At 71.8% G+C, this 57671-nt stretch carries 48 protein-coding genes and 1 pseudogene (1 of these 49 cut by a window edge); 26 read left to right on the top strand and 23 right to left on the bottom strand.

What is annotated here, in order from left to right; all coding sequences use genetic code 11:
* Positions 1-131 carry the 3' end of an O-acetyl-ADP-ribose deacetylase gene (locus ACFY5B_RS11020; protein WP_389967633.1) on the top strand. Its footprint begins 379 nt before the window's first position, so the window shows 131 of its 510 coding nt (coding positions 380-510); the start codon falls outside the window, past its left edge; it ends in the stop codon at positions 129-131.
* Positions 132-169: 38 nt separating this feature from the next.
* On the opposite strand, the gene ACFY5B_RS11015 is transcribed toward ACFY5B_RS11020, so the two are convergent.
* The 3 genes from ACFY5B_RS11015 to ACFY5B_RS11005 all read right to left on the bottom strand — a co-directional run bounded on the left by ACFY5B_RS11015 (position 170) and on the right by ACFY5B_RS11005 (position 3182).
* Positions 170-1003, bottom strand: coding sequence for a class II glutamine amidotransferase (locus ACFY5B_RS11015; RefSeq protein WP_361937715.1), 834 nt, complete (start codon positions 1001-1003; stop codon positions 170-172).
* Positions 1004-1187: 184 nt separating this feature from the next.
* A complete protein-coding gene (locus tag ACFY5B_RS11010; protein ID WP_389967631.1) occupies positions 1188-2600 on the bottom strand; it encodes a DUF2252 domain-containing protein in 1413 nt (470 codons plus the stop codon).
* 3 nt (positions 2601-2603) lie between these two features.
* Positions 2604-3182: a potassium channel family protein gene (locus ACFY5B_RS11005; protein ID WP_389967629.1), complete on the bottom strand. Its 579-nt coding sequence runs from the start codon at positions 3180-3182 to the stop codon at positions 2604-2606.
* Between the two features lie 433 nt (positions 3183-3615).
* Between ACFY5B_RS11005 and ACFY5B_RS11000 the strand changes: the two genes are divergently transcribed.
* On the top strand, positions 3616-4032 hold the full coding sequence (locus tag ACFY5B_RS11000; RefSeq protein WP_389967627.1) for a hypothetical protein: 417 nt from the start codon (positions 3616-3618) through the stop codon (positions 4030-4032).
* A gap of 12 nt (positions 4033-4044) precedes the next feature.
* On the opposite strand, the gene ACFY5B_RS10995 is transcribed toward ACFY5B_RS11000, so the two are convergent.
* Complete coding sequence (locus tag ACFY5B_RS10995) at positions 4045-6090, bottom strand: SpoIIE family protein phosphatase (protein ID WP_389967625.1); 2046 nt, start codon at positions 6088-6090, stop codon at positions 4045-4047.
* A 118-nt stretch (positions 6091-6208) separates the two neighbouring features.
* Here ACFY5B_RS10995 and ACFY5B_RS10990 point away from each other — a divergent pair.
* Positions 6209-6334 (top strand): annotated as a pseudogene (locus ACFY5B_RS10990) (alpha/beta hydrolase); the annotation flags it as partial.
* A 275-nt stretch (positions 6335-6609) separates the two neighbouring features.
* The gene (locus tag ACFY5B_RS10985) at positions 6610-10503 is read left to right on the top strand and encodes a glycoside hydrolase family 2 TIM barrel-domain containing protein (protein ID WP_389967623.1); all 3894 of its coding nucleotides are present in this window, start codon (positions 6610-6612) and stop codon (positions 10501-10503) included.
* Between the two features lie 27 nt (positions 10504-10530).
* Here the strand turns inward: ACFY5B_RS10985 and ACFY5B_RS10980 are convergent, their stop codons facing one another.
* Positions 10531-10893, bottom strand: coding sequence for a metalloregulator ArsR/SmtB family transcription factor (locus ACFY5B_RS10980; protein WP_344465945.1), 363 nt, complete (start codon positions 10891-10893; stop codon positions 10531-10533).
* A gap of 143 nt (positions 10894-11036) precedes the next feature.
* On the opposite strand from ACFY5B_RS10980, the gene ACFY5B_RS10975 reads away from it, so the two are divergent.
* Complete coding sequence (locus tag ACFY5B_RS10975; protein WP_389967740.1) at positions 11037-12506, top strand: AlkA N-terminal domain-containing protein; 1470 nt, start codon at positions 11037-11039, stop codon at positions 12504-12506.
* Positions 12507-12515: 9 nt separating this feature from the next.
* Entirely contained in the window at positions 12516-12998 is a 483-nt protein-coding gene (locus ACFY5B_RS10970; protein WP_389967621.1) for a methylated-DNA--[protein]-cysteine S-methyltransferase, read from the top strand.
* On the opposite strand, the gene ACFY5B_RS10965 is transcribed toward ACFY5B_RS10970, so the two are convergent.
* The 3 genes from ACFY5B_RS10965 to ACFY5B_RS10955 all read right to left on the bottom strand — a co-directional run bounded on the left by ACFY5B_RS10965 (position 12995) and on the right by ACFY5B_RS10955 (position 15418).
* Complete coding sequence (locus ACFY5B_RS10965) at positions 12995-13726, bottom strand: NAD-dependent deacetylase (protein WP_389967619.1); 732 nt, start codon at positions 13724-13726, stop codon at positions 12995-12997. The two genes, ACFY5B_RS10970 and ACFY5B_RS10965, sit on opposite strands and share 4 nt — an antisense overlap.
* A gap of 80 nt (positions 13727-13806) precedes the next feature.
* Complete coding sequence (locus tag ACFY5B_RS10960) at positions 13807-14301, bottom strand: NUDIX domain-containing protein (RefSeq protein WP_389967617.1); 495 nt, start codon at positions 14299-14301, stop codon at positions 13807-13809.
* A 43-nt stretch (positions 14302-14344) separates the two neighbouring features.
* The gene (locus ACFY5B_RS10955; RefSeq protein ID WP_389967615.1) at positions 14345-15418 is read right to left on the bottom strand and encodes an ADP-ribosylglycohydrolase family protein; all 1074 of its coding nucleotides are present in this window, start codon (positions 15416-15418) and stop codon (positions 14345-14347) included.
* A 293-nt stretch (positions 15419-15711) separates the two neighbouring features.
* Between ACFY5B_RS10955 and ACFY5B_RS10950 the strand changes: the two genes are divergently transcribed.
* Positions 15712-16830, top strand: a complete 1119-nt coding sequence (locus tag ACFY5B_RS10950; protein ID WP_389967739.1) for a glycerate kinase — start codon at positions 15712-15714, stop codon at positions 16828-16830.
* A gap of 122 nt (positions 16831-16952) precedes the next feature.
* Here ACFY5B_RS10950 and pssA read toward each other — a convergent pair whose 3' ends face one another.
* The 9 genes from pssA to ACFY5B_RS10905 all read right to left on the bottom strand — a co-directional run bounded on the left by pssA (position 16953) and on the right by ACFY5B_RS10905 (position 27885).
* Entirely contained in the window at positions 16953-17735 is a 783-nt protein-coding gene (gene pssA / locus ACFY5B_RS10945; RefSeq protein WP_104780902.1) for a CDP-diacylglycerol--serine O-phosphatidyltransferase, read from the bottom strand.
* 58 nt (positions 17736-17793) lie between these two features.
* Positions 17794-18450: a phosphatidylserine decarboxylase gene (locus tag ACFY5B_RS10940; protein WP_053671161.1), complete on the bottom strand. Its 657-nt coding sequence runs from the start codon at positions 18448-18450 to the stop codon at positions 17794-17796.
* 170 nt (positions 18451-18620) lie between these two features.
* Positions 18621-19826, bottom strand: coding sequence for an acyl-CoA dehydrogenase family protein (locus ACFY5B_RS10935; protein WP_389967613.1), 1206 nt, complete (start codon positions 19824-19826; stop codon positions 18621-18623).
* A 2-nt stretch (positions 19827-19828) separates the two neighbouring features.
* Positions 19829-20341 carry a MaoC family dehydratase gene (locus ACFY5B_RS10930; protein ID WP_030843910.1) on the bottom strand — a complete coding sequence of 171 codons (513 nt, stop codon included), beginning with the start codon at positions 20339-20341 and terminating at the stop codon, positions 19829-19831.
* Between the two features lie 5 nt (positions 20342-20346).
* Positions 20347-21321, bottom strand: coding sequence for a CoA ester lyase (locus ACFY5B_RS10925; RefSeq protein ID WP_344465932.1), 975 nt, complete (start codon positions 21319-21321; stop codon positions 20347-20349).
* Positions 21318-23366 carry a protein meaA gene (locus tag ACFY5B_RS10920; RefSeq protein WP_389967610.1) on the bottom strand — a complete coding sequence of 683 codons (2049 nt, stop codon included), beginning with the start codon at positions 23364-23366 and terminating at the stop codon, positions 21318-21320. The genes ACFY5B_RS10925 and ACFY5B_RS10920 overlap by 4 nt, the downstream gene beginning before the upstream one ends.
* Before the next feature lie 17 nt (positions 23367-23383).
* A complete protein-coding gene (gene ccrA / locus ACFY5B_RS10915) occupies positions 23384-24727 on the bottom strand; it encodes a crotonyl-CoA carboxylase/reductase (RefSeq protein ID WP_389967608.1) in 1344 nt (447 codons plus the stop codon).
* Between the two features lie 382 nt (positions 24728-25109).
* Positions 25110-25919, bottom strand: a complete 810-nt coding sequence (locus tag ACFY5B_RS10910) for a TetR family transcriptional regulator (RefSeq protein ID WP_344465926.1) — start codon at positions 25917-25919, stop codon at positions 25110-25112.
* Between the two features lie 160 nt (positions 25920-26079).
* The gene (locus ACFY5B_RS10905) at positions 26080-27885 is read right to left on the bottom strand and encodes a 3-hydroxyacyl-CoA dehydrogenase family protein (protein WP_389967606.1); all 1806 of its coding nucleotides are present in this window, start codon (positions 27883-27885) and stop codon (positions 26080-26082) included.
* A 521-nt stretch (positions 27886-28406) separates the two neighbouring features.
* Between ACFY5B_RS10905 and ACFY5B_RS10900 the strand changes: the two genes are divergently transcribed.
* On the top strand, positions 28407-28982 hold the full coding sequence (locus tag ACFY5B_RS10900; RefSeq protein WP_351633600.1) for an adenylosuccinate lyase: 576 nt from the start codon (positions 28407-28409) through the stop codon (positions 28980-28982).
* Between the two features lie 2 nt (positions 28983-28984).
* Here the strand turns inward: ACFY5B_RS10900 and ACFY5B_RS10895 are convergent, their stop codons facing one another.
* The 4 genes from ACFY5B_RS10895 to ACFY5B_RS10880 all read right to left on the bottom strand — a co-directional run bounded on the left by ACFY5B_RS10895 (position 28985) and on the right by ACFY5B_RS10880 (position 32722).
* Positions 28985-29488, bottom strand: a complete 504-nt coding sequence (locus ACFY5B_RS10895) for a GNAT family N-acetyltransferase (protein ID WP_389967603.1) — start codon at positions 29486-29488, stop codon at positions 28985-28987.
* Between the two features lie 20 nt (positions 29489-29508).
* Positions 29509-29907, bottom strand: a complete 399-nt coding sequence (locus ACFY5B_RS10890; RefSeq protein ID WP_389967601.1) for a RidA family protein — start codon at positions 29905-29907, stop codon at positions 29509-29511.
* 51 nt (positions 29908-29958) lie between these two features.
* On the bottom strand, positions 29959-31548 hold the full coding sequence (locus ACFY5B_RS10885) for an alpha/beta hydrolase (protein WP_389967599.1): 1590 nt from the start codon (positions 31546-31548) through the stop codon (positions 29959-29961).
* A 136-nt stretch (positions 31549-31684) separates the two neighbouring features.
* Positions 31685-32722: an Rv2578c family radical SAM protein gene (locus ACFY5B_RS10880; RefSeq protein WP_389967597.1), complete on the bottom strand. Its 1038-nt coding sequence runs from the start codon at positions 32720-32722 to the stop codon at positions 31685-31687.
* 170 nt (positions 32723-32892) lie between these two features.
* Here ACFY5B_RS10880 and ACFY5B_RS10875 point away from each other — a divergent pair, with 170 nt between their 5' ends.
* The 15 genes from ACFY5B_RS10875 to ACFY5B_RS10805 all read left to right on the top strand — a co-directional run bounded on the left by ACFY5B_RS10875 (position 32893) and on the right by ACFY5B_RS10805 (position 52596).
* The gene (locus ACFY5B_RS10875; RefSeq protein ID WP_389967595.1) at positions 32893-33336 is read left to right on the top strand and encodes an SRPBCC family protein; all 444 of its coding nucleotides are present in this window, start codon (positions 32893-32895) and stop codon (positions 33334-33336) included.
* A 168-nt stretch (positions 33337-33504) separates the two neighbouring features.
* Complete coding sequence (locus tag ACFY5B_RS10870) at positions 33505-35895, top strand: MFS transporter (RefSeq protein WP_389967593.1); 2391 nt, start codon at positions 33505-33507, stop codon at positions 35893-35895.
* 164 nt (positions 35896-36059) lie between these two features.
* On the top strand, positions 36060-38480 hold the full coding sequence (locus tag ACFY5B_RS10865) for a SpoIIE family protein phosphatase (protein WP_389967591.1): 2421 nt from the start codon (positions 36060-36062) through the stop codon (positions 38478-38480).
* A 123-nt stretch (positions 38481-38603) separates the two neighbouring features.
* Complete coding sequence (locus tag ACFY5B_RS10860) at positions 38604-39350, top strand: class I SAM-dependent methyltransferase (RefSeq protein ID WP_389967589.1); 747 nt, start codon at positions 38604-38606, stop codon at positions 39348-39350.
* Between the two features lie 146 nt (positions 39351-39496).
* Positions 39497-39847 carry a response regulator transcription factor gene (locus ACFY5B_RS10855; RefSeq protein WP_389967587.1) on the top strand — a complete coding sequence of 117 codons (351 nt, stop codon included), beginning with the start codon at positions 39497-39499 and terminating at the stop codon, positions 39845-39847.
* Between the two features lie 40 nt (positions 39848-39887).
* Positions 39888-40199 carry a hypothetical protein gene (locus ACFY5B_RS10850; protein ID WP_389967585.1) on the top strand — a complete coding sequence of 104 codons (312 nt, stop codon included), beginning with the start codon at positions 39888-39890 and terminating at the stop codon, positions 40197-40199.
* A gap of 121 nt (positions 40200-40320) precedes the next feature.
* Entirely contained in the window at positions 40321-40995 is a 675-nt protein-coding gene (locus ACFY5B_RS10845; protein ID WP_389967583.1) for an ABC transporter ATP-binding protein, read from the top strand.
* Positions 40992-43574, top strand: a complete 2583-nt coding sequence (locus tag ACFY5B_RS10840; protein ID WP_389967581.1) for an FtsX-like permease family protein — start codon at positions 40992-40994, stop codon at positions 43572-43574. The genes ACFY5B_RS10845 and ACFY5B_RS10840 overlap by 4 nt, the downstream gene beginning before the upstream one ends.
* A 271-nt stretch (positions 43575-43845) precedes the next feature.
* On the top strand, positions 43846-44937 hold the full coding sequence (locus ACFY5B_RS10835) for an SGNH/GDSL hydrolase family protein (protein ID WP_389967579.1): 1092 nt from the start codon (positions 43846-43848) through the stop codon (positions 44935-44937).
* Positions 44938-45011: 74 nt separating this feature from the next.
* A complete protein-coding gene (locus ACFY5B_RS10830) occupies positions 45012-45845 on the top strand; it encodes a M55 family metallopeptidase (RefSeq protein ID WP_389967577.1) in 834 nt (277 codons plus the stop codon).
* Positions 45838-47151, top strand: a complete 1314-nt coding sequence (locus tag ACFY5B_RS10825) for a M20/M25/M40 family metallo-hydrolase (RefSeq protein WP_389967575.1) — start codon at positions 45838-45840, stop codon at positions 47149-47151. The genes ACFY5B_RS10830 and ACFY5B_RS10825 overlap by 8 nt, the downstream gene beginning before the upstream one ends.
* A gap of 4 nt (positions 47152-47155) precedes the next feature.
* On the top strand, positions 47156-49120 hold the full coding sequence (locus ACFY5B_RS10820) for a prolyl oligopeptidase family serine peptidase (RefSeq protein ID WP_389967573.1): 1965 nt from the start codon (positions 47156-47158) through the stop codon (positions 49118-49120).
* Complete coding sequence (locus ACFY5B_RS10815) at positions 49117-50049, top strand: LD-carboxypeptidase (RefSeq protein ID WP_389967571.1); 933 nt, start codon at positions 49117-49119, stop codon at positions 50047-50049. Before ACFY5B_RS10820 ends, ACFY5B_RS10815 begins: the two co-directional genes overlap by 4 nt.
* A gap of 72 nt (positions 50050-50121) precedes the next feature.
* Positions 50122-51966, top strand: a complete 1845-nt coding sequence (locus tag ACFY5B_RS10810) for a CocE/NonD family hydrolase (RefSeq protein ID WP_389967569.1) — start codon at positions 50122-50124, stop codon at positions 51964-51966.
* Between the two features lie 45 nt (positions 51967-52011).
* The gene (locus ACFY5B_RS10805) at positions 52012-52596 is read left to right on the top strand and encodes a GNAT family N-acetyltransferase (protein ID WP_389967568.1); all 585 of its coding nucleotides are present in this window, start codon (positions 52012-52014) and stop codon (positions 52594-52596) included.
* On the opposite strand, the gene ACFY5B_RS10800 is transcribed toward ACFY5B_RS10805, so the two are convergent.
* Positions 52587-52934, bottom strand: a complete 348-nt coding sequence (locus ACFY5B_RS10800; protein WP_389967567.1) for a VOC family protein — start codon at positions 52932-52934, stop codon at positions 52587-52589. The genes ACFY5B_RS10805 and ACFY5B_RS10800 overlap by 10 nt on opposite strands.
* Before the next feature lie 48 nt (positions 52935-52982).
* Between ACFY5B_RS10800 and ACFY5B_RS10795 the strand changes: the two genes are divergently transcribed.
* On the top strand, positions 52983-53462 hold the full coding sequence (locus ACFY5B_RS10795) for a phage holin family protein (RefSeq protein ID WP_389967565.1): 480 nt from the start codon (positions 52983-52985) through the stop codon (positions 53460-53462).
* 6 nt (positions 53463-53468) lie between these two features.
* Positions 53469-54500, top strand: coding sequence for an SDR family oxidoreductase (locus tag ACFY5B_RS10790; protein WP_389967563.1), 1032 nt, complete (start codon positions 53469-53471; stop codon positions 54498-54500).
* Between the two features lie 145 nt (positions 54501-54645).
* Here ACFY5B_RS10790 and ACFY5B_RS10785 read toward each other — a convergent pair whose 3' ends face one another.
* Complete coding sequence (locus tag ACFY5B_RS10785) at positions 54646-55608, bottom strand: LLM class F420-dependent oxidoreductase (protein ID WP_344465885.1); 963 nt, start codon at positions 55606-55608, stop codon at positions 54646-54648.
* Between the two features lie 171 nt (positions 55609-55779).
* On the opposite strand from ACFY5B_RS10785, the gene ACFY5B_RS10780 reads away from it, so the two are divergent.
* Positions 55780-57671, top strand: a 1892-nt coding sequence (locus tag ACFY5B_RS10780) for an FAD-dependent oxidoreductase (RefSeq protein ID WP_389967560.1), incomplete at its 3' end; no start/stop codon positions are given.

Below are 57671 nucleotides of genomic sequence, written 5' to 3'. Positions count from 1 at the left end.
GCTGGCCGATGGACGACGGAGCCCGCATCGCGGTCGAGACCGTCCGGGCGGCGGACACCACCGTCGAGGAGGTGAGGTTCGTCCTCTTCGACGAGCGGGCCTACGAGGCGTTCGCCGCGCGGCTGCGCTGAGCCGGGCGACGGCAGGCTCAGACGGGCGACGGCAGGGCTCAGACGGGCTCCGGCTCGAAGTGCTGCAGCAGGTCCCGCCCGGGCTGCACGACACCGTAGGTGCTCTCCGGTACGGCGTTCCACACGCCGGGGAGATCGCCCAGCGGCTCCGACACGACCAGCCGGGTCTCGTCGGAGACATGGTTCAGGAAACCGAGGTCGGGGTGGAGGGCACGCACGTCCTCCACCCGGCTGCTGTAGTACAGCGACCGTGACTTCCCCGCGCTGGAGTAGCGGAAGAACCACACCCGCTCGCCGTCGGTCACCGCGACCGTCATCTGCAGCGGCTGCGGCACCCCGTGCTCGCGGCCCAGCCGCTCGATCAGCCCCGTCATCCGGGCCACCGCGCCCGGTGGGTCCCCGTCCAGCCCCAGGGTGAGCGCCACGTGGAACATCACCTCGGAGTCCGTGGTGCCCTCCATCGACGCGAACAGCCCCGGGTCCACCGCCAGCGTGAGATCCCGGCGCAGTTCGCGGAAGCCGTCGATCGCCCCGTTGTGCATCCACATCCACCGCCCGTGGCGGAACGGATGGCAGTTCGTCTGCTGCACGGCCGATCCGGTGGAGGCGCGCACGTGCGCGAAGAACAGCGGCGAGCGGACGTGGTCGGCGATCTCACGCAGGTTGCGGTTGCTCCAGGCCGGGCCGGTGTCGCGGATGACGGCGGGGGTGCGCAGGTGCCACGCGTACCAGCCGACGCCGAAGCCGTCGCCGTTGGTGGTCTCGACCCCCATCCGCGCGTGCAGGCTCTGGTCGATCAGTGAGTGCTGCGGGCGGTAGAGGACGTCGTCGAGCAGCACGGGAGTGCCCGAGTAGGCGAGCCAGCGGCACATGGCCGTACCCCTGTTCCGAGCCGCCCGGGCCGGCCCCGGGCGGATCCGTAGGTGGTGTCCGTGGACCTCAGGGAACCCCGGGTCGCGCCGGGGGCGCATCGCCCGCGGCGGGTGAGACCGGGACGCCCCGCCGGGGGCCGGGACCAGGACGTGCCCCGGTCCGCTCGGGACCGGCCGCAGCCGGTCATCGCTCCGCCGCCGCGCGGACACGGCCCGAGCGGACCGCCGCGCGCAGTGCCGCGAAGTCCCGCTCGTTCTGGTCGGCGTACGCCTGGGCGAACACCGTGAGGGCGCGGTCGAAGCGGTCGCCGCCGCCCAGATAGGCCGCGAGGGCGACGGGGTCGCCCGAGCGGGCGTGGGCCCGTGCCAGGCTCGCTCCGCACAGCCGCCCGAACAGCCGGAGCAGGGCGGGGTCCATGGTCTCCGGCTGGGCGATGCCCTTCCAGTCGCGCAGTTGCCGCACGTAGAAGTCCCGCTCCTGCCCGTCGAGGCCCACCGCGTGCGTCCAGCCCAGCAGGATGTCGCTGGTCGTCTGGATCAGCCGCTGTCCCGCCACCACACGGCGGCCCTGGTTGTCGTAGCGGTCGCCGCCGCTGTGTGCCGCGAGCACCGACTCCTGCGCCTCCTTGGCCTGGAGCAGCAGCGGATCGTCGTCGTCGCGGCCGAGCAGCAGCACGATCCAGCAGCGGGTGCCGACACTGCCGACTCCGACGACTTTGCGGGCGATGTCCACCAGGCGGTACCGGCGCAGCAGATGCCGGCGCTCGGACGACAGGCTGCGGGCGTACCCCTCCAGGACGGTGCGCAGTTCCTTTTCCCGTCCGTGCTCCGAGGAGTCGCCCACCAGGTCCCGAAGCGGGGTGATCAGCGGCGGGTCCGGAGTGATCCGCCGCCCCTCGGCCGTGTTCCGGGTGAGCTTCGCGTAGGCCTGCATGTGGGTGCGGGTCCGGGCGCTCGCCGTGGCCTTCGCGGTGCGGCGCCGTGCCTCCTTGGACATCGACGCGGCCATCAGCTCCCGCAGGTGGTCGGCGTCGTCCTGGGCGTACCAGATGTCCAGGTTGCGCATCCCGGCGAAGTCCCGCATCCGCCGCCGGTAGGCCCGGACACAGGACTCGATCGCACTGTTCTGCTCGGCGGTCCCGAAGCCGCCCGCGCGGCCCGCGATGGCGAAGCTGGCCGCGAGCCGTTTGACGTCCCACTCGAACGGCCCGGCCAGTGTCTCGTCGAAGTCGTTGATGTCGAAGACCAGATGGCGCTCCGGCGAGGCCAGCAGCCGGAAGTTCAGCAGATGGGCGTCCCCGCACAGCTGCACCCGCAGCCCGGTGTCCGTGGTGGCTCCCAGGTCCGCCGCCATGACGGCCGCCGCGCCGCGGTAGAAGCGGAACGGCGACTCCAGCATGCGGGCGTAGCGGAGCGGTACCAACTCCGGTACGCGGGTGGCCGACTGGCGCTCCAGCACGTCGACCGGGTCGAACCGGTCCGGCCCCGCCTCGAACCCGGCGTGGGCCGATCGCGGCACCCGCCGCCGCGCCTCCCGGCCGGCGGCCGCCCGCTCGGCCGGCGACATGAAGGTCGTGAAGGGGCTCGGTACGGTCATGGCTCAGTCCTTCCGCCGCGGGGGGAAGTCGTCCGAGGGCTCCCGGCCCTGCCGGCGCAGTCCCGCCTGGACGGCACCGGCCAGGATCCGGGCCGCCACGCCCACCAGCAGCAGACCGCCCACCATCTGCATCATCGCCAGCACCCGCCCGGTCTGCGAGCGGGCCGTGATGTCGCCGTATCCGACGGTGGTGAACGTCGTGAGCGTGAAGTAGAGGGAGTCCGTCTTGCTCAGCGGCTCGCTGAACGAGCCCGGGGTGGTGTGCTCCAGCAGGAAGTAGGCGCCCGCGAAGAGCAGCAGGAAGAGCGCCAACGTGGTGGCCAGGGTCTCGACGGCCTTCAGCCGGGGGTGGGGCGAGGTCACGGTGGCCCGCACCTGCCACCAGAACACCACGACCACCAGCAGCAGGCCGCAGGCCAGCAGCACCGAATCGCCGGTCGTGCCGCGTCCGTCCAGAGGCAGCACGTAGTAGACCGTGACGAGCCCGGCCGCGACGAGCGCGGCACGCACGAGGGCCGAGACCGCCGCACGCCGTTGGCGTCCCGGCCGCCGCCGGTACGGCTGCTCCGCTGGATCGTCCATCGCCCGCCTCTCGGTCGCGGTCCTGCCCCCGCACCCGGGCCCCACTGGGCCTGTCCCACCACCTCAGCGCTCCGGCGCCGCACACGGATCACCCGCCACGGGTGAGGCGCCCCGGCTCGCGCCCCGGGCAGGCTGAGGTCGACGGGGACCGCTATCGGGCGGGCGACCGGGACGGAGGGCCGCGATGAGCGGTTCCCGGGACGGCACGCACCGGGACGGCACGCACCGGGACGGCACGCACCGGGACGGCACGCACCGGGACGGCACGCACCGGGACGGCGCGCACCGGGGCGGCAGTGCCCGGCGAGCTCGCCGGGCTGTACGGGATCCGCACGAAACCGGTGCGGCGGGTTCCGCCGCACCGGGCGCCCCGGCCCCCGGCCCCCACCTCCGGTCGCTGACCGCGCCGGACCCAGCAGAATCGAGGAGCAGGATGACCGCCACACACCCTACGCACGGGCGCTCGACGGCGAAGCGCGGCTGGGCCACCGGCATGACGGCCTTCGCGGCGATCATGCTCATGATCGCCGGGATCCTGGCCGTCATGCGCGGCATCTCGGCCATCGCCGAGGACGAGGTCTTCGTCTCGACCCGCAACTACATCTTCGAGTTCGACCTCACCGGCTGGGGCTGGACCCACCTGGCCCTGGGCGTGGTCGCCGTGCTGGTCAGCATGGGCCTGTTCCAGGGGGCGGGCTGGGCGCGTGCCGTCGGCGTGGGCATCGCCGGCCTCGTCATCATCGCCAACTTCCTCTCCCTGCCGGCCTACCCGGTCTGGTCCGTCATCATGATCGCGATGTCGGGGTTCATCATCTGGGCCCTGTGCACGCCACGCAGGGGTGACGCCTGACCCCGTCAGGGCTCAGACCCTGGTGCGGACCAGCAGCAGCGCCACGTCGTCGTCCGGCTCCGGACTCAGCGCGCTGAGCAGACCGTCGCTCGCGCGCTGAAGGCTGGGCCCCGCGTGCTGGAGCAACCGGGTCAGGGTGCCGAGGCCGGTGTCGATGGGCTCCCCGCGGTTCTCGACCAGGCCGTCCGTGTACAGGGCGAGCAGGGAGCCCGGGGCGAGCTCCACCTCCACGGTGCCGAACTCCACGCCGCCGACCCCGAGCGGGACACCGCCCGGCACGTCGACGAGCCGCGCACTGCCGTCCGCCCCGGCGAGCACCGGCGGCAGATGCCCGGCGCTGGACATCTCGCAGGTGCCGCGCTCGAGGTCGCACACCGCGTACACGCACGTGGCGATCGCGTCGCCGAGCGAGCCTGCGATGTCGTCGAGGTGCCGCAGCAGCTCGGCGGGCGGCAGGTCCAGCCGGGCCAGCGCCCGCGTCGCCGTGCTCAGCTGCCCCATGATCGCCGCGGCCTGGACACCCTTGCCCATGACGTCCCCGACGACCAGCCCGGTGCGTCCGGGACCGAGCGGGAGGACGTCGTACCAGTCGCCGCCGACCTCGCTGAGGGCCGGGCGGTAGCGGGCGGCGATGTCCAGCCCTTCCCGCTCCGCGGGCGTGCTCGGGAGCAGGCTGCGCTGCAGGGTCAGGGCGGTGCCGCGCTCGCGGCCGTAGAGGCGGGCGTTGTCTATGCAGATCGCCGCGCGCGCGGCGAGTTCCGAGGCGAGCACCCGGTCCCGGTCGTCGAAGGGGCGCTCGTTGACCGTGCGGTACAGCGAGAGCGTCCCGAGCACCTTGCCCCGGGCCACCAGCGGCAGCGCCAGATAGGAGTGGGCACCGGCCTCGTGCAGGGCCTGGGCGGCGCGTGAGTCCCGGGCGAGACGCCGCAGCATCTTGCCGTCCACACGCTCGACCAGGACCGGGCGGGCGCTGCGGACGCACTGCGTGATGATCCGAGACGAGCCGTACGTGGCGAGCTCGCCCACCGGGTCGGCGGCGTGGATGGCGTCGGTGGGGTAACCGGCGGCGACGGCCAGCGCCCGGAACTCGGCCGGGGAGCCGCCCGACACGGGCGCGATGGTGCCCCTGGACACGACCGACTCCAGGACGTCCACGGCGGCCAGGTCCGCCAGCTGCGGCACGACCACGTCGGCCAGTTCCCGGGCGGTCTGCTGGAGGTCAAGCGTGGTGCCGATCTTCATCCCCGCGTCGGCGATCACCGACAGGTGCTGGCGCGCCTGGGCGACCTCGGCCGCGGCCTGCTGGCGCTCGGTGACGTCCAGCACGGCCATCGCGAGCCCGAGGACCCGGCCGTCGGTGTCCTCGATGCGGTGGTACGACTCCGAGTAGGCGCGCTCCTGCGCGTCCGCCGCCGTACGCCCGACGGTCTGCTGGTCGAGCAGCGGTCTGCCGGTCTCCAGGACGTGCCGCATCCGGTTCTCGATGGCCGCGACGTCGAGGTCCGGCAGCACCTCCCCGACCCGGCGCCCCAGAACGGCCTCCTCGGGCACACCGTTGATCCGCTCCAGCGCGGGATTGACCCCGACCCAGCGCAGGTCGTTGTCGAAGACGGCGATGCCGAGCGGGGTCTGGTTGACGAGGCTGTGCGAGAGGGCGAGGTCGCGCTCCACCTGCCGTACGGTCGTCGCGTCCGTGGCGAGTCCCAGCAGGTGGGGCTGCCCCTCGGGGTCGAGGAGGCGCATCGTGCGGAACTCCACGGCGCGTTCCGTGCCGTCGCGGTGCCGCAGCGGGAAGACACCGGCCCATCGGGCCCCCGTGCTGACCTGGGCGAAGAGCTCCCTGCCGCGGGACCGGTTCTCGGGGGAGACCAGGAGGGTGTCGGCACGCTGCCGCAGGGCCTCCTCCGCGGTCCAGCCGAGCAGCTGTTCGATCTCGGGACTCCACAGCGCGATGTGCCCGCCCCCGTCGAGAACCACGGCCGCGACCTTGAGCAGATCCAGCAGCCCGCCGGGCGCGGCCGTGACGGCGTCGCGGTCCGAGGTCGCGTAGCCGTTCATGCGGGCCGCTCCTTCCGGCGCGGCAAAGGTACCGCCATGATCTTGTGCGGGCTGTCCGATGAGGTCACATTACGGTCGGAGGAGCGGCACTGTCGCGCCGAAATGACAAAAAAGCGCGGGTCGGCACCCCGCCACGCTCGACTCCCTGGTCCGCCCCTGGACGGGGGAGGAGGGGCAGGCGGCCTGCTGCCGGCAGATCGCGCAGGCCGACCAGCGCTGCACCGGCGAGATCCAGCCGCTCTACCTCTCGCGTCCCGGTGGACGCGCCCGCGGGGCTGACGAGCGCGCTGCTCGCCTTCCTCATGGCCTGAATCATCAGGACCGCACAAAGTCCGACGCGGTCATTGCTTCGATTGTGTGCGAGTCCTAGGGTGTGCCTGCTCAGCAGTTGCTCTGTCACCGTCAGTTGCCAGTCGAATCAACAGAAACACCCACCACGGGTGCGCAGTTGAGGATCGCATCTGACGTGCCCTCAGTCCGTGCAGCACCGCACCTGTCGAACCGAGGAAGGCCACGTTCATGCCGCACCCCCCGCACCCGTCCCCCGCCGGCCGGCCCGTCGTCAGCCGCCGTCGTCTGCTGGAGGGAGGAGCCGCCGCGCTCGGCGCTCTCGCCCTCTCGGCGTCGCCCACCGCCTCGTACGCGGCCGGCCGGCGCCCGGCGGCGGACGGCCCTCCGGAGTGGAACGACGGCCTGAGCGTGTACCGGGTGGGCACCGAGCCACCGCACACCACCCTCATGCCGTACGCGGACCTCGGACAGGCTCTGAAGGGCGACCGCGAGCGCTCGCCGTACCGGCTGAGCCTCGACGGCACCTGGAAGTTCGCCTATGCGGACCGCCCCGACGACCGCGACCCGGACTTCTACGGCACCGACGTCGACGACTCCGGCTGGGACACCATCCCCGTGCCCTCGGCCTGGCAGATGCACGGTTACGACTTCCCGATCTACATCAACATCACCTACCCCTGGTGGGGCCCCAACGGGGGCGGCGAGAACGCCCAGCCGCCCGCCGCCCCGACCCGCTACAACCCCGTCGGCCAGTACCGCCGCACGTTCACCCTTCCCCGCAACTGGTCGGGCCGGCGGACCTTCCTGCACTTCGAGGGCGTCAAGTCGGCCCACTACGTGTGGATCAACGGCGAGCTGGCGGGCTACCACGAGGACTCCTACACCTCCGCCGAGTACGACATCACCCCCCACCTCAAGCCGGGCACCAACCAGATCGCCGTCGAGGTGTACCGCTACTCCGACGCGGAGTGGCTGGAAGACCAGGACATGATCCGGCTGAGCGGCATCTTCCGCTCGGTCCACCTGTTCTCCACGCCCGCCGTGCACGTGCGCGACTTCCGCCTGGACACCCCGCTGGGCGACGGCTACACCTCCGCCGAGCTCAAGGTCACCGCACAGGTCCGCGACTACGGCGGCGAGGGCGCGGGCCGCTACACCGTCGAGACCCAGCTCTACGACGCGCGAGGCCACGCCGTCTGGTCCCGCCCCCTGAACCGGACCGTCGACGTCCCCGACGGCGACGAGGCCACCGCCGAGGCGTCCAGGGCCGTCCCCTCGCCCAAGCTGTGGTCGGCCGAGCACCCGAACCTCTACACCGCCGTGCTCCGCCTGCGCGACCCGGCCGGCAAGGTGGTCGAGACCCTCTCGCACCGGGTCGGCTTCCGCGAGTTCGCGCTGAAGGACGGCCTGATGCGCATCAACGGCAAGCCGGTCTCCTTCCGCGGCACCAACCGGCACGAGATGCACCCCGTCACCGGCTCGGCGCTCACCCGGGCGCAGATGGTCGAGGACATCCAGATCATCAAGCGCCTCAACATCAACAGCGTCCGCACCTCGCACTACCCCAACAACCCCCTGTGGCTCGAACTCGCCGACGAGTACGGCCTGTACCTCGTCGACGAGACCAACCTGGAGACCCACGGCATCCGCGACAAGTTCCCCGGCAGCGGACACCCGGAGTGGACCGAGGCGTGTGTGGTCCGCGCCCAGAACATGGTCCACCGCGACAAGAACCACGCCTCCGTGGTCATCTGGTCCCTCGGCAACGAGGCCGGCGGCGGCACGACCTTCAACGCCATGCACGACTGGATCCGCTCCTACGACTCCACCCGCGTCATCCAGTACGAGGGCGACGACCGCCCGGGCATCAGCGACATCCGCTCCGAGATGTACGACAGCCCGCAGCGGGTCGAGCAACGCGCCAAGGACACGAGCGACACCCGGCCGTACGTGATGATCGAGTACTCCCACGGCATGGGCAACTCCAACGGCAACTTCAAGAAGTACTGGGACATCGTCCGCCGCTACGACGTCCTCCAGGGCGGCTGGATCTGGGACTTCGTCGACCAGGCCCTGCGCTGGCCCACCCCCACGCGCAAGCTGCTGACCGAGTCCGGCCCGGGCGCGCTGCGCGGCGAGGTCATGGCACCCGCGGGGACCTTCGACCGGGCCAAGGGCGTCTCGGGTGGCACCGTCTTCCCCCGTGACACCCGCCTCGACCTCACCGGCTCCCTGACCCTGGAGGCCTGGGTCACCCCGGACGTCACCGGCGGCCATCAGCCCCTCATCGCCAAGGGCGACACGCAGTACGCCCTCAAGCAGACCGACAAGAACCTGGAGTTCTTCATTCACGGCGGCGGCCAGTGGGTCACCGCGAGCTGGGCGCTGCCCGACGGCTGGACCGGCAAGGAGCACCACATCGCCGGCGTCTTCGACGCGGACGCGGGCACGCTCACCCTGTACGTCGACGGCCAGGTGCGCGGCACCCGGACCACCACCCGCCGCCCCGCCGACAACACCGCCTCCCTGTCGCTCGCCACCGACGTCGACAACCCGACCCGGGAGTTCAGCGGCACCATCCGCCGGGCCCGGGTGTACGCCCGCGCCCTGAGCGCCGCGGAGCTGGCCTCGGACACGCGAGGGCCCGACGACGAGGGGGTGCGCTTCTGGTTCGACGCCGCCACCGCCGGCTTCACCGAGAAGCGCCCGCGCGACAAGACCTTCTACGCCTACGGCGGCGACTGGGGCGACAACCCCAACGACGGTGCCTTCTCCGGCGACGGCATCGTCACCGCCGACCGCGGTCTCACCGGCAAGTCCGCCGAGGTGAAGCAGATCTACCAGGCGGTCGTCGCCACGCCGGCCTCCGGCGGCCCCGGTGCCGTCACGCTCACCAACGAGTACCTGTTCACCAACCTCCGTGAGTTCGACGGACGTTGGTCCCTGGTCGCCGACGGCGAGGTCGTCCAGCGTGGGCGGCTGACCCGCGACCAGCTGGACGTGGCTCCGCTGAGCAGCAAGGACATCAAGGTTCCGGTGCGGATCCCGGCCAGGCCCGAGCCCGGCACGGAGTACTTCCTCCAGCTCTCCTTCACCACGAGGGAGGCCACGCCGTGGGCGAAGGCCGGCTTCGAGGTGGCCAAGCAGCAGCTCGCCCTCGACACGGACATCCCGGCCGTGAAGCCCGCCCCGCTGCGGAGCGTGCCCGCCCTGAGCCACACCGACGGGGACAAGACCGTCACCGTCAAGGGCAAGGGCTTCGCCCTCACCGTCGACAAGGGCACCGGAACCATCACCTCCTACGAGGCGGGCGGCACCCGTCTCCTCACCTCCGGACCCGTCCCCAACTTCTGGCGCGCGCCCACCGACAACGACCACGGCAACGGCCAGCACACCCGCAACCAGACCTGGCGCGACGCCGGAGCCAAGCGGAAGGTGTCCGACGTACGCGTCCGGCCCCTGGCCGACCGGGCCGTCGAGGTCACCGTCACCGGCACGCTGCCCACCAGCACGGAGTCCACGTACAGCACGACGTACACGGTCTTCGGCAACGGCGAGATCAAGGTCGACAACACCCTGCACCCGGGCGCGGCGAACCTGCCGTACATCCCGGAGGTCGGCACGATGCTGTTCCTGCCGCGGAGCCTGGACCGGCTGCACTACTACGGCCGGGGCCCCGAGGAGAACATGTGGGACCGCAACAACGCCACCGACGTGGGCCTGTACTCCGGCACCGTCTCCGGGCAGTGGACCTCCTATCTGCGTCCCCAGGAGAACGGCAACAAGACCGACGTCCGCTGGGCCGCGCTGACCGACGGCCGGGGACGCGGACTGCTCGTGTCCGGTGAGCCGCTGGTGGAGGTCAACGCCTCGCACTTCACGCCCGAGGACCTCTCGGTCGGGGCCCGCCACGACTACCAGCTCACCCCCCGGGACGCCGTCGTCCTGCGGGTCAACCACCGCCAGATGGGCGTGGGCGGCGACGACAGCTGGGGCGCGCACACGCACGCCGAGTTCAAGCTGCTCGCCGACCGGGACTACGCGTACAGCTACCGGCTGCGACCGCTGACCCGGGTGAGCGAGGCGATGGAGGCCTCGCGCCGGCGGACCGCCACCGAATAGCACGAGCGGCGGATCAGCGGCGCCGCCTCAGTCCGTGGCGTCGCTGATCCCCAGGCGCAGATGCTCCACGTGGTACACGGCCTGGTCGAGCAGCTCGGCGACATGGTGGTCGTGCAGCGCGTAGACCACCGAACGGCCCTGCCGCTCGCCCACGACCAGGCCCAGATTGCGCAGCAGCCGCAGCTGGTGGGAGCAGGCCGACTGCTCCATGCCCACCTCTGCCGCCAACTCCGTGGCCGGCAGCGGGCCTTCGCGCAGCCGCGCGAGGATGAGCAGCCGGGAGGGCGTGGACAGGGCCTGGAGCGTGGTGGCGACCTTCGCGACGTTGTCCGCGTCCAGGCGTACGCGCTCGGCGGCGTCCTGTGCGGGAGTGACAGCTCCATGACCCATGCCGTCATCGTACCGGCCCCGCACGAACACATGAATGAATCTTCATCTGTCTAGGTGCGGCGCCGGTGCGGGCACACGTCGATGTCGGATTCTCGCCAGCCCCGCGCCACCCGGTGCCGGATGCTGGACCCATGCAAATGGGGATGCACACCGACACCGAGCGCTGCCTGCGCGCCGTCCGGTCGAAGGACGCGCGGTTCGACGGCTGGTTCTTCACGGCCGTCCTGACCACCGGCATCTACTGCCGTCCCAGTTGCCCGGTGGTGCCGCCCAAGCCAAAGAACATGGTCTTCCACCCCAGTGCGGCGGCCTGTCAGCAGGCCGGGTTCCGGGCCTGCAAGCGCTGCCGGCCCGACACCAGCCCCGGCTCCCCGGAGTGGAACCAGCGCGCCGACCTCGTGGCCCGCGCCATGCGGCTGATCGCCGACGGGGTCGTGGACCGCGACGGCGTGCCCGGCCTGGCCGGCCGCCTCGGATACAGCACCCGGCAGGTCGAACGCCAGCTCCTCGCCGAGCTGGGCGCGGGCCCCCTGGCGCTCGCCCGCGCGCAGCGCGCCCAGACGGCCCGGCTGCTCATCGAGACGACCGCCCTGCCCATGGCGCAGATCGCCTTCGCCGCCGGCTTCGCCTCGATCCGCACCTTCAACGACACGGTCCGTGAGGTCTTCGCCCTCCCCCCGAGCGAACTGCGCGGCCGCGCACCGAAACGGCAGGGTGCGAGCACCCCCGGCGCCCTGTCCCTGCGGCTGCCGTTCCGCACCCCGCTCAACCCCGACAACCTCTTCGGCCACCTCGCCGCGACGGCCGTACCCGGCGTGGAGGAGTGGCGCGACGGCTCCTACCGCCGCACCCTTCGCCTCCCGTACGGCCACGGCATCGTGGCCCTCACCCCCAACCCGGACCACATCGACTGCCGCCTCACCCTCAGCGACCTGCGCGATCTGACCGTCGCCATCAGCCGCTGCCGCCGCCTGCTCGACCTGGACGCCGACCCGGTCGCGATCGACGACCAGCTCCGCACCGACCCGGTCCTCGCACCCCTGGTGGACAAGGCGCCCGGACGGCGGGTGCCGCGCACGGTCGACGAGGCCGAGTTCGCCGTCCGGGCCGTTCTCGGCCAGCAGGTCTCCACCGCCGCCGCGCGTACCCATGCGGCCCGCCTGGTCACCGCGTACGGCGAACCGGTCGAGGACCCCGAGGGCGGCCTCACCCACCTCTTCCCGGCCCCCGAGGCCCTCGCCGCGCTCGACCCCGGGACGCTGGCGATGCCGCGCACCCGCCGCGCGACCTTCACCACGCTGGTCCGCCGGCTCGCCGACGGCGACCTCCACCTGGGCGTCGAGAGCGACTGGCCGCACACCCGCGCCGAGCTCCTCGCCCTCCCCGGCTTCGGCCCCTGGACGGTGGACGTCATCGCCATGCGCGCCCTCGGCGACCCCGACGCCTTCCTCCCCACCGACCTCGGCATCCGCCGCGCCGCCCGGGAACTGGGTCTGCCGTCCACCCCGGCCGCCCTCACCGCCCGCGCGGCGGCCTGGCGCCCCTGGCGGGCCTACGCGGTCCAGTACCTCTGGGCGACCGACAGCCACCCCATCAACTTCCTTCCGGTATAGGGACGTCCGATGAAGCAGCACACCGTGACCGACAGCCCGTACGGCCCCCTCACCCTCGTCGCCGACGACGGTGTCCTGTGCGGCCTGTACATGCCCGACCAGCGCCACCGCCCGGCGGAGGAGACCTTCGGCACCCGCGACGACACCCTCTTCGGGGAGGCGCAGGAGCAGCTGAAGGCCTACTTCGCGGGCGACCTGGAGGAGTTCACGGTCGAACTCCGCCTGCACGGCACCCCGTTCCAGCGCACGGTCTGGGACGCACTGCGCCGCATCCCGTACGGCGAGACCCGCACCTACGGCCAGCTGGCCGGCATCCTCGGCACCCCCACCGCCTCCCGCGCGGTCGGCCTCGCCAACGGCCGCAATCCCATCGGCATCATCGTCCCCTGCCACCGCGTCATCGGCGCCAACGGCAGCCTGACGGGGTACGGCGGCGGCCTGGAACGCAAGCAGCGCTTGCTGGACTTCGAACGCGGGGCGGCGCTGTTCTAGGAGGCGGCTCCCAAACCACGCAGCAGCTTCGGCAGTGCCGTGCCGATGGGGTCGCGGACGATCTCGTCGGCACGGTCGTCGTACGGGGTCGGCTCGGCGTTGACGATGACCAGGCGGGCGCCGTGGTCGGCGGCCACACCGGCGAGGCCGGCCGCGGGCTGCACCTGAAGGCTCGTGCCGACGGCGACGAACACCTGACAGGCCTTGCTGACGGCGGCCGCCTCGCCGAGGACGACGGGGTCGAGCCGCTCGCCGAACATCACCGTCGCCGGCTTCAGGATCCCGCCGCACTCCCGGCACGGCGGATCGTCCTCACCGGCGTCCACCCGGGCGAGCGCGTCCGTCATGGGGCCGCGCGCGTGGCAGCCGGTGCAGACGACACTGCGGGCCGACCCGTGCAGCTCGAGCACCTTACGGGCGGGCATCCCGGCGAGCTGGTGCAGCCCGTCCACGTTCTGCGTGATCACCCGCACCGGCACCCCGGACCGCTCCAGCTCCGCCACCGCCCGGTGCGCGGCATTGGGCTCGGCCCGCAGCGCCCCGGTCTCGCGCCGCATCAGCCAGGAACGGCGGCGGATCTCGGAGTCGCCCATGTAGTACTCGTACGTGACGAGCTTCTCGGCCTCGGGGTCCCGCCGCCACAGCCCGCTCGGCCCGCGGTAGTCCGGGATCCCGGAATCCGTGCTGATGCCTGCACCGGTGAGCAGGGCGACGAGGGGTTTGGCCATGTCGCCGAGAGTAGGCCGGTCCGGCGGGCGGCGGCGAACGGATTTCGAACGGAACGCCGAGGGGTGAACGGCCGACCCCGTCAGGACACCCGCCTGCCGTTCTCCAGCTCCGCCGTCCCCGAGCCGTCCGCCAGGACGTCGAGGGCGGCCAGGACCCGGCCACTGTGGGCGCCTGACAGGTACTCGGTCAGCTCCTCGCGCGCCACCAGCCGCCAGGACAGCAGCTCCTCCTCCTGGAGGCGGATCGCCTTGAACTCGTCCTCGCTCAGCACCCCACCGTCGTACACGTACGCCACCAGCGGCGGACGGCCCGCCCCCTGCACCCAGTCCACCGTCAGCAGCCGGCCGAGTTCACGGTCGAGACCGATCTCCTCGGCCGTTTCGCGCCGCGCACCCTGCCGCGGGGTCTCTCCGTCGTCGGACTCGACGGTGCCGCCGGGCAGCGTCCAGCCCTCCCGGTAGTTGGGCTCGACGAGCAGCACACGGCCCTCGTCGTCCCGGAACAGCGCGGCCGCGCCGGCCAGGACGCGGGGCAGCGAGGCGATGTAGGCGGCGTAGTCAGGAGAGGAAGTCACCGGTGCAGGGTAACCAGTCGCTCCCCGTCCCTTCTCCCGGCGTTCAGGCCGCCTGCTCCGCCAGCCGCAGCGTCCGCTCCGCCAGCTCGCTGATCCGCACCCCGTCGAAGCCGAACACCGCGCTGCGGACCGTGTCCTCCAGCGGCTCCTTCCACTGGTCCGGGATGGCCGTGGCCCCGCCGAGCACGCCGGCCACCGAACCGGCGGTCGCGCCGTTGGAGTCGGTGTCCAGGCCGCCGCGGACCGTGAGCGTGATGGTCCGCGTGAAGTCGCCGTCGCCGTAGAGCAGACCGGCGGTGAGGACGGCCGCGTTCGGCACGGAGTGGATCCAGCCCATCCCGGTGGTCTCCTCGGTGAGCGTGGTGAGCGTGTCCTCCCAGGACATCCGGGCGTCGTGCAGAGCGACCACCCGGCGTACCGCGCGGGCGAGCCGGCTGCTCGCCGGGATCACGGCCAGTGCCTCGTCGACGGCGTGCCGCACGGTGGGCGCCGTGAACGCCGCCGCGATCAGCGCCGCCGCCCACATCGCGCCGTACACCCCGTTGCCGGTGTGCGACAGCACCGCGTCCCGCCGGGCGAGCAGGGCGGCGCGGCGCGGGACGCCCGGGCAGGTCCAGCCGAAGACGTCGGCCCGGATGAGGGCGCCGATCCACTCCTGGTACGGGTTGTCGTACGTCGCCGTCAGCGGCGGCTTGAGCCCGCCCGCGAGGTTGCGGTACGCGGCCCGCTCGGCGGTGAACGTCTGCAGGTACGGCAGCCGCAGCAGCCACAGGTCGCCGACCTGCTCGGTGGTGAAGCCGAAGCCGTGGGTCTCCAGCAGGTCGAGGCCGAGGATCGCGTAGTCGACGTCGTCGTCACGGCAGCTGCCGTGGATGCGGCCGCGGACGCAGCTGCGCCACTCGGGGCGCAGTGCGAAGCCGTCGTGCTCGCTGATCGGCTCGGGCAGGTAATCGGTCAGCGGCAGGGCCGCGGCCTGTCTGAGGTAGCGGTCGATGCGGTCGCGGGTCCACACCTCCCCCTGCTCGACCGGCTTGCCGAGCATGTTTCCCGCGACGCGGCCGGTCCAGCCGCCGAGGATGCGGTTGCCGAGGTCTGTGTCGGAGTGTGCGGGGGTCATGGTGGAGGTCTACCCGTTTCGCGAGCGTGCCTACGGGGTGGGGGGTGCGCTGCGTTTCGCGGCCGCGGGGCCGTTGTGGCCGGTCGCACCCGCGTGGCTGCAGCCGCATGTCGGATGCAGCCCCGTGCCCCCCCACAAGCTCGGTCCACGGGATGGGCAGATGCTGACGGACGGGGCGTCGGCCGGTTAGGGTCACAGCGGCGCGACTGGCCCTGACGTGCGTGAGGGCCCGGAGAGCAAGGGGAGTGCAAGTGGCGGACGCTGCAGTGAGCGGCACCCGGAAGACACAGCGGGTGCTCGTCGCCGCGGACAAGTTCAAGGGGTCGCTGACGGCCGTGGAGGTCGCCGAGCGGGTCACGGCCGGGCTGCGCCATGTCCTGCCGGACCTCGAGGTCGAGGCGCTGCCCGTGGCCGACGGCGGCGACGGGACCGTGGCGGCGGCCGTCGCCGCCGGATTCGAGCGCCGGGAGGCAAGGGTCGCCGGACCCCTCGGCGACGAGGTGACGGCGGCGTTCGCGCTGCGTGAGGGCACCGCGGTCGTGGAGATGGCCGAGGCGAGCGGGCTGCAACGGCTGCCCGCCGGGGTCTTCGCCCCGCTCACGGCGTCCACGTACGGCTCCGGCGAGCTGCTGCGGGCCGCGCTGGACGCGGGGGCCCGCACGATCGTCTTCGGGGTCGGCGGCAGCGCCACCACCGACGGCGGCGCCGGGATGCTGTCGGCGCTTGGCGCCCGGTTCCTGGACGCCGCCGGGGAGCCGGTGCCCCCCGGTGGCGGCGGACTCGCCGAGCTGGCCACCGCCGACCTGTCGGGACTCGACCCGCGCCTCGCCGAGATCGAGCTGGTCCTCGCGAGCGACGTCGACAACCCGCTGACCGGCCCGAAGGGCGCCCCCGCGGTGTACGGCCCGCAGAAGGGCGCCTCACCCGACGACGTGGAGGCCCTGGACACCGCCCTCGCGCACTTCGCGGAGGTGCTCCAGGTCCCGGCCGGCCCGAAGGCCGCCGAGTACGCGGCATCACCGGGTGCGGGCGCGGCGGGCGGCATCGGCTACGGCGCCCTGCTGCTGGGCGCCCGGTTCCGCCCCGGCATCGAGGTGATGCTCGACGTCCTGGGCTTCGCCCGCGCTCTGGACCGTGCCGATCTGGTCATCACCGGCGAGGGTTCCCTCGACGAGCAGACCCTCCACGGCAAGGCCCCGGCGGGCGTGGCCGCGGCGGCCCGGGCCGCGGACAAGGACGTCGTGGCGGTCTGCGGCCGCCTGGCCCTGCCGCCCCAGACCCTGGGCCGCGCCGGTTTCCGCCGGGCCTACCCCTTGACGGACGCGGAACCGGACGTGGCGAAGTGCATCGCCGAGGCGGGCCCGATCCTGGAACGGGTGGCGGAGCGGATCGCGCGGGATTTTCTGACCTGAACCGTCACGGGCGGAGAGCGGGATGCCCGTGAACGAGAAACGGGTGTGGCCCGGGTGAACGAGAAACGGGTGTGGCCCGGGCCGTGAAGGCCCGGGCCACACCCGTCAGTGCAGGGACGAGATCAGGGCAGCTGTGCCGCCCGCGCCTCGCGGCGGTTGTCCCGGAAGTTGTTCACCCGTCGAGCCGTCGCGAACAGCGGGATCACCGCGCCCATGACCAGCTGGAGCGCGCACCCCGTCTGGAGCAGCAGCTGGCCGCTCGGGGCGTCGAACGCCCAGGCCGCCATCATGCCCATGCCCACCACGATCCACGACAGCATCGCCACGGCGAGCCGGCCCCGCGGCTTGGGGTACTCCACGCGGCTCACCATCAGCCACGCCGTCCCCAGGATCGCCAGCAGCGTCGCCACGAACGGCAGCTCCAGCAACACGATGGACACGACCGTCAGTGCGCCGAACGGCGACGGCATGCCCTGGAAGGTGCCGTCCTTGACCGTGACGCACGAGAACCGGGCAAGCCGCAGCACCACCGCCAGCAGCACCACGATCGCCCCGACCGCCGCGACCCGCTGGTACGCGCCCTCGGCCACCATGCCGTAGACGAGGACGAAGTACGCCGGGGCCAGGCCGAAGCTGATCAGGTCGGACAGGTTGTCCAGCTCGGCGCCCATGGGGGAGGAGCGCAGCTTGCGCGCCACCAGGCCGTCGAACAGGTCGAAGACCGCCGCGCACAGCATCAGGATGACCGCCGTGGCCGCGCTGTTGCGCGCCATGCCGGACTCCTGGCTGCCCATGAGGTCCGGGATCAGGATGCCGGTGGTGGTGAAGTACACCGCCATGAAGCCGCACGTGGCGTTGCCGAGCGTCAGGGTGTCCGCTATCGACAGGCGCAGAGAGAGGGGCATCTCCTCTTCCTCGTCGACCCCGTCGGACTCCGGGACCCAGCCGGCCTTGGTGTCAGGATCAATCACGGTCAATGCGAGTCACCCCCGCGACGGTCTTCTGACCGACCTCGACCGCGACCTCCACGCCCTCGGGCAGGTAGAGGTCGACCCGCGAGCCGAAGCGGATCAGGCCGATCCGCTCGCCCTGCTCGACCTTCGTGCCCTCGGGCAGGTACGGGACGATGCGACGGGCGACCGCGCCGGCGATCTGGATCATCTCGATGTCGCCGAGCTCGGTGTCGAAGTGCCAGACGACACGCTCGTTGTTCTCGCTCTCCTTGTTGAAGGCGGGAACGAAGCCACCGGGGATGTGCTCGACCGACGTCACCGTGCCGGCCAGCGGCGCGCGGTTGACGTGGACGTTGAGCGGGCTCATGAAGATCGCGACGCGGGTGCGGCCGTCCTTCCACGGCATGATGCTCTGCACCACACCGTCGGCGGGTGAGATGACCCGGCCCTGGGTGATCTCGCGCTCGGGGTCGCGGAAGAACCACAGCATCCCCGCCGCGAGCGCGGTGGCGGGAACGGCGACGGCCTTGGCGGCGCCGGAGCGCCGGGCCCGCGCCAGGCTGAGGGCTGCGGTGGCGACGGTCGGAAGGAGCCACGGCGATGCTCCGCGCGCGAGGCGTACGCCGGCCCGGCTGTCGCGAGGTGCAGAGGTTTGGCTGTGGGGCATGGATGACCTTCGTAGCGGATGATGCCGCACACTGACGGGGGACGGCGGCTTTCCGGCGATCGTAGCGGCTCGGGGCCGTAACTGGGTAAGCCAGCCAGCCGAGTCGGCGGCAGAAGAGTGCTGACGGGGTGTGATCTTCTTCTCCAAGAAAACACCCCGTATCCGGACATCTAGCCCTGGAATCGATACTCTTCGAGCAGCCGCCTGCCGATGATCATTTTCTGGATCTCGGCGGTACCTTCACCGATGAGCAGCATCGGAGCCTCACGGTAGAGGCGCTCGATCTCGTACTCCTTGGAGAAGCCGTAGCCGCCGTGGATCCGGAAGGCGTCTTCGACGACCTCCTTGCAGTACTCGGAGGCGAGGTATTTCGCCATCCCGGCCTCGAGGTCGTTTCGCTCCCCGGAGTCCTTTTTGCGTGCTGCGTTCACCATCATCGCATGGGCGGCCTCGACCTTGGTAGCCATCTCGGCCAGCTTGAACTGGATCGCCTGGTGCTGGGCGATAGGCTTGCCGAAGGTGTGGCGCTGCTGCGCGTACCGGACGCCCAGCTCGAACGCACGCTGAGCGACGCCGCAGCCACGCGCCGCCACGTTCACGCGGCCGACCTCCACGCCGTCCATCATCTGGTAGAAACCACGGCCGGTGACCCCTCCGAGCACACGATCCGCAGGAATCCGCAGGCCATCCATGATGAGTTCGGTGGTGTCGACCCCCTTGTAACCCATCTTGTCGATCTTGCCGGGGATCGTGAGGCCGGGGCGCACCTCACCGAAACCGGGCTCCTTCTCGACCAGGAAGGTCGTCATCGACTTGTGGGGGGCGGTGCCCTCGGCGTGACCTTCGTCACTTCTGACCAGCACGGCCACCAGGGACGACGTTCCGCCGTTCGTCAGCCACATCTTCTGGCCGTTGAGGACGTACTCCTCGCCGTCCTTGACCGCCTTCGACGTGATCGCCGACACGTCCGAGCCGAGGCCCGGCTCCGACATCGAGAAGGCGCCCCGGATGTCGCCGGCCGCCATCTTCGGCAGGAAGTGGTCCTTCTGCTCCTGCGTGCCGTGCTGCTTGAGCATGTACGCCACGATGAAGTGGGTGTTGATGATGCCGGACACCGACATCCACCCGCGGGCGATCTCCTCCACGCACAGCGCGTAGGTCAGGAGCGACTCGCCCAGACCCCCGTACTCCTCGGGGATCATCAGGCCGAACAGGCCCAACTCCTTCAGCCCGTCGACGATCTGCTGCGGGTACTCGTCGCGGTGCTCCAGCTCGGTCGCGACCGGAATGATCTCCTTGTCCACGAAGTCCCGGACGGTGGACAGGATCTCCTGCTGGATGTCGGTCAGACCGGCGGTCTGGGCGAGTCGCGCCATGGCTACTTCTCCTGCTCCCTGAGCTCGGGGCGGCCGGGCTGCTCGCCGCCGCGCTCCTTGATGTACGTCTCGGTCGGCACCATCACCTTGCGGCGGAACACGCAGACCAGCGTGCCGTCCTGCTTGTAGCCCTTGGTCTCGACGTAAACGATGCCGCGGTCGTTCTTCGACTTCGACGGCCACTTGTCGAGCACGGTCGTCTGGCCGTAGATCGTGTCGCCGTGGAAGGTCGGCGCCACGTGCTTCAGCGACTCGATCTCCAGGTTGGCGATGGCCTTGCCGGAGATGTCCGGCACGGACATGCCGAGCAGCAGCGAGTAGATGTAGTTCCCGACGACGACGTTCTTGCCGAAGTCCGTCGTCTTCTCCGCATAGTTCGTGTCCATGTGGAGCGGGTGGTGGTTCATCGTGAGGAGACAGAACAGGTGGTCGTCGTATTCCGTGACCGTCTTTCCCGGCCAGTGCTTGTACGTCGCCCCGACCTCGAACTCCTCGTAGGTGCGTCCGAACTGCATCGCGCTCAGCCCTCCGGGATCTCGAACTTGCTGGTGCGCTGCATGCCGGCCGCGCGGCCCTTGCCGGAGATGACCAGGGCCATCTTGCGGCTGGCCTCGTCGATCATCTCGTCGCCGAGCATCGCCGAGCCCTTCTTGCCGCCCGCCTCGGACGTGTAGTAGTCGTACGCGTCCAGGATCAGCTCGGCGTGGTCGTAGTCCTCCTGCGACGGCGAGAAGATCTCGTTGGACGCCTCGACCTGGCCCGGGTGCAGCACCCACTTGCCGTCGAAGCCGAGCGCGGCGGCGCGCTGGGCGACCTCGCGGTAGCCGTCGATGTTGCGGATCTGGAGGTACGGGCCGTCGATCGCCTGGAGGTTGTTGGCGCGGGCGGCCATCAGGATCTTCATCAGGATGTAGTGGTAGGCGTCCGCCGGGTAGCCGGGCGGCTGCTCGCCCACGACCAGCGACTTCATGTTGATGGACGCCATGAAGTCGGCCGGGCCGAAGATGATCGTCTCGACGCGCTGGGAGGCCGTCGCGATCTCGTTGACGTTGTTCAGGCCCTGCGCGTTCTCGATCTGCGCCTCGATGCCGATCTTGCCGACCTCGAAGCCCATCGTCTTCTCGATCTGGGTGAGGAGGAGGTCGAGGGCGACGATCTGCTGGGCCGTCTGCACCTTCGGCAGCATGATGCAGTCGAGGTTCTGGCCGGCGCCCTCGACGACCGTGACGACGTCGCGGTACGTCCACTCGGTCGTCCAGTCGTTGACGCGCACGACCCGCGTCTTGCCCGTCCAGTCGCCCTCGTTGAGGAACTTGACGATGGTGTGCCGCGCCTCGGGCTTGGCGAGCGGGGCGCAGGCGTCCTCCAGGTCGAGGAAGACCTGGTCGGCCGGGAGGCCCTGGGCCTTCTCCAGGAAGCGCGGGTTCGAGCCCGGTACCGCCAGGCAGGAACGCCGGGGGCGAAGGCGGTTGACCTGCGGAGCAGGGCTGGTCATGCGGGGACCTCCAGGGGGTCGAGCTTGTTCGCTTTCCGGATCTCGTCGACGATGCGGCCGATGATTCCGGTGATGTCGAAGTCCTTCGGGGTGAAGACCGCGGCCACTCCGGCTTCCCTGAGCTGCTCGGCGTCACCATTCGGGATGATGCCACCGGCGATCACGGGTATATCTGTGGCACCGCCCACACGCAGCCGTTCGAGGACGTCCGGCACCAGCTGCGCGTGGGAGCCGGACAGGATGGACAGGCCGACCGCGTGCACGTCCTCGGCGAGGGCCGCGTCCACGATCTGCTCCGGCGTCAGCCGGATGCCCTGGTAGACCACCTCGAAGCCGGCGTCGCGCGCGCGGACCGCGATCTGCTCGGCGCCGTTGGAGTGCCCGTCCAGGCCCGGCTTGCCGACCAGGAAGCGCAGCTTGCCGACGCCCAGGTCCTTGGCCGTCAGATCCACCTTGCGGCGCACCAGGGCGAGCGTGCTGCCCTCCTCGACGGGGACGGCCACCGGCGCCGACGAGACGCCCGTGGGTGCCCGGAACTCGCCGAACACCTCGCGCAGGGCCCCGGCCCACTCGCCGGTCGTCGCCCCGGCGCGGGCGCACTCCAGGGTGGCCTCCATGAGGTTCTCGTCGCCGCGCGCGGCCTCCTTCAGCCGCTCCAGGGCCTTGCAGGGCCGCGGGTGGTTGAAGGGCGGCTGGTAGCGGCTGTCGCGCCACTGCTGGAGCGAGGCGATGACCCGGGCCTCGACCGCCGGGTCCACCGTCTGAATCGCGGTGTCCAGGTCGGCGGTCAGCGGGTTCGGCTCGGTGCCCTCGAAGGCGTTGACCCCGATGATCTTCTCCTGGCCGGACTCGATCCGGCCCCGGCGCTCGGCGTGCGAGGCGACCAGCTGCGACTTGAGGTAGCCGGACTCGACGGCCGCCATCGCGCCGCCCATCTCCTGGATGCGCTCGATCTCGGCGAACGCCTCCTCGACCAGCTGCTCCACCTTCGACTCGATGACCTTCGAGCCCTCGAAGATGTCCTCGTACTCCAGCAGGTCGCTCTCGTACGCCAGCACCTGCTGGATGCGCAGCGACCACTGCTGGTCCCAGGGCCGGGGCAGACCCAGCGCCTCGTTCCAGGCGGGCAACTGCACGGCACGCGCGCGGGCGTCCTTGGAGAGGGTGACGGCCAGCATCTCCAGCACGATCCGCTGGACGTTGTTCTCCGGCTGCGCCTCCGTCAGACCCAGGGAGTTGACCTGGACGCCGTAGCGGAAGCGGCGCTGCTTGGGGTTCTCGATGCCGTAGCGCTCGCGGGTGATGCGGTCCCAGATGCGGCCGAACGCCCGCATCTTGCACATCTCCTCGATGAAGCGGACGCCCGCGTTCACGAAGAACGAGATGCGTGCCACGACGTCGCCCATGCGCTCCTGCGGCACCTGGCCGGAGTCGCGCACGGCGTCGAGGACGGCGATCGCGGTGGACATCGCGTACGCGATCTCCTGGACCGGCGTGGCGCCCGCCTCCTGCAGGTGGTAGCTGCAGATGTTGATCGGGTTCCACTTCGGGATGTGGGAGACCGTGTACGCGATCATGTCCGTCGTCAGGCGGAGGCTCGGCCCCGGCGGGAAGACGTGCGTCCCCCGGGACAGGTACTCCTTGACGATGTCGTTCTGGGTCGTGCCCTGGAGCTTGGTGATGTCCGCGCCCTGCTCCTCGGCGACGACCTGGTAGAGCGCCAGCAGCCACATGGCGGTGGCGTTGATCGTCATCGAGGTGTTCATCTGCTCCAGGGGGATGTCCTGGAACAGCCGGCGCATGTCACCGACGTGCGCGATCGGCACGCCGACCCGGCCGACCTCGCCGCGGGCGAGGATGTGGTCGGAGTCGTAGCCGGTCTGCGTCGGCAGGTCGAACGCCACCGACAGACCTGTCTGGCCCTTGGCGAGGTTGCGCCGGTACAGCTCGTTGGACGCCTCGGCCGTGGAGTGACCGGCGTACGTGCGCATGAGCCACGGCCGGTCCTTCTCCCGCTTCGCTTCAGCGGGCTGACGCTCAGTCATCTGTGCCCCCGTACGTCTCAGATGTTGCGGAAGCGGTTGATGGCGTCGATGTGCTGGGCGCGCTTCGCCTGGTCGCGCACGCCCAGGCCCTCCTCGGGGGACATGCACAGCACGCCGACCTTGCCCTGGTGGAGGTTGCGGTGCACGTCGAACGCGGCCTGGCCGGTGTCCTCCAGGGAGTACACCTTCGACAGGGTGGGGTGGATCTTGCCCTTCGCGATGAGCCGGTTGGCCTCCCAGGCCTCGCGGTAGTTGGCGAAGTGCGAGCCGATGATCCGCTTCAGCGACATCCACAGGTAGCGGTTGTCGTACTCGTGCATGTAGCCCGAGGTCGAGGCGCAGGTGGTGATGGTGCCGCCCTTGCGCGTGACGAAGACGCTCGCGCCGAAGGTCTCGCGGCCGGGGTGCTCGAAGACGATGTCGATGTCCTCGCCGCCGGTGAGTTCGCGGATGCGCTTGCCGAAGCGCTTCCACTCCTTGGGGTCCTGGGTGTTCTCGTCCTTCCAGAACTTGTAGCCCTCGGCGTTGCGGTCGATGATCGCGTCGGCGCCCATCGAGCGGCAGATGTCCGCCTTCTGCTCGCTGGAGACGACACAGATCGGGTTGGCGCCGCCGGCCAGCGCGAACTGGGTGGCGTAGGAGCCGAGTCCGCCGCTCGCGCCCCAGATCAGGACGTTGTCGCCCTGCTTCATGCCGGCGCCGTTGCGGGAGACCAGCTGCCGGTAGGCGGTGGAGTTGACCAGACCGGGGGCGGCGGCCTCCTCCCACGACAGGTGGTCGGGCTTGGGCATCAGCTGGTTGGACTTGACCAGCGCGATCTCGGCGAGGCCGCCGAAGTTGGTCTCGAAGCCCCAGATGCGCTGCTCGGGGTCGAGCATCGTGTCGTTGTGGCCGTCGCTGGACTCCAGCTCGACGGACAGGCAGTGCGCGACGACCTCGTCACCGGGCCGCCAGGCGTTGACGCCCGGGCCGGTGCGCAGGACGACACCCGCGAGGTCGGAGCCGATGATGTGGTACGGCAGGTCGTGGCGCTTGGCCAGCTCGTTGGTGCGGCCGTAGCGCTCGAGGAAGCCGAAGGTGGACAGCGGCTCGAAGATCGAGGTCCACACCGAGTTGTAGTTGACCGACGAGGCCATGACGGCCACCAGGGCCTCGCCCGGGCCGAGCTCGGGCAGCGGCACCTCGTCCAGGTGGATCGACTTGCGGGGGTCCTTGTCGCGGGTCTCGAGGCCCGCGAACATCTCCGTCTCGTCCTTGTGCACGGTGATCGCGCGGTACGACTCGGGGAGCGGGAGGGCGGCGAAGTCCTCCGACGTGGAGTCGGGCGACTGGATCGCGGCCAGGATGTCCTTAACGGTCACGGTGTTGCCTCCGGCGGTGAGCGCCCTGAGGGAGGGGCGCCGATGGGTTCGTCGGTGCTGCTGAGGGTTGAGGGTGTGCCGTCGGTTCGGCGGTGGTGCTGATCGGCAGCGCTTGGTGGCGCGGGAGGTTGCCTGTGACGCAGGCGTCCGGGCGTGCAGGCGGGTTCGGCCTGCCGGGACGTCGTCCGGACTCCTTCAACGTATGACACCGCGTGTCACCCCGCAAGGCACTGAGTGCCAGAACTTGGCCTCAGATGAAATCTTTACGTAACAAATGAGCGATGATCGATCGAACGGGCCCTCCGAGAGCCTGCAAAACGGCCCCTGACATGCCAAAACGGCCACCCCGAGGGGTGGCCGTCATCACACGGGTGAAGGAGACTCAGCGCTCCTTGAGCGCCTGCTCGATGGTCCGCATGACCTCGTCCAGCGGTGCGTCGGTACGGGCGACGGTCACCAGCACCTCGCCCTGAGCCGAGGCCGTCGCCACGGCCGGCTGCGGTTCCGTGGAGCGCCCGGCCCCGATGCCCGTGCCGAACGTCTTGCGCACGATCGCGAAGGCGTGGTCCAGCTGCGCCTCCACATCGCCCTGGCCGCCCGCGCGCAGCCAGCGCCGCAGCACGTGGTTGTGGGCCGTGACGACCGCGGACGCGGCGACCTCCGCCAGCAGCGGGTCGTCGTTGGCGTCGTCGGCGTGCGCCCGCTCGTCGAAGTGGCCGAGGAGGTAGCGGGTGAACAGACGCTCGTAGCGGGCCACCGACGCGATCTCCGCCTCGCGCAGGGTGGGCACCTCACGCGTCAGCTTGTAGCGGGCGACCGAGATCTCCGGCCGCGCCGCGTACATCCTCATGACCTCCTTGATGCCACGGCACACCGTGTCGAGCGGATGCTCGTGCGCGGGCGCGGCGTTGAGCACCGCCTCGGCCCGGATCAGGGTGTCGTCGTGGTCGGGGAAGATCGCCTCTTCCTTGGAGCGGAAGTGACGGAAGAAGGTGCGGCGGGCGACCCCGGCCTGCGCCGCGATCTCGTCGACGGTGGTCGCCTCGTACCCCTTGGTCGCGAACAGCTCCATCGCGGCGGCCGCCAGTTCCCTGCGCATCTTGAGCCGCTGGGCGGCGGCGCGGGAGCCGGCGGCGCTTTCCGGCGCGTCGGCCGTGGCTGGTGTACGTGAGGACCTGGCGGGCTGGGACATGCCCTGAACGTACTGCATGTGCGCAGCTCGCCGCGCATGGCCCGGTTCTTCCACGGCGCCCTGGGGCGCGGGAGGGGCGGGCGGGCCGGCCGGGTGGAACCGGTCCGGGCCGAGCAGGCCGCCCCACTCCGCGCCGGACCGGAACCAGTCGCCTGGACGCTCAGCGCTTGGCATATTCGCGGAAGCCTCGGCCGGTCTTGCGGCCGAGGCAGCCCGCGGCCACCAGGTGCTCCAGCAGCGGCGCCGGAGCGAGCCCCGGGTCGCGGAACTCGCGGTGCAGGACCTTCTCGATGGCCAGCGAGACGTCCAGTCCGACGACGTCCAGCAGCTCGAACGGGCCCATCGGGTAACCGCCGCCCAGCTTCATCGCCGCGTCGATGTCGTCGAGCGACGCGTAGTGCTCCTCGACCATCTTGATCGCGTTGTTCAGGTACGGGAAGAGCAGTGCGTTCACGATGAAGCCGGCCCGGTCACCGCAGTCGACCGGGTGCTTCCTGATCCGGCCGCAGACCTCGCGGACCGTGGCGTGGACGTCGTCGGCGGTCAGCACCGTACGGACGACCTCGACCAGCTTCATGGCCGGCGCCGGGTTGAAGAAGTGCATGCCGATCACGTCCTGCGGGCGTGAGGTGGCCCGGGCGCAGGCGACGACCGGCAACGACGAGGTCGTGGTGGCCAGGATCGCGCCCGGCTTGCAGACCTTGTCCAGGGTCGTGAACAGCTGCCGCTTGACCTCCAGGTCCTCGGCGACCGCCTCCACGGCCAGGTCGACGCCGGCGAAGTCCTCGTAGGTGCCCGAGGCCGTGATGCGGTCCAGGGTCCCGGCGGCCGCCTCGGCGGTCATCCGGCCCTTGTCGACCGAGCGGGACAGGGACTTGCCGATCCGGGCCTTCGCGGTCTGCGCCTTCTCCGCGCTGCGGGCGGCGATGACCACCTCGTACCCGGCCTTGGCGAACACCTCGGCGATACCGGAGGCCATGGTTCCCGAGCCCGCGACGCCGACCGAGCGGATCTCCCGGCCCGGAACCAGGTCGCAGCCCTCCAGCGGGGTCAGGGCGTCCCGCACGACGGTCGCGCTGCCCGGTGCCTCGTACGTGTAGAAGCCGCGCCCCGCCTTGCGGCCGGTCAGGCCGGCCTCGCTGAGCTGCTTGAGGATCGGGGCCGGGGCGTGCAGACGGTCGCGGGAGGCGGCGTACATGGCCTCCAGGACCGTGCGCGCGGTGTCGACGCCGATCAGGTCGAGCAGCGCCAGCGGGCCCATCGGCAGTCCGCAGCCCAGCCGCATCGCGGCGTCGATGTCCTCGCGGGAGGCGTACTTCGCCTCGTACATCGCGGCCGCCTGGTTGAGGTAGCCGAACAGCAGGCCGTCCGCGACGAACCCGGGGCGGTCGCCGACCGCGACGGGCTCCTTGCCCAGGTCGAGCGCGAGGTCGGTGACCGCCGTGACGGCGGCCGGCGCGGTCAGTACCGAGGAGACGACCTCGACCAGCTTCATGGCCGGGGCGGGGTTGAAGAAGTGCAGGCCCAGCACCCGCTCGGGGCGGGAGGAGTCGGCGGCCAGCCGCGTCACGGACAGGGCGTTGGTGCCGGTCGCCAGGATCGTCTCGGGGCGGACGATCCCGTCCAGCTCCCGGAAGATCTGCTGCTTGATCTCGTACGACTCCGGGGCCACCTCGATGACCAGGTCGGCGTCGGCGGCGGTGCGCAGGTCACCGGAGGTGCGGACACGGCCGAGGATCTCGGCGCGCTCCTGCTCGGTCAGTCGGCCGCGCTCGACGCCGCGGGCGGTGGAGGCCTCCAGGGCGGCGACGCACTTCGCGGCCTGGGCCTCGCTGATGTCGATGCCGACGACGGTGCGGCCGGCCTTGGCGAGGACCTCGGCGATGCCGGTGCCCATCGTGCCGAGGCCGACGACGGCGACGGTCTGCAGCGTGGACTGGGACGGGTCGGAAAGAGGAGAGGCCATCGCGGGACTCCAGGATGAGGGTGACGACGGGGAAACGCGCTCCGGGTGCGCCGAAGGAGCCGGCAGGAGCCGGACCACGGGCGCACCGGGTGCGTGGATGAGTGCGGGTGCTGGCCGGGCTGCGAAGCGCACACGCCCGGTGCCGCCTCCACGGGCGTGCACACGCCCGGGATGAACGGCGATTCCGACCGGCCCTGTCCCGGGGCCGAGCCGTACTGCGGTACCTGAGGCACCGAACCGACTGCTCCCGCGACAGCCGCGTCACCAGACCGCCGCGAGGAATGCGAGTGGGTAACTCGCTCGTCTGAGCTTAACCGGCGGGTAACGAGCGCGCCAGCCCCCGTGTTTGTGACGTAGGTCCCGCGCGGCTCGCGACGCCCCTGGGTCTGTCGTCGCGGGGCCCTTGGCCAGTCGGGGCCCGTCGTTCGGATCAGGCCGCGGGGAGTCGGCGGTGATTCTCGGTCCCGCATCGGTCCGGCGTCTGCGGCGTGCTCCGGACGGCAGGCCCTAACCTCTGTGCCATGGACGAAGAGTTGCGATCACTCACGGAGCGCTTACGGCAGGAGTCGGGGGCGTCACCCGCGTTCGAGCGGCTCGTGGCGACCGACGACCTCGACGCCCTGGCCGCGATGCTGACCGAGCCCGGGCAGCATCTGTGGGCGAGGGAGCTGGCGGCGTTCCGGCTGGGGCTCGCGCGGGACCGGCGGGCCTTCGAGGCCCTGGTGCTGCTGCTCAACCACCGCGACCCGCCGCGCTGCGCCTCCGCCGCCCACGCCCTCGCCCGGCTCGGCGACCCGCGCACCGCCCGCGCGGCCGCCGCCCTCGCCACCAACGAACTGCGCGTCGCCTACGCCCTGCATCCGGTACGGCTCCTGGTCGAGCTGCGTGCCCCGGAGGCGGTGCCCGCGCTGATCACCACCCTCCGGCGGCGGTTGCGCCCGCACGACCCGTACCGCCGCGTGGCCCTCGCCTGTGTGGACGGGCTCGGCGCCCTGGGTGACGTCCGGGCCGGACCCGTTCTGAACGAGGCCCTCGCGCATCCGGCGCTGGCCGAGGCAGCGGTGCGGGCGCTGGGGCGGATCCCGAAGCAGAGGTGACGTCAGCGCTGCAGAGGCCTGGCGTACCGCACCTCGGGAACAGCGACCCCGTCCACCTCGAAGAGCTCCTCGGCACCGTCCACCCGGAAACCGGCCCGCTCGTAGAACCGGCGGGCCCGGTCGTTCTCCTTGAGCACCCACAGCAGGAGACGTCCGTGGCCCGCGGCGGAGCAGCGCGCGACGGACTCCGTGAGCAGCGCCCGTCCCACGCCCCGTCCCACCTGATCCGGGTGGACGTAGATCGCGTACAACTCGGCACCCTGGGTGAGGACTTCGCCCCCCCGGTAGGGCCCATGGCAGGCCCATCCGACGAGCTCGCCGTCGGTGCCCTCGGCGACCAGGTTCACCACGCTGCCGTCGCTCTGCGAAAGGTGCGTACGACGGCGCTCGGCGTCCTCCTCGACGCTGAGCCCGTCCAGGTACGACTGTGGGATCAGGCCCCGGTAGGCGCCGCGCCAGCCGCCGACGCGGATCTCCGCGACGCGGTCGCAGTCGGCGAGAGCCATCTCCCGTATCCGCGGACTCCTCATGGAGCGACCACGGCGAACGCCTCGACCTCGATGAGGAACTCCGGCCGGACCAGCGCGGCGACCTGCACCGCCGAAGCGGCCGGCAGCCGGTCGTCGGGTATGTGCGCGGCGCGGGCCGCGCGGACGGCCGGCATATGGGCCATGTCCGTCACGAAGTAGGTGAGTTTGACGACGTCGTCGAAGGTGGCGTCGGCGGCCGCCAGACAGCGCCGGAGGTTCTCGAAGATCTGGTGCGCCTGGGCCGCCGGATCGCCCTCGCCGACCAGTCGCCCGCGCTCGTCGAGCGCGAGCTGGCCGGCGATGGCCACGAAACGGCCGGTGCCCACGACGACGTGGCTGTACTGGGCCGCGGCGGCGACGCCGTCAGGGGCGGGGATCCTCGTCAGGTCACTCATGGCTCCATGGTGGACCATGGCATGGACACCCCCCGACGGGTCGTCAGCCGCTCAGTGGCGGAAGCCGAGCAGGGCGTGCAGTACCGCGCCGTTCGAGGAGGACGACGCCGCCTTGTCCGAGGCTGTGGCGGGGGGCTTGGGTTCGGGTAGCGCGTCGCATGCCGCGTCCGCCTCGCCCAAGCCACGCGGCACGGTGCCGTCGGTCAGGTAGGCCGCCAGGTGCTTGTCCAGGCAGGCGTTGCCACTCAGCGTGATGCCGTGGTTGCCGCCGCCCTGCTCGACCACCAGGCTGGAACCGGCCAGCAGGCGGTGCATGGTGACACCGCCCTCGTACGGAGTGGCCGCGTCGGCGGTCGCCTGGAACAGCAGCACCGGCGGCAGCTTGCCGTTCGCCACGTTCACCGGGCGCAGCGACTCCGTCGGCCAGAACGCGCACGGCGCGTTGTACCAGGCGTTGTTCCAGGTCATGAACGGCGCCTTCTCGTACGCCGCCCAGTTGTCCTTGCGCCACTGGTGCCAGTCGCGGGGCCAGAAGGCGTCCCGGCACTGCACCGCTGTGTAGATGCTGTAGCTGTTGTCGTCGGCGGCGTCGATCGCGCCGAAGTCCTTGTGGGCCGCGACCAGCGGTTCGGGGTCCTTGCGGTTCACGTACGCCGCGAACGCCTCCGCCAGAGGGGGCCAGTATCCGTTGAAGTAGGTTCCCGGGAGGTAGGTGTCCTCGAGTTCCGCGGCGCCCACCCGGCCGCCCGCGGGTTTCCTCGCCAGTGCCGCCCGCATGGCGTACCAGGTGGCTTCGACCTTCTCCGGGTCGGTGCCGAGCCGGTACCGCGCGTCGTGCCTGGCGACCCAGGCCATGAAGGCGCGGTGACGGTCGTTGAAGGCGTGGTCCTGGTTGAGGTTGGCGGTGTACCACACGTCGGTGGGGTCGGCGATGGAGTCGAGGACCAGACGCCGGACCCGCTGCGGGTACAGGCCGGCATAGACCGCGCCCAGGTAGGTGCCGTACGAGTAGCCGAAGTAGTTGATCTTCTTCGCGCCCAGGGCCTGCCGGATCGCCTCGATGTCGTGTGCGGCGCTGATCGTGTCGATGTACGGCAGCAGGTGCCCGTACTTCCTGGTACAGGCCGCTGCGAAGGACTTGGCGCGGGCGAGGTTGGCCCGCTCGGTCTCGGGCGTGCTCGGCACCGAGTCCGGGCGCACCGGGCCGAAGTAGCCGGGTTCACAGTCCAGTGCCGGTCTGCTGGCGCCCACGCCGCGCGGGTCGAACCCGATGACGTCGTACTGGGCCGCGACCTCCTTGGGCAGCGAGTCCGCGACGAAACCGGCGAGGATCAGGCCGTCGCCGCCGGGGCCGCCGGGATTGACCAGGAGCGGGCCCTGGAACCGCTCGGAGGTGTGCGGGACGCGGGACAGCGCGAGGGTGACCTGCCGGCCGTCCGGGTTCGCGTGGTCGAGCGGCACCTTGAGGGACGCGCACTGGAGCAGCGGATAGTCGGTGGTGCCGCACGTCCTCCAGCTCGGCTTCGCCAGGCGAAAGGTACCTGCGGAGTGCGGTGCGTCCGCCTCGGCGGGCACGGCCGTGAGGCTCCCGGCCAGCGCGACGGCGGCGGCGCCGCACAGCACGGCTGCGCGTGTTCTCATGGAGGCCTTCCAGGACGGAGGGGCGTCGGACCGCGGGGCTCACAGTCCTCGCCGATTCGTCCCGGCACACGGCGCTGGAAGAACGTGTTCCGTCAAGACTTGACCCGATTGGGTCGCGGGATGCGCTCGAATGCTCCTAGAGGAGCGACAGTTGGGTCGGCTCGGAGGAGGGGGGCTCGGCCGGTTCGGGCGGCCGGATCCGGCGCGGTATGTCCGCGCGCGTGGGACCGATGCCGTACTCCTCGGCCAGTTCGTGCACCTGACGGGTGATCCGCCGCTGGTACCACTTCGGGGCGTAGGAGCCCTCCGCGTACATCCGCTCGTAACGGGCCACCAGGTGCGGATGGTGCTGCCCCAGCCAGGCCATGAACCACTCGCGGGCGCCGGGCCGCAGATGCAGCACCAGGGGCGTCACGGACGTGGCGCCGGAGGCCGCGATCGCCCGTACCGTCGCGCGCAGTTGGGCGGGGCTGTCGCTCAGGAACGGGATCACCGGAGCCATCAGCACTCCGCAGCCGATGCCGTGCTCGGCCAGGGTGCGCACCACGTCGAGGCGCCGCTCGGGCGCCGGCGTGCCCGGTTCGACGGTGCGCCAGAGCTCCTCCTCGGTGAAACCGACCGAGACGGAGATGCCGACGTCGGTGACCTGTGCCGCCTGCTCGATCAGCTCCAGGTCGCGCAGGATGAGCGTGCCCTTGGTCAGGATCGAGAAGGGGTTCGCGTGGTCGCGCAGCGCCGAGATGATGCCCGGCATCAGCCGGTAGCGGCCCTCGGCGCGCTGGTAGCAGTCGACGTTGGTGCCCATCGCGATGTGCTCGCCCTGCCAGCGGCGCGAGCCGAGCTGCCGGCGCAGCAGCTCCGGCGCGTTGGTCTTGACGACGATCTGGCTGTCGAAGCCGAGGCCCGTGTCGAGGTCCAGGTAGCTGTGCGTCTTGCGCGCGAAGCAGTACACGCACGCGTGTGAGCAGCCCCGATACGGATTGACCGTCCACTGGAACGACATCCGTGAGACCGCCGGCACCCGGTTGATGATCGAGCGGGCCCGGATCTCGTGGAACGTGATTCCTCGGAACTCCGGAATGTCGAACGTGCGGGTCGTGACCGCGTCCGCGCCGAACAGCGCGGCATCGGCCCGGCTGTGTTCGGAGTCCGATGTGAGGTTCTCCCAGCGCATGACGCCTCCTCGGTAGCACTGACCACAGAATAGAACACATGTTCCCTTGATCGTGCGAGGGTGTTTTCCGAACGTGTTCGACCGGGTTGCGCCACCCCGATTTGGGGCGCCGGGCGGCGGGGTGGTTGGCTTGCCCCGACCCCCGAGCAACCAGGTCCTGGAGGAAAGCGATGGCGCAGGTCGAGGCCACTACGGAGCGGATCGTCGCGGCGGACGCGGAGACGGTGTTCGACGCCCTCGCCGACTACAGCGGCACGCGCGCGAAGCTGCTGCCCGAGCAGTTCAGCGAGTACGAGGTCCGGGAGGGCGGCGACGGCGAGGGCACCCTCGTCCACTGGAGGCTCCAGGCCACCAGCAAGCGGGTGCGCGACTGCCTCCTGGAGGTCAGCGAACCCACCGACGGCGAACTGGTCGAGAAGGACCGCAACTCCTCCATGGTCACCACCTGGCGGGTCACCCCGGCCGGCGAGGGCAAGTCCCGGGTCGTGGTGACCACCACCTGGACCGGCGCCGGCGGCATCGGCGGCTTCTTCGAGAAGACCTTCGCCCCCAAGGGTCTCGGCCGGATCTACGACGCGATGCTCACCAAGCTCGCCGCCGAGGTCGAGAAGTAGCCCTCCCAAGGAGCGGACATCCAAGGGGTTTTGCCGCCCCTCGCCGTGCCCCTCACCGGTTCGAGTGATCTCCCTACGGCCCGCTCCTGTGCCGTAACTCGTCGCGCTTGCTCGTAGTTGTCGCTTTTACGCGGGAATTGCGCGGCAGCGCGACGAGGGGAGCGGTGAGTGGGCGGGATCACTCTGGCGCAGGACGAACCGGCGGTGGCGCCTCCCGACACCCCCGTGCCGCCGCCGGATCAGGACAGCGGACCCAGCCCGCGGCGGGTGCGGCTGATCTTCTTCGCTCTCATGCCGGCCCTGCTCCTGGCCGCCCTGGAGCAGATGATCGTCGCCACCGCGCTCCCGAAGATCGTCGGTGAACTGCATGGCCTGGACCGGATGTCCTGGGCGATCACCGCCTACCTGCTCACCGCCACCGTCGGCCTGCCGATCTACGGCAAGCTCGGTGATCTCCTCGGCCGCAAGGGCGTCTTCCAGTTCGCGATCGTCGTCTTCGTCGCCGGCTCCGCGCTCGCGGGCCGGGCGCAGACCATGGACCAGCTGATCGCCTTCCGTGCCCTGCAGGGCGTCGGCGCGGGCGGCCTCATGATCGGCGTCCAGGCGATCATCGCGGACATCGTGCCGTCCAGGCGGCGCGGCCGCTACATGGGCCTGATCGGCGCCGCCTTCGGCCTCGCCTCCGTGGCCGGGCCGCTGCTCGGCGGCTACTTCACCGACCACCTCTCCTGGCGCTGGTGCTTCTACGTCAACGTCCCCTTCGGCCTGATCACCCTCGCCGTCGTCGCCGTCACGCTGAAGCTCCCCAAGCCGGCCACCAGGGCACGTCTCGACGTCCTCGGCGCGCTGCTGCTGACCGCGGCCTCCACCTGCCTGGTCCTGCTGACCAGTTGGGGCGGCACCGAGTACGCCTGGGACTCGCGGATGATCCTCGGGCTAGCGGCCGGAGCGGCGGCGGCGACGGTCCTCTTCCTGGTCACCGAGCACTTCGCCGTCGAACCCCTCATCCCGCTGCGGCTGTTCAGGGACTCCGTCTTCAACGTCACCGGCCTGGTCGGCATGGTGATCGGGGCGGGCCTGTTCGGCGCCGCCAGCTACCTGCCGACGTACCTGCAGATGGTCGACGGGGCGACCGCCACCGAGTCGGGCCTGCTCATGCTGCCGATGATGGCCGGCATCGTCGGCGCCTCGGTCGTCGTCGGGCAGCTCATCAGCCACACCGGCCGCTACAAGGCCTACCCGATCCTCGGCGGTGCCCTCTCCGTCGTCGGCATGGGGCTGCTGTCGCGCCTGGAGGTCGGCACACCCCGGCTGCACTACAGCATCTGGATGGCCGTCCTCGGCGCGGGCATCGGCATGGTGATGCCGGTGCTGATCCTCGCCGTGCAGAACTCCGTGCGCCCCGCCGACCTCGGCACCGCCACCAGCGCCAACAACTACTTCCGTCAGATCGGCGGCAGCGTCGGAGCCGCCGTCTTCGGCACCCTCCTCGCCGACCGGCTCGCCGACGCCCTCGCCGAGCGTCTTCCCGCGCGCGCAGGCACCGCGCTCCCGGACCTCGAGTCCCTCACCCCGCAGCTCGTGCACGCGCTGCCCCCGGCCCTGCGCGACGACTACATCCGGGCGTATGCCGACGCCATGCCGCGGATCTTCCTCTACCTGGTGCCGGTGCTCGTCCTCGGACTGGTCATCGCCCTCTTCCTCAAGGAGAAACCCCTGGTGTCCCACAACGCCTCCGTCACCGACCCGGGCACGGCGCCGGGGAACGCCCCGGTCCCGCAGGCCCGCGCCGCCTACGCCGCCGGTGTGCCCGTGTGCGGCTCGGTGCAGCACCACGACGGCACCGTCGTACCCCGTGCGGCGCTCACGCTCATCGACGTCACCGGGCAGCAGACCGGGCGCGGCGCGACCGGCGAGGACGGGCGCTACGCGCTGGCCACCCCGGGACCGGGCTCGTACGTGCTGATCGCCGCGGCCGGCGGCCACCAGCCACAGGCGGTCACCGTGACCGTCGGCGAGCGTCCCGTCGAGCTCGACATCGTCCTCGGCGGCGCCGGCAACCTGGTCGGCACGGTGGTCACCGCCGACGGCACGCCCGTACGGGACGCCACCGTCACCCTCACCAACGTGCACGGCGAGGTCGTGGCCACCACCCGCAGCGGCCGGGAGGGCGGCTACGTCATCACCGAGCTGGTCGCCGGTGAGTACACCCTCGCCGCCAGTGCGCCCGCCTTCCGCCCCGCCGCGCTCCCCGTCACCGTCCAGGCCGCCCGCGAGACCCGCCGGGACATCGAGCTGGCGGGCGGCGCCGTGCTGCGCGGCACCGTCAGGGCGGGCGGCGGCCGGCCCGTCGAGGACGCGCGCGTGACGCTGCTCGACGTGGCGGGCAACGTCGTCGACACCCTCACCACCGGCGCCGACGGCACGTTCCGCTTCGTCGACCTGTCCTCCGGCGAGTACACGGTCGTCGCGGCCGGCTACCCGCCCGTAGCCACCGTGCTCCAGGTCGCCGGAGGAGGCCGTACCGAGCGGGACCTCCAGCTGAGCCACGAGGACTGAGCGAGCACCGGCCGGGGACCGGACGGCACCGGCGCGCGGGGCCGTACGCCGGTGCGAGCCCCGCGCGGGCAATTCCCGCATTGCCTCACATGGCCGGTGGCGGTCGCCGTACGGTGGTGACGCCGGCACAGATCTTGCGTCCGTGGGGAGAGAGGGCCTGGACCATGGACCGTGGCATCGACAGGGCTGAGCAGGGTGCGGGGACGGAACCCGCCGAGCCCGGCCGCGTGCCCCTGGCCGTCGTCGTGGTCGACCGCGACGGCCTCGTCTCCCACTGGAGCCGCGGAGCGCGGCGCCTGTTCGGCGTCCCCAAGGAAGAGGCGATCGGACGCATCGCCCTCGACCTGCTCCCCGTCTCCGGCGCCCTGCCCGAGGAGCAGGACCCCCTCGGATACGCGGCCGGTGACGGCCTCGGTCCCGGTCTCGAACACTCCCTGGACGGCGGCCTCTCCTACCCCACGGCGGGCCGCGCCCGGCTCACCGCGTCCGGGGACGGCCGTGCCGACGTCCTGTGGTGGGCCTACCCGCTGGTGGGGCCCGGGCCCGAGCGGCTGCTCGTGCTGGCCGCCGACGCGGACGGGCCGGGCGCCGGCGACGGGGCGTTCGATCGGATCGCGCCCGGCTTCGCGCCGCACACCGACTTTCCCGGGGCGGAGGAGCTCGCCCGCCGGCTCCCCGAGATCCTGCCCAGCATGAGCGTCGGCGAGAGCGCCCGGATCGTCGCGCAGGTCCTCGACCTCGGCTATCCCATCCTGGAGTTCAGCCAGAACGACCGGGTGCCCGTCACCCCCGACTGGGGTGTGGCCCGGCGCGCCGAGCGCAAGGCGCGCCGGGAACGAGCCGCGCGGGCGCTGGCCGCCGGTGAACCCGTGCCGGAGGAACTGCGGGACGAGGGCGAGGACCTCGAACACGCCGCCGTCCGTGAGCGCCTCGAGTTCCTCAACGAGGTCAGCGGACGCATCGGCACCTCCCTCGACCTGTCCCGCACGATCATCGAGGTCAGCCAGGCCGTGGTGCCCCGCTTCACCGACGTCGCCGGGACGTACCTGCGCGAACAGGTCGTCGCGGGCGAGGAGTTCGCGGACGGCGCGCCCGACACGACCACGATATGGCACCGGGTCGCCGTCGAGCACACCGACGAACCCGGCCGCTGGGACGACGTCGTCCCCGTCGGCGAGGCCATGCCGTTCCCGGCGCACACGCCGTTCTTCCAGTGCATGACCAGCGGCGAACCCGTTCTCGTGCCGCGCATCAGCGCGGAGATGGGCCACGCCATCGCCGCGCAGTTCGAGAAGCGCGACATCCGGCCCCTCATCACCGGCCGCTCGATGCTGGTCGTGCCGCTGAAGGCCCGCAACGTCGTGCTCGGCTTCATGATCCTGCTGCGGCACCCGGAGCGGCCCGTCTTCAACGACATGGACCGGGTCACCGGAGCCGAACTCGCCGCCCGCGCGGGCCTGGTGCTCGACAACGCGCGTATGTACACCTTCCAGGAGAACGTCGCCGAGACGCTCCAGGACAGCATGCTTCCGCACATCCCGTCCCGCATGGCCGGCTGCGACATCGCCACCCGCTATCTGCCGGGCACGCTGCTCGGGCGGGTGGGCGGCGACTGGTTCGACGCGGTCAAACTGCACGGCGGACGCACGGCGTTCGTCGTCGGCGACGTCATGGGCCACGGACTGAACTCGGCGGCGATGATGGGCCAGTTGCGCACGGCCGTGCAGACCATGGCCGGGCTCGACCTGCCGCCCGCCCAGCTGCTGCGCAACCTCGACGACCTCGCCCAGCGCCTCGGCGACAGTTACCTGGCGACCTGCCTCTACGCCGTCTACGACCCGATCGCGAGCGAGCTCCACCTCGCCAACGCCGGGCACATCCCGCCCGTCCTGGTCCGGGCCGCCGACGGCCGCAGCGAACTGCTGGACCTGCCCACGGGCGCGCCGATCGGCGTCGGGGGAGTGCCCTTCGAGGCGGTACGCGTGCGTGTGGAGCCGGGCGACCGGCTGGTCATGTGCACCGACGGGCTGGTCGAGGTGCGCGGCGAGGACATCGGAGTGGGCCTCGCGACGCTCTGCGAGTCGGCCGCGCACCCGGCCGCGTCCATGGACGACGCCTGCGACACCATCATCCGGGCGCTCAACACACGGGGTGGCCGCAAGGACGACGTGGCCCTGCTGATGGCCCGCCTGGGCGGCATCGAGCCGGACGACGTGGCCGAATGGCGCCTCGCCCTCGACCCGGCCGAGGTGGGCCGGGCCCGCGCGGCGGTGCGCGAGCAACTGCACGAGTGGGGCCTGGCGAAGCTCGCCGCACCGGCCGAGCTGATGGCCGGCGAACTCGTGACCAACGCCGTCCGGCACTCCCACGCCCGCCCCGTCGCACTGCGGCTGGTCCGCGGCGACACCCTGCTGTGCGAGGTGGACGACGACGACCACGAGCTGCCGACGCTGCTGCACGCGGGCCCGCTCGACGAGGCCGGGCGCGGTCTGCGCGTCGTCAGCACGCTGTCCCGCGAGTGGGGGACCAGCCGGACCAAGGCCGGCAAGACGGTCTGGTTCGAGCTGACGCTGCCACGCCGCTGAAACACCACCGGCCGCACGCGAAGTGCCGCTGCGCGTGCGTGTTCTTGTGGCCGCGGCCCGGGCGCGGTACACCGTACTCGCCCGTCGCAGGGCGGGATCCGTTCGCACCCCGGGGAGTGGGCCATGAGCGTGACGCGTAGGTACCGGGAAGCCTGGGAGGGGTTCTGGCGCGAGGCGTCCACCGAACCCGGGGCGGTGTTCTGGGACGCGGAACCGGTCCTGACGGTGGGCCCGCACCTCGCCCTGTTCGAACCGTACCTGGCCGATCCCGCGCTGCCGCTCGTGGACCTCGGCTGTGGCAACGGCACGCAGACCCGCTACCTCGCCGACCGCTTCCCGCACGTCCTGGGCGTGGACCTGTCCGACGCGGCCCTCGACCACGCCCGGCGGGCCGACCCGGCGGGGCAGGCGGCCTACCGGCAGCTGGACGCCGCCGCGAAGGAGGAGACACAGGCGCTGCACGCGGAGCTCGGCGACACCAACGTCTACCTGCGGGGCGTCCTGCACCAGTGCGAGCCCGACGACCGGCAGTCCCTCGTCGACGGGATCGCCACACTGGTCGGCGATCGTGGCCGCGCCTGTCTCGTGGAGCTTTCGAGCGCCGCCAAGCCGGTCCTGGCGGGCCTGGCGGGCGGCCCCGACGGTCCGCCGCCCAAGCTCGCGCCCGTGTTCCGGCACGGCATCGCGCCCGGAGAGGTGCCGGACGAGGCCGTGCCCGAGTATCTGCGCTCAGCCGGTCTGACCGTGCTGGCGAGTGGTCAACTGCCCTTGACGACCACGGAGTACCGCCCCGACGGCACGCGCATCGAGCTGCCGTCCCGGTGGGTGGTGGCAGGGCGCTCCGCAACGGTGCGGCAGCCTCCCCAGTAGATCATTTAATGGTCAACCACCTATTTCAAGCTGCTTTTGTGGCTGATTTCCGCGCCCGTTGCGCACCCTGTGTATCAGACATTCCCGGATGGCTAAGATGCCCCCGCCCAGGCGCGACATGCGCTGTGCCATACACCTGAGGATCAATGGATCGGGGGAATTGTATGGGTCCGGATCAAGGGAGTGACAGATCGCGGTTCCATGAACTGACCAGGCGTGAGCTCGAAGTTCTGTCCCTGCTGACCACAGGCGACTCGAACCGGCGCCTCGCCCACCGGCTCGGCATCGCGGAGCGCACGGTGAAGGCCCACCTCACGAGCCTGATGCGCAAGCTCGGCGTCGAATCCCGGGTGGAGGCGGCCCTTCTAGCACAGAGATCCCAGAAAGCGCTATCGGACCTTGGGGCAACACCCGAAGGTCCGATAGGCGAACGCGGTGCGAGTTGCAAAAGTGACGCATGGCGGTCGGAAAGCCCGACCGGAAAAACCGGTCCGTAGTTCGAGAAGTATCGGACAGCGGATCTTTAGGGGGTAATCGATGAAGCGTCTTCTGGCGTCTCTCGCCGTGGGGGCCGCGCTCGCCGGTGGCGTGACGGCCGCCACGGTGCTGCCCGCCCAGGCGGGCACGGTGTCCTGCAGCAACCAGGGCCACAGTTCCTCCAACGGCGGCAACGCATGGGCCAACGGCTGTTCGCACAGCGGCGCCCACGACGTCCGTCTCTACGGCGAGTGCGAGCTCTCGCCGTTCGCCGTGTACTCGCCCTACCTGGGCGGGTCCTTCTCGGGAGGCCGCTTCACCACCTCGAGTTGCACCTGGGGTGTGGACGAGTCGGGCTTCCAGCACCGCTGACCGGTGTGAAACGGCGGTGAAGCACGACTGACGGCTGCCGGGCTGGAGCAAGCAGCCCGGCAGCCTTCAGCCAGTTTCGCAGCCATCGTCGAGTACGAACGAATGGGGTACGCAGGTGTTGGTGTTGGACGGTGTCACCCGGCGCTACCGTAGCGGCGAGATCGAGGTCCAGGCGGTACGCGGGGTGAGTCTGACCGCCCGCGAGGGCACCCTCACCGCGGTCATGGGACCCAGTGGATGCGGCAAGTCGACCCTGCTCACCATGGCGGGCGGACTGCAGTCCCCGGACTCGGGTGCGGTCACGGTCGCCGGGGTGCGCATCGACGGCCTCACCGAGGCGGAGCTCTACCAGCACAGACGCCGGCACATCGGATACGTGTTCCAGGACTACAACCTGGTCCGCATCCTCAGCGTCGCGGAGAACGTGGCCCTGCCCGCCGAGCTCGACGGGATGTCCCGCCGCAAGGCCCGCGCACAGGCCCGCGAGGCGCTGGCCTCCGTGGGCATGGACGCCTACGCCGACCGCTACCCCGACTCGCTGTCCGGCGGGCAGCAGCAGCGTGTGGCACTGGCCCGCGCGTTCTCGGGCGGCCGCGGGCTGATCCTCGCGGACGAGCCGACCGGAGCACTGGACAGCGACAGTGCCGGCCAGGTCCTCGACAGCCTCCAGACGCTCGTGCGGTCCGGGGCGACCTGCGTGATCGTCACCCACGACGAGGCGGTCGCGGCCCGCGCCGACCGAGTGGTCCGGATGCGCGACGGTCTCGTCGGGGACGACACCGGAGCTGCCGCGTGAGCGCACGCAGAATCGCCTTCCGGATCGCGCTGCGGCGGGTACGCCGCGACCACAGACGGACCCTCGCTCTCACCGCGGCGCTGCTGGTTCCGCTGACCCTGGCCGTCGCGCTGGTCACCCTGCGGGCGACGAGTGAGATGCCCGAGGACGAACGCGTCGGCACCCTCATCGGCCAGTCGCAGGGCGTACTGCGCAACCTCGACTTCGTCGCGGAGCGGGGGGCCGAACGCGCCCTGACCGAAGGGCCGCAGGCGCTGGCGGACGCCGTCGGGCAGGGCATCGAGGTGGTCCCCGAGGTGGACGGGCCGCTGGCCGTCTCCTCGGACGGCCTCCAGGTCGACTCCTTCGGCTACGGCCTCGAACTCGACCGGCCCGTCCACCGCGGCCGGTTCGTGCTGACCGAGGGCCGGGCGCCGCGCGCGTCGAACGAGGTCGCGCTCTCGCCGAGCGTGGCGGAACGTCTCGGGGTGCGCCCCGGTGACCGGGTGGAGCTCGGCGAGAGCGGCGCGACGGCCGAGGTCAGCGGCATCGCCGCGCTTCCCACCGACACCCTGCGCAAGTTCGTGGTGGCCCTCCCGGCCGTCGTCGCCGGGGAGGCACCGGCCCTGCCGAAACCCGGGCACGGCAGCTCCATGGCGGCCACGCAGGACGGAACCGTCGTGGTGTGGCACACCCCGGACGCTCTCGCCCCCGGAGCGCAGAAGGCCATGGCCGGCCAGGGCTGGCGTCTCGAACCCCGCTCCGCCGCCTTCGACGTGGCCCGCGACGCGCCCGACTCCCTGCTGCCCGAGGAGTCGGAGGCCGCCTGGGTCATCGGCCTCGCCGTCCTGGTGCTCGGCGAACTGGGCCTGGTGATGGGGGCGGTTTACGCGATCGTCGTACGCAGCAACCGGCGGGAACTCGCCCTGCTGGCCGCGGCCGGGGCCGGACCGAAAACCAGGCGCTCGGTCATCACGCACCAGGGCGTTCTGGTGGGGCTCCTCGCGACGGGTCTCGCCCTCGTGGCCGGTGTGGCCGGTGCGTGGCTGCTGAAGCCCTGGGCGGCGGAGCGCAACGGTGAACTCTGGGGCGCACTGCGGCTGGACGCCTGGCCGACCGCGGTCCTGGCACTGCTCGGAGTCCTCACCCCGGCCATCGCGGCCCGGGTCGCGGCACGCGGAGTCGGCGGCGACGTGGTCGCGGCCCTGCGGGACCAGGCCGACTTCGCGGAGCGCGCCCCGCGCCGCGGGCAGGTGGCCCTGGGCGCCCTGCTGACCTGCGGTCTGCTGCTGGCAGTCGCCGGCGCGTCGCTCGAAGCCCCGTTCACCGTCATGATCGGGGCGCTCGGCCTGGTCATCGGCACGGGCCTCCTCGCGCGGCGGCTGCTGCCGTCCAGCGGCGGCCGGGCCGACGGCCTGCGGCTGATGCAGCGCATCGGCGCCCGGCTGCTGGCGCGTTCCGCGTCCCGCTCCGCGACCATGGGCACGGTGGTGGCCAGTCTGACGGTACTGACCGGCCTCGTGCTGGCGGCCATGGGAGGGCTCACCGCGGAGGTCGGCAAATCGTACGAGCCGGCCTCTCCGCACGGATCGGCCTTCACCTACGCCACGAAGGTGCCGGGCCCCGCCACCGTCGCCGCCATGGAAGAGGCCCTCGGGGGCGAGCGCCTGACGGTCATGGGCATCGCCAGCCCGCCGGCCCCGCGGGGCGCGGCCCCGGACGGCAGCGCATGGTCCTACTGGGGCGAGTTCCAGGCCGCCTCGCCCCTGCCCGACCGGCCTTCCGCCGTCATGGTGATCCGTGAGGCCGACCTGTCCACGGTGCTCGGCAGGAAGGCCACCGCCCGGGAACGCGGAGCCCTGGCCGCCGGCGGGGCCGTCGTCCTGGACGAGCGCCTCGCGCCGGGCGGCAGGCTGACCGTGACCGCGCCGAAGGGCCCCGTCCTGGACACGGGCCGTACGGAGCTGGACACCAAGACCCTCGACGCGGTCGCCGCCCAGCGGCGCTCGGAGTACCGCACTCTGCCCGTCATCTACGTCGGTGCCGCCGGCCTCAAGGCGCTCGGCGGTGTCGAACAGCCCAACTCCGTCTACTTCTACCTGCCCGCCCCGGACGGCTCGATCTCGCCGGAACAGGAGGACAGGGCGCGCGGAGCACTCGCCTCGGACATCGGCAGCGGCTACTTCACGCTGGAGGTGGAGCGAGGCCCTGTCGCCGCCGAGGTGCTGAGGGCCACGACCCTCGGCAGTGCGGTCGTGCTGATGCTCGTGGCCGCCACGCTGGCCTTCCTCACCGTGGGCCTCGCCACTCAGGAGATGCGGCCGGACCTCTCGGCGCTGGCCGCGGCGGGTGCCGACCGGCGCTTCCGGTCCCGGCTCACCGGCGTGTACGCCGGCCAGGTGACGCTCCTCGGAGTGGTGATGGGGGTCGTGGTGACCGCACTGGCCACGCCCGCTCTGCTGCTCTCCCTGGACGTCGGCTGGTCGCTGTGGCCGTGGCTGGGGCTCGCGGCCGCCTCGGCGGGAGCCGTGGCGGCAGCGGTGGCGGCGGGCTGCCTCGGGGGCTCCCGGGTGACGACACTGCTGCGGTCGGCGCAGTAGGCCCACGTCCGCGGCGGGCGCCCGGCCGGGCGCCCGCCGCGGACGTGGGCGGCCGTCGCGATCACGCCTCGGCGAGGAATCGGCGAGGAGGCAGCCGAGGGGATGCCTCTCCGTCTTCTGTCAGCCGATGCGTGGGGTTCGGGGTACGCAGACGAGGCGTGGGGGTTCGGGATACGCAGAGACGTGGTCTGGTGGGCGCAGAATTGTCAATGTACGGTCAATCTGCCCCGTCCATGCACCTGCCTCGCCCCCACGGAGGACAGTCATGCCGATGCCCTGGTTACGGATGCTGGTCGCGTCAGCGGTGTCGACGGTGCTGGTCGGCACGTCTGCCGTCACGACCGCCGCCGCCCCGGACCCCCGCGCGGTACGCGACAGCGTGCACACCGCCGGGCGCGTCAAGGCTGCCGGGGACGTGCTCCAGTACAGCTGGCCCGGCGTCTACTTCGAGGGCCGGGTCCGGGGCACCGGCGTGGGCGTCGTGCTCGACGACCCGGCCGCCGACTACGACGTCCAGGTCGACGGGGTCACCGTCGCGACCCTCGTCACGCCGGGGAGGACCACCCACTGGGTCAGGGGCCTGCGCGAGGGCGTGCACACCGTCCGGCTCGTCAAGCGCAACGACACCCCGTGGAGCACCAGCGCCTTCGGCGGCTTCGTCGCCGCACCCGGCGGCGCCGTCCTGGCCCGGCCGGCCGCGCGCAGCCGCCAGATCGAGTTCATCGGCGACTCCCTCACGGCCGGCTACGGAAACCTCTCCGCCTCACGCGACTGCGACGGCGAGCAGCTCAAGCGCTCCACCAACGCCGACGTGAGCTACGGCGCCCTCACCGCCCGGAAGCTGCGCGCCGACTACCAGATCAACGCGTACTCGGGCCAGGGCATGGTGCGCAACTACAACGGCGGCTCCCCGGAGGTGAACTACCGCACCTTCTACGACCGTGCGCTGCTGAACGTGCCGGGCGACGTCTGGCAGAACCCGGGCACCTGGCGACCGCGGCTGGTGGTGGTCCACCTCGGCACGAACGACTTCTCGACGCCGGTCAACCCGGGCGAGCCCTGGACGGACGAGAGCCTCGCCGCCGCCTACCGCAGCGCCTACAGCGGCTTCCTCGCCAAGCTGCGCAAGCGCTACGGCTCCGAGACCACCATCCTGGCCGCGGGCACGGGCCCCTTCGCCGGCCATGTCGAACACGTCGTCCAGGAGCGCACCGCCGCCGGCGACCGCGGGGTCCGCTACTGGCCCCTCAACACCACCGGCCTGGACCACACCGGCTGCCACTGGCACTACTCGGCCCGCGACCACCGGCTGCTGGCCGACCGCCTCACCGCGTTCCTCGCCGACCTGCCGATCCGTTGGTGACCACCTCGTAGCCGGTTGCGCGCCCAGCGCGTAACGTGACGAACCATGAACATCTCCGCCCTGGACGGCACGTCATGAGAATCCTCATCAGCGCCGACATGGAGGGCGCCACCGGAGTCACCTGGCCCGACGACGTGATGCCGGGCGCCTCACAGTGGGAGCGCTGCCGCTCGCTGTTCACCTCCGACGTCAACGCCGCCGTACAGGGCTTCCACGACGGCGGCGCCGACGAGGTGATCATCAACGAGGCCCACTCCACCATGCGCAACCTGCTGCTGGAGCAGCTCGACGACCGCGCCCGGATGCTCACCGGCCGGCACAAGGCGCTGTCCATGGTGGAGGGCGTGCAGCACGGCGACGTCGACGGCATCGCGTTCGTCGGCTACCACGCGGGCGCCGGCATGGAGGGCGTCCTCGCCCACACCTACCTCGCCAACTCCATCACCGGCGTGTGGCTCAACGACGTCCGGGCGAGCGAGGGGCTGCTCAACGCCCATGTCGTCGCCGAGTACGGGGTGCCGGTCGTGCTGGTCACGGGGGACGACATCGCCTGCGAGGACGCGCTCGGCTACGCGCCCGAGGCGCTGAAGGTCGCGGTCAAGGACCACGTGTCGCGCTACGCGGCGGTGTGCCGCACACCCGCCCGCACCGCGGCCGACATCCGCGCGGCGGCCAAGGAGGCGGCCGCGCTGGCGGTGCGTCACGAACCCGTGCGGGGCGGCCCGTTCACCGTGGCCGTGGAGTTCGACGCGGAGCACCTGGCGATGGCCGCCACCGTCGTCCCGGGGGTGGAGCGGATCGCGGAGCGCAAGGTGGCCTACACGAGCGGGACCATGTACGAGGGCATCCGCGCCTTCAAGGCGGTCACCACGATCGTCTCGGCCGCGGTGGAGGAGCAGTATGGCTGAGCAGGTGGACGGGACCGCGCTGGACGAGGTCGTGACGTTCACGTCCGACCTCATCCGGATCGACACCACCAACCGGGGCGGGGGCGACTGCCGGGAACGGCCCGCCGCCGAGTACGCGGCCGCACGGCTCGCCGACGCCGGCTTCGAACCGACCCTGCTGGAGCGCACCGAGGGCCGGACCAACGTCGTCGCCCGCATCGAGGGCACCGACCCGTCGGCCGACGCCCTGCTGCTCCACGGCCATCTGGACGTCGTGCCCGCGGCGGCCGTCGACTGGAGCGTGCACCCGTTCTCCGGGGAGATCCGCGACGGGGTCGTCTGGGGGCGAGGCGCCGTCGACATGAAGAACATGGACGCGATGATCCTGGCTGTCGTGCGCGGCTGGGCACGGCGGGGTTTCCGGCCCCGCCGGGACGTCATCGTCGCGTTCACCGCCGACGAGGAGGCCAGCGCCGAGGACGGCTCGGCGTTCCTCGCCGACGCACACCCCGAACTGTTCGAGGGCTGCACCGAAGGCGTCAGCGAGTCGGGCGCCTTCACCTTCCACGACGGCGGCGGACTGCAGATCTACCCGATCGCCGCCGGGGAACGCGGCACCGCCTGGCTGAAGCTCACCGCCCGCGGACGCGCCGGGCACGGCTCCAAGGTCAACCGGGACAACGCCGTGACCCGCCTCGCGGGCGCCATCACGCGGATCGGCGCGCACGAATGGCCGCTGCGGCTGACCCCGACCGTACGCGCCGCCCTCACCGAACTCGCCGCGCTCTACGGCATCGAGACCGACCTCACCGACGTGGACGCACTGCTGGAGAAGCTCGGCCCGGCCGCCGCCCTCGTCGAGCCGACCCTCCGCAACAGCGCCAACCCGACCATGCTGGACGCCGGCTACAAGATCAACGTCATCCCCGGGGAGGCCGTGGCCCACGTGGACGGCCGGTACATGCCCGGCGGCGAGGAGGAGTTCCGCAGCACCCTCGACCGGCTCACCGGGCCGGACGTGGACTGGGAGTTCCACCACCGGGAGGTCGCCCTGGAGTCGCCGGTGGACTCCGCGACGTTCGCGCGGATGCGGGCCGCCGTCGAGGAGTTCGCACCCGAGGGCCACGTCGTGCCGTTCTGCATGTCCGGCGGCACCGACGCCAAGCAGTTCTCCCGCCTCGGCATCACCGGCTACGGCTTCACCCCGCTGAAACTGCCGGACGGCTACGACTACGCGGCCATGTTCCACGGGGTCGACGAGCGGGTACCGGTCGAGGCGCTGCACTTCGGTGTCCGCGTACTCGACCGGTTCCTGCGGACGGCCTAGGAGAGTGGGGGAGACGGTGCGGACGCTGGCCTACGGGGCGTGGCCCTCGCCCATCGACGCGGCCCTGACCGCCGCGCACGACGGGCACCCGGAGTACGTGGGCTTCGTCGGTGACGAGGTGTGGTGGACCGAGCCGCGCCCCGCCGAGGGGGGCCGGCGCACCCTGGTGCGACGGCACGCCGACGGCCGGGAGGAGCCGCTGCTGCCCGCGCCGTGGAACGTGCGCAGCCGGGTCATCGAGTACGGCGGGCATCCGTGGGCAGCGCTCGACCGTGACACCGGACCGCTGGTGGTGTTCGTGAACTTCGCCGACCAGCGGCTCTACCGCTGCGAGCCGGGCGGTGAACCACGCCCGCTCACCCCTGTGTCCCCCGTGGGCGGGGGACTGCGCTGGGCCGAGCCGCTGCCGGTGCCCTCACGGGGTGAGGTGTGGTGCGTGCTGGAGGAGTTCACGGGCGACGGACCCACCGATGTGCGCCGCGTTCTGGCCGCCGTCCCCCTGGACGGATCCGCCGCCGAGGACCGGGGCGCGGTACGCGAACTCACCGACGGCCGGCACCGGTTCGTGACCGGGCCGAAGCCGTCGCCCGACGGGCGCCGGGCCGCCTGGCTCGCCTGGGACCATCCGCGCATGCCCTGGGACGGCACCGAACTGCTCCTCGCCGACGTCACCCCGGAGGGCACCCTGAGCGGCGCCCGGGTCGTGGCGGGCGGCCCCGGCGAGTCGATCGCCCAGGCCGACTGGACCCACGACGGCCGCCTGCTGCACACGAGCGACCGCACCGGCTGGTGGAACCTCTACCTCGACGGACGGCCGCTGTGCCCGCGCGAGGAGGAGTTCGGCGGCGCGCTGTGGAAGCTGGGTTCGCGATGGTTCACCCCGCTCGACAGCGGGCTGATCGCCGTCGTTCACGGCCGGGGCGCCACAGCCCTAGGCCTGCTGGACCCGGAGACCGGCGAGGTCGTCGACGCCGCCGGGCCGTGGACCGAGTTCGCCCCCACCCTCGCCGCCCACGGCGAACGGGTCGTCGCCGTCGGAGCCAGCCCGCGCAGCGCCTACGAGGTCGTCGAGCTGGACGCCCGCACCGGCCGGGCCCGGGTCGTCGGCGCCGAGCACGACGACGCCGTCGATCCCGCGTACTACCCCGAACCGCAGATCCGCACCTTCACCGGCCCGGACGGGCGCGACATCCACGCCCACATCTACCCGCCGCACCACCCCGGCTGTGTCGCGCCCGGTGACGAACTGCCGCCCTACGTGGTCTGGGCGCACGGCGGGCCCACCGGCCGGGCCCCGCTCGTGCTCGACCTGGAGATCGCCTACTTCACCTCGCGCGGCATCGGCGTCGCCGAGGTGAACTACGGCGGCTCCACGGGATACGGCCGCGCGTACCGGGAGCGGCTGCGCGAGCAGTGGGGGGTGGTGGACGTCGAGGACTGCGCCGCCGTCGCCCTGGCCCTCGCCCACGAGGGCACCGCCGACCGTGGCCGGCTCGCCGTCCGGGGCGGCAGCGCGGGCGGCTGGACCGCGGCCGCCTCGCTCACCACGACCGACGTCTACGCCTGCGGCACCATCAAGTACCCCATCCTGGACCTGGCCGGCTGGGGCACGGGCGAGACCCACGACTTCGAGTCGCGGTACCTGGAGGGCCTGATCGGGCCGCTCGCCGAGGTGCCCGCCCGGTACGCGGAACGCTCGCCCGCCGCCCACGCCGACCGCCTCGCCGTGCCGTTCCTGCTGCTCCAGGGCCTGGATGACGTGATCTGCCCGCCCGTCCAGTGCGAGCGGTTCCTGGCCCGCCTGGAGGGCCGGAGGGTGCCGCACGCGTATCTCGCCTTCGAGGGGGAGGGGCACGGCTTCCGGAAGGCGGAGACCATGGTGCGCGCCCTGGAGGCCGAACTCTCCCTCTACGCCCAGGTGTTCCGCCTGGAACCGCCCGGCGTCCCCACTCTGGAGCTCAGCAAGTGAACCAGCTCGTCCGACCGCCCCGGCTCGCCCCCGGCGCCCGCGTCGCCGTCGTCGCGCCCAGCGGGCCCGTACCCGAGGAACGCCTCCAGGCCGGGCTCGACATCCTGCGCGGCTGGGACCTCGACCCCGTGGTGGCACCCCATGTGCTGGACCGGCAACGGGAGCTGGACTACCTCGCCGGCACGGACGAGCAGCGCGCCGCCGACCTCCAAGGCGCCTGGTGCGATCCGTCCGTGGCGGCCGTGCTGTGCGCCCGCGGCGGATACGGGGCGCAGCGCATGGTCGACCTGCTCGACTGGGAGGCGATGCGGGCGGCGGGCCCGAAGGTCTTCGCCGGATTCAGTGACATCACCGTCCTGCACCAGGCGTTCGCCACCCGTCTGGGCCTGGTCACCCTGTACGGGCCCGCGGCCGCCGGCGTCGACTTCCTCAAGAACGCCCGGGCCCAGGACCATCTGCGGGCCACCCTCTTCGAGCCGGAGTCCGTACGGACCGTCACGGCCGTCCCGCCGGGCGGTACGGCGCTGATACCGGGCCGCGCCAGGGGCATCACCCTCGGAGGCTGTCTCAGCCTGCTCGCGAGCGACCTCGGCACCCCGCACGCCCACCCCGGGGCGCGGGACGGGCTGGTGCTGATGGAGGACGTCGGCGAGAGCCCGTACCGCCTGGACCGGTACCTGACCCAACTCCTGCGCACGGGCTGGCTCGACGGGGCCGCCGGCATCGTCCTCGGTTCCTGGGCGGGGTGCGGACCGTACGGGGAGGTGCGCGCGGTCATCGCCGACCGGCTCGGTGGTCTGGGTGTCCCGGTCGTGGAGGAGTTCGGGTTCGGGCACGGCGTGGGCGCGCTGACCATGCCCCTCGGGGTAAGGGCCGAACTGGACGCCGGGTCGGGCACATTGACACTGGAGGAACCGGCCCTCAGCTGACGGCAGTCGTTCCTGAAATTCCGTCAAGAACCCTCGTTTCGGTGATTGACGGCTTCTGACACGTGTCACACCATGACAATCGGCCGGTACCTACTGGTCGGTATCCGGGTTGCCCTCACCGTGGAGGTCCGAGTGTCCCGACGCGTGCCCAGAACCCGCGCACCCCTCGCTCTCGCTCTGGGCGCCGCCCTGGCCGTGCCCCTCGCCCTCACCCCGCCGTCGGCCGCGGCCGACGCCTACACCGTCACGCCGCTGAAGTTCACGGTGCGGGCGGGCGGCCGCGCCTGCACGATCGACGCCGACCTGTACCGTCCAGCGGGCGTGGACCGCGGCCACCCGGCGCCCGCCGTGCTCGGCACGAACGGCTTCGGCGGCAGCAAGACCGACGGCTCGACGGACGCCATCGGCAAGGCCTTCGCCCAGCGCGGCTACGTCTCGCTCGTCTACTCCGGGCTCGGATTCGGCCGCAGCGGGTGCCTCATCTCCCTCGACGACCCGCACATCGACGGCGCCGCCGCCTCGCGGCTGGTCGACTTCCTCGGCGGCACCCGCGCCGCCGACGACGGCACCACCGCCGACTTCGTCACCCGTGACGCACCCGGCGACCCACGCGTCGGCATGATCGGCGGCTCCTACGGCGGCGCCGTCCAGCTCGCGACGGCCGCCGTCGATCACCGCCTCGACGCGCTCGTCCCGATGATCACCTGGAACGACCTGGCGTACGCGCTCGCTCCCAACAACGCCGTCGGCAGCGGGGACGTCCCCGGAGCCTTCAAATGGCAGTGGACGAACGGCTTCTACCTCATCGGCGAGGGCCAGCCGCTGCTCCAGCCCGCTCTGGACCCCTCCCGCATCAACTCCCTGGCCTGCCTGCACTTCGTCACCGAGGCCTGCCGTACCGTCCACACCCTCAACTCCGGGAGCTACCCGGCCGACCGGACCGCCGAGCTGCTCGCCTTCGCGCGCCGCGTCTCCCCGGTGTCCTACCTCGACCGTGTCGGCACGCCGACCCTGCTGGTCCAGGGGCAGGCCGACACCCTGTTCAACCTCAACGAGGCGACGTCGACGTACCGGACGCTCAAGGCCCGGGGCACACCCGTCAAGATGATCTGGCAGTCCTGGGGTCACAGCGGAGGGCCCACCGACCCGGCCGCCGCCGGAGAACTCGACCTGTCCAAGGGCAACCTGGAGACCAGCTACGTCGGCCGGCGCGTCCTCGCCTGGTTCGACCGGCACCTGCGCAAACGGCCCCACGTCGACACGGGACCGGCGTTCGCCTACCACCGCGACTGGGTCACCGACCCGGACCGCGCCTACGCCACCGCCGAACACCTCCCGGCCCTCAGCCGCACGCTGTACCTCTCCGGCGACGGCAAGCTCGTCGACGACCGCCGCAAGGTGGCCCGCGGCATCCGCGGCTACACCAACCATCTGATCCCCACGAGCCATTCGGAGAGCTCGCTCGCCGGGCTCATCGGGCTGCCGGACTCACCGCCGAGCGACACCGAAGGAACCCACCTCGACTGGACGACCGCGCCGCTGGAACGCCCTCTCGACGTCGTCGGCGCCCCCCGGGCCACGCTCAAGGTCGTCTCCCCGAAGGCCCAGCGCACCCAGAACAGCTCCGACGCGGCCGACAAGCTGGTGCTGTTCGCCAAGCTCTACGACGTCGCCCCCGACGGCACCCGCACCCTGGTGCGCCGATTGATCGCACCGGTACGCGTCCCGGACGTCACCCGCAGCTTCACCGTCACCCTGCCCGCCATCGTGCACCGGTACGAGGCAGGGCACCGGCTGAGGTTCGTGATCGCCGCGAGCGACGACGCGTACTTCGGCAACCGGGGCATCAAGCCGGTGACCGTGATCGACGGGCCGCGCGACACCGGCGTGCTGCGGCTGCCGGTCACCGGCCCCTGACGCCCCGACTGGGGAACACACCGGCAGCGCCGTTACTGTGGCGGGGTGCCGCACCACGCATCCCGCCACCTCGCCGAAGGTCCCCGGGTGGGCCTGCGCCACTTCACCTACGAGGACGGCGCCGAGTTCACCGCCCGCGCCCGGGAGAGCAAGGAACTGCACCACCCGTGGCTCTTCCCGCCCACCACGGCACAGGCGTACACCGCCTACGCGGGCCGGCTGATCGAGGATCCGTCCAAGGCGGGCTTCCTGGTCTGCGAGAAGAAAGACGGGGCCATCGGCGGCTTCATCAACATCAACAACATCGTCGAGGGCGGCTTCCAGTCCGGGGCGCTGGGCTACGGCGCCTTCGCGCACGCCGCCGGGCGGGGGCTGATGCGCGAAGGGCTGGACCTCGTCGTCCGGTACGCCTTCGGCCCGATGCGGCTGCACCGGCTGGAGATCAACGTCCAGCCGGGGAACGCCGCGTCGATCGCCCTGGCCCGTGGTTGCGGGTTCCGTCTGGAGGGCTTCTCGCCGAAGATGCTCTTCGTCGACGGGGCCTGGCGTGACCACGAGCGCTGGGCGATCACCACCGAGATGATCACCGGGCCGGGACGGCGCTCAGGCCCCGGCGGCGCTCACGCGTGACGGTCCACGTACTCGTAGATCGATCCGTCCGGATGCAGGGCGATCAGGTTGCGGCCCGCCGGTGAGGCGATCGGGCCCGCGACGATGTGAGCACCCACTTCGGTCAGCACCTTGTGGGTCTCGTCCAGGTCCGTCACGGCGATCGTGGCGGCGACCTTGCGCAGCACCTCCAGCTCGGCCGGGGGACCGCTCATCAGCAGGAAGCAGCCGATCGCAGCCACCTGGACACCTCCCCGCTCGAAGCGCTGGGCTCTGCCGCCCGCCAGTCGCTCGTAGAAGGGGATCGCGGTCTCGAGGTCGTCGACGCAGACGCGCAGTGTGGCACCCAGAATCTCCATGCAGCCGAGCCTAGTTACGCGCAGGGGGCCGAGGGTACCCGGCCGGGCATGAAGCCGTTGGATCACCTGGAGCATCTGGACAAGCACCTCGTGGACGAGCTGGCACAGGTGGCGCGCGAGACGGTACGGGAGGAGCTGCGCGAGCAGACGCGCAAGCAGCGCCGCAAGGCCGCTCTGTACGCGGCGTCCGGCGCGCTCGCCCTGTACGCGGGCGCGGCCCTCGCCCTCGCCGTGGGGCTGGCCCTCGCCCTCGGCCTGCCCGACTGGGCCGCCGCGCTGATCACCGCCGTGATCCTGGGCGCCCTGGCCTACGTGCTGCGCGGCATGGCACGGCCGTCCGGTCCGGGCGCGGGGCACGCGGCCGACCCGGCGCCGGGCCGGGACGGCGCCCGCCGGACCGCGGCCCAGGCGGTCGGCGGTATGCCCTGTCCGCCGGTGCCGTCGGCCCCGCCCGGCGGAACGGCCGCCCCGGGCCCGGTGCCCCCGCGGCCGGCGGGCGCCCCGGACGTACACCACCGCGGGGTGTGATGCCGGGTGCGCACACCAGGAACATCGCACCGGCCCGGCCGTGTGGTGGTGGTGACGGGAGCCAGCGGCGGTGTCGGCCGGGCCACGGTCCGGGCCTTCGCCGCCCGCGGCGACAGGGTCGCCCTGCTCGCCCGCGGACGTGAGGGACTCGCCGCCGCGGCGGACGAGGTGGAACGCGCCGGAGGCGAGGCGCTCGTCGTCCCCGTGGACGTCTCCGACGCCAAGGCCGTCGACGACGCCGCCCAGCAGGTCGTCGACGCGTACGGCCACATCGACGTCTGGGTCAACAACGCCTTCACCGGGGTGTTCGCACCGTTCACCGAGGTCGCCCCGGACGAGTTCCGGCGCGTGACCGAAGTGACCTACCTGGGCTACGTGTTCGGCACCCGGGCCGCTCTGCGCCACATGCTGCCGCGCGACCGCGGCACGATCGTGCAGGTCGGCTCCGCACTCGCCTACCGGGGCATCCCGCTGCAGTCGGCGTACTGCGGGGCCAAGCACGCGATCCAGGGGTTCAACGAGTCGCTGCGCTGCGAGCTGCTGCACGCGCGCAGCGGGGTGCGGACCACGATGGTGCAGCTGCCGGGCCTCAACACCCCGCAATTCGACTGGGTGCTGAACCGGATGCCCGGGCGGGCCCGGCCGGTTGCGCCCGTGTACCAGCCGGAGGTCGCGGCCCGGGCCGTCGTGCACGCGTCGTCGCACGCACGGCGCCGGGAGTACTGGGTGGGCGGCTCCACCGCCGCCACGCTCCTCGCCAACGCGGTGGTCCCCGGGCTGCTCGACCGCTACCTGGCCCGCACCAACGTCGACGCGCAGCAGGAGGACGGCCCGCCCGAGGGGCCCGCGAACCTGTGGTCCCCGGCGGACGGGCCGCACGGGCGGGACTTCGGTGCCCACGGGCGCTTCGACGACGAATCCACGGACGACAGCCCGCAGCAGTGGCTGTCGCGGAACCGGGGGTGGATGGGCGCGGCCCTCACCACGGCCGCCGCCGCCCTGACCGTACGCAAGCTGGCCGGCAAAGCTCGGCGTTAGCCCTTGCACGCCCCCTCGGGCGCCTGCTGCGCCGGGCCGCCTCGGTGTCACCGGATCCGACCCGGCGAGACCTCCAGAAGTCCTGCAGGGGTCCTCCAGAAGTGCAGGGGCGGGGGGCCGCCCCCGGATTTCCCGGGGGCGTGCCTCAGACGGCCTGCTGGAGCTGCGGCAGCACCTTCGTGCGGTAGAAGTCGAAGAAGCCGCGCAGGTCCGGGCCGATCTGGTTCACGTAGATCCGGTCGTAGCCCGCGTCGGCGAACTGCTTCAGCTCCGCCACGTGCTCGTCCACGTCGTCACCGCACACCCGGTTCTCCCGCACCATGTCCTCGGTGACGAGCTGCTGCGCCTGCTCGAAGTGCTTGGGGGAGGGCAGCACCTGCCCCAGCTCACCCGGCAGCTGCTCGTTCGCCCACAGCCGGTGGACGGTCCGGACGGCCTCGTCCTTGTCCGTGTCGTAGCAGACCTTGGTGCCGCCGCTGACCAGCTTTCCGCCGCCTCCGCCCTTGCGGTACTGCTCCACCATCGCCTCGTCCGGCATGACCGAGATGTAGCCGTCGCCGACGCGGGAGGCGAGCTGGGTCGCGGCGGGGCCGAAACCGGAGATGTCGATCGGGATCGGCTCGTCCGGGACGGTGTACAAGCGGGCGTTCTCGACCGTGTAGTGCGGCCCGTGGTGGTTGACCTCCTCGCCGCTGAACAGCCGGCGCATCACCTGGATGGCCTCTTCCAGCATGTCCAGCCGGACGTGCGCCGGGGGCCAGTGGTCGCCCAGGATGTGCTCGTTGAGCGCCTCACCGGAGCCGACGCCGAGCCGGAAGCGGTTGTTCGTCATCACCGCGCTGGTCGCCGCGGCATGTGCCACCACCGCCGGGTGCATACGCACGGTCGGGCAGGTCACCGCCGTCTCGATCGGCAGGGACACCGCCTGGGACAGCGCGCCTATCACCGACCACACGAACGGGCTCTGGCCCTGCTCGTCGTTCCAGGGGTGGTAGTGGTCGGATATCCACAGCGCCTGGAACCCGGCCTGCTCGGCCATCCGCGCCTGCTCGATCAGCTCGGCGGGTCCGTACTGCTCGCACGAGAGGAAGTATCCGTACTCGGGCATGGGGAAGTGCCTCCGCGACGTCGGCGGTCCGTATCCCGCACCGGGTACCCGAGCGAGGGGCCGGAAACCGGCGGCGTGCGGGTGAGCAGGCTCCTTGCCGACGTTTGGGTGCCCAGGCCAGGGGGACGCGGAAGGCTCCCGAGGTACGCAACGCGCCGGAGGCGAGCGACCGTGAGTCGACCCCGCATCCTGATCGTCGGTGCCGGCTTCGCCGGGTACCGCACGGCCCGCACCCTGTCCCGGCTCACCCGGGGCCGGGCCCACATCACCTTGCTCAACCCCACCGACTACTTCCTGTACCTGCCCCTGCTGCCCCAGGTCGCCGCCGGTGTCCTGGAGCCGCGCCGGGTCACGGTCTCCCTCTCGGACTCGCTGCAGGACGTGCGGCTGGTGCTGGGCGAGGCCGACCGGATCGACCTCGACGACCGTACGCTGCACTACACCGGTCCCGAGGGGGAGGGCGGCACCCTCGCGTACGACCGGCTGGTGCTCGCCGCGGGCAGTGTCAACAAACTGCTGCCCATTCCCGGTGTCGCCGAGCACGCGCACGGCTTCCGGGGGCTGCCCGAGGCGCTGTACCTGCGCGACCACGTGACCCGGCAGGTCGAGCTGGCGGCCTCCTCCGACGATCCCGCGACGTGCGCCGCGCGATGCACCTTCGTGGTGGTCGGCGCCGGGTACACCGGCACCGAGGTCGCCGCGCACGGGCAGATGTTCACCGACGCGCAGGTGCGCAAGCATCCGCTGCGGCAGGGCCTGCGGCCGCGCTGGATGCTGCTGGACGTGGCGCCGCGGGTGCTGCCCGAGATGGACGAGAGGCTCTCCGCCACGGCCGACCGGGTGCTGCGGCAGCGGGGCGTCGACGTGCGGATGGGGACCTCGGTGAAGGAGGCCACGCACGACGGGGTCGTGCTGACCGACGGCGAGTCCGTGGCGACCCGGACGCTGGTGTGGTGCGTGGGCGTACGGCCCGACCCGCTGGTCGAGTCCCTCGGGCTGCCCATGGAAAAGGGGCGGCTGCTGGTCGACCCGCACCTGCGGGTGCCCGGGCGGCCGGAGTTGTTCGCGTGCGGTGACGTGGCCGCGGTACCCGATCTGGAGAACCCGGGGAGCTACACGCCGATGACCGCGCAGCACGCCTGGCGGCACGGCAAGATCGCGGCGGAGAACGTCGCCGAGTCGCTCGGCCTCGGCGGTGCGCGCAAGCCCTACCGCCATCGTGACCTGGGCTTCGTCGTCGACCTGGGCGGGGCGAAGGCCGCCGCCAATCCGCTCGGCGTGACCCTGTCCGGCGTACCGGCGGGCGCGGTGACGCGGGGCTACCATCTCGCCGCGATGCCCGGAAACCGCGTCCGGGTCGCGGCCGACTGGCTGCTGGACGCCGTATTGCCGCGCCAGGCCGTGCAGTTGGGGCTCGTACGGTCCTGGTCGGTGCCGCTGGACACCTCGTCGCCCGAGGTGGCCCGGGTGCCGGGCGGGCCCGGGCGGCGGCAGGAGGCGAGCGCCCGGTCCGGGCCGGGGGCGGCGCTCGCGGCGGACACGGACGACGGGGGCACCGGCGTCGGAGCGGCCCGGTACCGGCCCCCCGATGAGCCCGCGAAGGGGCAGCCCGGATCCGGGGCGACGCAGGTACGGCCCGGATCCGGGGCCGCGCAGCCGCGGTCCGAGGCGGAGACGGCGAAGGGCCGCCCGGCCGCGGGCCGCCCCGGCTCGGAGCACGGACAGTTGCGATCCGAGGCGGAGACGGCGAAGGGGCGCCCGGTTGCGGGGGCTGCGGCGGCTGCGCGTGCTGCAGACGAGTCCGCGAAGAATCAGCCGGGTGGCGAGCCGGCCAGGAACCAGCCCGGTGGTGAGCCTGCGAAGAACCAGCCGGGCGGTGAACCGGCCAGGAACCAGCCCGGTGGTGAGCCTGCGAAGAGCCAGCCGGGCGGTGAACCGGCCAGGAACCAGCCCGGTGGTGAGCCTGCGAAGAGCCACCCGGGCGGTGAACCGGCCAGGAACCAGCCCGGTGGTGAGCCTGCGAAGAGCCACCCGGGCGGTGAACCGGCGAAGAGCCAGCCCGG

This window comes from Streptomyces sp. NPDC013187, assembly GCF_042899705.1.
In the GTDB taxonomy this organism is placed as follows: domain Bacteria; phylum Actinomycetota; class Actinomycetes; order Streptomycetales; family Streptomycetaceae; genus Streptomyces; species Streptomyces hawaiiensis_A.
This window is presented reverse-complemented; position numbering and strand designations above follow the sequence as displayed.

Coding starts and splice junctions, on each gene's coding strand:
- ACFY5B_RS10810 (WP_389967569.1), top strand. CDS start 50,122: ATGACAATCGGCCGGTACCTACTGGTCGGTATCCGGGTTGCCCTCACC.
- ACFY5B_RS10920 (WP_389967610.1), bottom strand. CDS start 23,366: ATGACTGAGCGTCAGCCCGCTGAAGCGAAGCGGGAGAAGGACCGGCCG.
- ACFY5B_RS10970 (WP_389967621.1), top strand. CDS start 12,516: ATGAAGCAGCACACCGTGACCGACAGCCCGTACGGCCCCCTCACCCTC.
- ACFY5B_RS10855 (WP_389967587.1), top strand. CDS start 39,497: ATGGATCGGGGGAATTGTATGGGTCCGGATCAAGGGAGTGACAGATCG.
- ACFY5B_RS11005 (WP_389967629.1), bottom strand. CDS start 3,182: ATGGACGATCCAGCGGAGCAGCCGTACCGGCGGCGGCCGGGACGCCAA.
- ACFY5B_RS10985 (WP_389967623.1), top strand. CDS start 6,610: ATGCCGCACCCCCCGCACCCGTCCCCCGCCGGCCGGCCCGTCGTCAGC.
- ACFY5B_RS10900 (WP_351633600.1), top strand. CDS start 28,407: ATGGACGAAGAGTTGCGATCACTCACGGAGCGCTTACGGCAGGAGTCG.
- pssA (WP_104780902.1), bottom strand. CDS start 17,735: ATGCCCCTCTCTCTGCGCCTGTCGATAGCGGACACCCTGACGCTCGGC.
- ACFY5B_RS11015 (WP_361937715.1), bottom strand. CDS start 1,003: ATGTGCCGCTGGCTCGCCTACTCGGGCACTCCCGTGCTGCTCGACGAC.
- ACFY5B_RS10865 (WP_389967591.1), top strand. CDS start 36,060: ATGGACCGTGGCATCGACAGGGCTGAGCAGGGTGCGGGGACGGAACCC.
- ACFY5B_RS10935 (WP_389967613.1), bottom strand. CDS start 19,826: ATGGCGCGACTCGCCCAGACCGCCGGTCTGACCGACATCCAGCAGGAG.
- ACFY5B_RS10890 (WP_389967601.1), bottom strand. CDS start 29,907: ATGAGTGACCTGACGAGGATCCCCGCCCCTGACGGCGTCGCCGCCGCG.
- ACFY5B_RS10980 (WP_344465945.1), bottom strand. CDS start 10,893: ATGGGTCATGGAGCTGTCACTCCCGCACAGGACGCCGCCGAGCGCGTA.
- ACFY5B_RS10800 (WP_389967567.1), bottom strand. CDS start 52,934: ATGGAGATTCTGGGTGCCACACTGCGCGTCTGCGTCGACGACCTCGAG.
- ACFY5B_RS10895 (WP_389967603.1), bottom strand. CDS start 29,488: ATGGCTCTCGCCGACTGCGACCGCGTCGCGGAGATCCGCGTCGGCGGC.
- ACFY5B_RS10880 (WP_389967597.1), bottom strand. CDS start 32,722: ATGCGCTGGGAGAACCTCACATCGGACTCCGAACACAGCCGGGCCGAT.
- ACFY5B_RS11000 (WP_389967627.1), top strand. CDS start 3,616: ATGACCGCCACACACCCTACGCACGGGCGCTCGACGGCGAAGCGCGGC.
- ACFY5B_RS10905 (WP_389967606.1), bottom strand. CDS start 27,885: ATGGCCTCTCCTCTTTCCGACCCGTCCCAGTCCACGCTGCAGACCGTC.
- ACFY5B_RS10850 (WP_389967585.1), top strand. CDS start 39,888: ATGAAGCGTCTTCTGGCGTCTCTCGCCGTGGGGGCCGCGCTCGCCGGT.
- ACFY5B_RS10975 (WP_389967740.1), top strand. CDS start 11,037: ATGCACACCGACACCGAGCGCTGCCTGCGCGCCGTCCGGTCGAAGGAC.
- ACFY5B_RS10885 (WP_389967599.1), bottom strand. CDS start 31,548: ATGAGAACACGCGCAGCCGTGCTGTGCGGCGCCGCCGCCGTCGCGCTG.
- ACFY5B_RS10860 (WP_389967589.1), top strand. CDS start 38,604: ATGAGCGTGACGCGTAGGTACCGGGAAGCCTGGGAGGGGTTCTGGCGC.
- ACFY5B_RS10795 (WP_389967565.1), top strand. CDS start 52,983: ATGAAGCCGTTGGATCACCTGGAGCATCTGGACAAGCACCTCGTGGAC.
- ACFY5B_RS10940 (WP_053671161.1), bottom strand. CDS start 18,450: ATGCCCCACAGCCAAACCTCTGCACCTCGCGACAGCCGGGCCGGCGTA.
- ACFY5B_RS10930 (WP_030843910.1), bottom strand. CDS start 20,341: ATGCAGTTCGGACGCACCTACGAGGAGTTCGAGGTCGGGGCGACGTAC.
- ACFY5B_RS10835 (WP_389967579.1), top strand. CDS start 43,846: ATGCCCTGGTTACGGATGCTGGTCGCGTCAGCGGTGTCGACGGTGCTG.
- ACFY5B_RS10965 (WP_389967619.1), bottom strand. CDS start 13,726: ATGGCCAAACCCCTCGTCGCCCTGCTCACCGGTGCAGGCATCAGCACG.
- ACFY5B_RS10875 (WP_389967595.1), top strand. CDS start 32,893: ATGGCGCAGGTCGAGGCCACTACGGAGCGGATCGTCGCGGCGGACGCG.
- ACFY5B_RS11010 (WP_389967631.1), bottom strand. CDS start 2,600: ATGACCGTACCGAGCCCCTTCACGACCTTCATGTCGCCGGCCGAGCGG.
- ACFY5B_RS10830 (WP_389967577.1), top strand. CDS start 45,012: ATGAGAATCCTCATCAGCGCCGACATGGAGGGCGCCACCGGAGTCACC.
- ACFY5B_RS10785 (WP_344465885.1), bottom strand. CDS start 55,608: ATGCCCGAGTACGGATACTTCCTCTCGTGCGAGCAGTACGGACCCGCC.
- ACFY5B_RS10925 (WP_344465932.1), bottom strand. CDS start 21,321: ATGACCAGCCCTGCTCCGCAGGTCAACCGCCTTCGCCCCCGGCGTTCC.
- ACFY5B_RS10995 (WP_389967625.1), bottom strand. CDS start 6,090: ATGAACGGCTACGCGACCTCGGACCGCGACGCCGTCACGGCCGCGCCC.
- ACFY5B_RS10955 (WP_389967615.1), bottom strand. CDS start 15,418: ATGACCCCCGCACACTCCGACACAGACCTCGGCAACCGCATCCTCGGC.
- ACFY5B_RS10825 (WP_389967575.1), top strand. CDS start 45,838: ATGGCTGAGCAGGTGGACGGGACCGCGCTGGACGAGGTCGTGACGTTC.
- ACFY5B_RS10910 (WP_344465926.1), bottom strand. CDS start 25,919: ATGTCCCAGCCCGCCAGGTCCTCACGTACACCAGCCACGGCCGACGCG.